Below are 44,625 nucleotides of genomic sequence, written 5' to 3'. Positions count from 1 at the left end.
CTGAGTTTAAGAGATCTTGAAGACACAAGCTGGCTTGCCTGCGATAGCGGTTTTAGCCTCAGCCAAAGAACCAGTAACACACCGCAATCGCCGCCACGACTCCGGCCAACTCCGCCAGCAACGCACACCCCACGGCATGCCTGGCGCGCTGGATCCCTACCGAACCAAAGTACACCGCCAACACATAGAAGGTGGTCTCGGTACTGCCCTGAATCGTCGCCGCCACCAGCGCCGGGAAGCTGTCCACACCCTGGGTCTGCATGGTCTCGATCAGCATCGCCCGTGCGGCGCTGCCGGAGAACGGCTTGACCATCGCGGTCGGCAAGGCATCGACAAAGCGCGTGTCCATGCCCGTCCAGGCGACCACATGGCGAATGCCTTCCAGGCCGAAATCCAGGGCGCCCGAAGCGCGCAACACGCCCACGGCACACAGCATCGCCACCAGATACGGCAGCAGGTTCTTCGCCACGTCGAAGCCTTCCTTGGCACCTTCGACAAATGCCTCGTACACCTTGACCTTGCGCAACGCGCCGATCACCAGGAACAGCATGATCAAGCCGAACAGCGTGAGGTTGCCCAGGATCGACGAAAGGCCAGCCAGCGCCGTCGCGGACAACGTGGCCAACAACGCCATGAAACCGCCCAACACCAGTGCACCCGGAATCAGATAGGCCAGCACCACCGGGTCCCACAGCCGCAGGCGCTGCATAATCGCCACCGAGAGCAGGCCGGCCAGGGTGGAGGCGCTAGTCGCCAGCAGGATCGGCAGGAACACCAGCGTCGGGTCCGCGGCGCCTTGCTGGGCGCGATACATGAAGATGGTCACGGGCAATAGAGTCAGCGAGGACGCGTTGAGCACCAGGAACAGGATCTGCGCGTTACTCGCGGTGTTGGGAATCGGGTTGAGTTCCTGCAGCGCCTTCATCGCTTTCAAGCCGATGGGGGTCGCCGCGTTATCCAGGCCCAGGCCGTTGGCCGCGAAGTTGAGGGTGATCAAGCCGATGGCAGGGTGCCCGGCGGGCACTTCCGGCATCAGGCGGCGGAACAGCGGGCCGAGGGCCTTGGCCAGCCAATCGACGATCCCGGCCTTCTCGGCAATGCGCAAGAAACCCAGCCACAAGGTCAGGGTGCCGAACAGCAACACCATCACTTCCACGGACAGCTTGGCCATGGCGAAAATGCTTTCGACCATCGCCGCGAAAATCCCGGCGTTACCGCCGACCAGCCATTGCGCCAGTGCCGACACCATTGCCACGACAAAGAAGCCAAGCCACAGGCCATTGAGCATCAGTTGAACCCCTCGAAGAATGGAGCGAATGATAGCGGGGCTGGCAGAAACGACAAACCCCGGAATGATCCGGGGTTTGTTTTAGAGCTGTAGTGCTATCAGCTGCGGGTCGCTTGGGCGGCCGGCGCGGCGTCCTTGCTGCGCCAGTGCGGCAGCGAGTTCCAGTAGCGCTCGCCCTTGGCGTCGTCGTACATGCCTTCCCAACGGGAGATGACCAGCACGGCCAGGGCGTTGCCGATCACGTTCAGGGCAGTACGCGCCATGTCCATGATGCGGTCGACACCGGCGATGAACGCCAGGCCTTCCAGCGGAATGCCCACGCTGCCCAGGGTGGCCAGCAACACCACGAAAGACACGCCCGGTACACCGGCGATGCCTTTGGAGGTGACCATCAGGGTCAGAACCAGCATCAGTTGCTGGCCAACCGACAGGTCGATGCCATACAGCTGGGCGATGAAGATGGCCGCGATGCTCTGGTACAGGGTCGAACCGTCGAGGTTGAACGAGTAACCGGTCGGCACCACGAAGCTGCAGATGGCTTTCGGCGCGCCGTAGGCTTCCATCTTCTCGATCACGCGCGGCAGCACGGTTTCGGAGCTGGCGGTGGAGTAGGCCAGTACCAGCTCATCCTTGAAGATGCGGATCAGCTTGAGGATCGAGAAGCCAAACAGGCGAGCGATCAGGCCCAGTACCGCAAAGGCGAAGAACAGGATGGCGACGTAAACCAGGATCACCAGCTTGGCCAGCGGCAGCAAGGAGGCAAAGCCGAAGTTGGCGACGGTCACGGCGATCAATGCGAATACGCCGATCGGGGCGTACTTCATGATCATGTGGGTGACTTTGAACATGCTCTCGGACACGCCCTGGAACATGGTCACCAGCGGCTCGCGCAGCTCAGGCTTGAGGCTCGACAAGCCCAGGCCGAACAGCACCGAGAAGAAGATGATCGGCAGCATTTCGCCACGGGCGACAGCGGCGAAGATGTTCGACGGGATCAGGTTGAGGATGGTCTCGATGAACGCGTGCTCATGCTGCACTTCGGCGGCGGTGGCGGTGTACTTGGAGATGTCGACGGTACCCAGGGTACTCATGTCGATGCCAGCGCCTGGGTGGAACAGGTTGGCCAGCAACAGGCCGACCACGATGGCGATGGTGGTGACGATTTCGAAGTAAAGGATGGTTTTGACGCCGATACGCCCGAGTTTCTTCGCGTCACCGACCCCGGCAATGCCGACGATCAGCGAGGAGATCACAATCGGGATCACGATCATCTTGATCAGGCGGATAAAGATATCGCCCGCTGGCTGCAACACATTGCTGATCCACCAGGCCTTTTCAGCACTGAAATGGTTGAGCACTGCACCGATTGCGATCCCCAGCACCAAACCGATGAGGATCTGCCAGGCGAGGCTTAGCTTTGCCTTCTTCATGTCATTACCCTTACTTCAAGTGAACTTAAGGCAAATGCGCCAGCTGCAACGCTCGAGAGCGAAAAAGTGTGTGCATCTGCCTCCATGGAAGGTCACCGCAGCGTGGCCGAAATGGCTTACTGGCAGGCGAAAAAAGGCGCAACTATTCCCATGCAAGGGAGCGACGTCTAATGCCGTAAACGCCTACCCTATGCCGAATCGGCATGGCCTTTTTCTATAATAACTGTCCGAACGGTCAGTTCAAATGTGACATTTTGTCCGACAAATATGCCGTGAACCGGCCAAACCCGGCTCGCTCAGAGAATCAGGACGTCTGTGGTGAGCTGGCAGAAATGCCTGGGAATTCCGTTGTTTAGTGTCAGAAATGTCCTATGGCCCCCACCAAAATTTATCGATAGATGGTCGACCGGACATACCAAGAAATGGTTCTGAACAAGCAGAAGGGAAATATTCGACTAAGGAAGGCATAACAAAAGAGCAATAAGCCCGCCGCAAGTTCAGCAAGCCATGAGCTTGTGAACCTGCGTCGCAGCTTTTCGCCTGACCCGGCCCTTGCGCAGGCACTCTCTGTACCCGTAGGTCACGCCGATCCCGATTGATCAGAGCAACCCGGCCCCTTGGTCATGCACCGCCCTTGGCGAGCGATGCAAACAGAAAGAAGCGAGGGGGCTTCTTTCTATGGACGCAGTCTCCGCAGACGACAGAAGCGTCGGACGGAACCTAATACCAATTCGGATCTTTCTTCAGCTGCTCCGTCAGCAACTTCTGCATGCCTTCATCCGGCTTACCGATAAAACGGTAATCGGCGTGCCGCGTTGGGGATTTGTCCGCCGGCAGGCCGGCCGGGACTTCCACCAACATGGCGTAGGCATCTTCCTTGTCGAGGCTGAAGGCAACGATCAGGCGTTTGTTCAGGCACGTGTCAGCGGTTTCGCAGAGTGGCCCGACCAAATACTTGTCGCCATCTTCTTCCACGGCGTTCATCTGTTCGGCTGTACCCGACAGGTTCATTACCCATTCCGGCAAGCGTTCTTCTTTCTTCACCACGCCTTGCCAGGTTTCGCGGTATTGCGGGTCCGCGCTGAGCAATTCATTGGCCCGGGATTGGCCGTCGTTGGCGGCCATCGCCCAGCCGCTGCCGCCCAAGAGCAGGACGGCAGCAAGAGCTTTAAGGGACAAAGTGGTCATGTTCAGCCTCGGCCGCGACGACCAAAGAAGAAGGAAGCGATGAACATCACCAGGAAGACCACAAACAGAATTTTTGCGATACCCGTGGCGGTGCCCGCGATACCACCGAAGCCCAGGACTGCAGCCACAATGGCGATGATCAGAAATGTGATTGCCCAACTCAACATGGTGATTCTCCTTACGCTTTTATAGGGGTAACAGCGGTAGTGCCGTGCAACCGCTCAATACGAACGGCTGTTGTTGCCTAGAACACCCAACGCTCTTGGGATGGCAGTTCACTCAGGGCGGAAACCTGGTCAACCATCCGCAACTGCGGGGCTGTTACATCGGCAGCAACACTGCCAACGGAACGGAAATGGGTCTGGGTCATGGACGGACGTTCAAACTGGGGGATCTGCTGCTGACTCTGCTGCCAATGTTGCAGTTGCTGGCCGCCAATCAGCGTGACCATCAGGCCCAGGCTGGCAAACAGGCCTTGTTGCAAGCGCAGTGGCGATACACGCAATGGGCTGAGGTTTTGGCGAGTCATGCTGCTGTTCTCCCGCATTCTGATTATTCGTTGGGAGAGATATTGCAGAGTGCATGCCAGCTTTTTTACAAAATAAAACTCAATAAAATCAATGAGTTGAATATTACCGATTGGGTTGACCCCCAGCATCCTGCACGATGCCCCTCTGAGCGCCGTGCGAAATGCACGATGGCCAGCGGTCGGATCAAGGGATAGAACACGGAATGAGTGTTGCCGAAGTGGCAAGACGGCATGAAAACGCCATCAGCCGGGGGCTTTGTAGGAAACGATGCAGATAGCTGCACGACGCTGCCTTTTATCGATCAGAATAAACCATGCAACTTGCCCGATTATTCCGGGACTAAACACCATCATTCATAGTTTAAGGAGCGCGGGACAGATGGAATCAGCCAAGGAACTTCAAGGCCGCATTCTTTTAGTGGATGACGAATCCGCGATCCTCCGCACCTTCCGTTATTGCCTGGAAGATGAGGGCTACACCGTAGCCACCGCGAACAGCGCCGCTCAGGCCGATGCCTTGATGCAGCGCCAGGTGTTCGACCTGTGCTTCCTCGACCTGCGACTGGGCGAAGACAATGGCCTGGATGTGCTGGCCCAGATGCGCGTCCAGGCGCCTTGGATGCGCGTGGTCATTGTGACCGCCCACTCGGCAGTCGACACTGCCGTTGATGCAATTCAGGCCGGCGCTGCCGATTACCTGGTCAAGCCTTGCAGCCCTGATCAACTGCGGCTCGCCACCGCCAAGCAATTGGAAGTGCGCCAACTCTCTGCGCGCCTCGAAGCCCTTGAAGGCGAAGTGCGCCAGCCCAAAGACGGCCTCGATTCCCACAGCCCGGCAATGATGGTGGTGCTGGAAACCGCGCGCCAGGTGGCCGGCACCGATGCCAACATTCTCATCCTGGGTGAATCCGGCACCGGTAAAGGCGAACTCGCCCGCGCCATTCATGGCTGGAGCAAGCGTTCGAAAAAGTCCTGCGTCACCATCAACTGCCCATCGCTGACGGCAGAACTGATGGAAAGCGAGTTGTTTGGTCATAGCCGCGGTGCGTTTACCGGTGCCAGCGAAAGTACCTTGGGCCGCGTTAACCAAGCGGACGGCGGAACGCTGTTTCTCGACGAAATCGGCGACTTTCCCCTTACATTGCAACCCAAGTTGCTGCGTTTTATCCAAGACAAGGAATATGAGCGCGTCGGCGATCCGGTCACTCGACGTGCCGACGTACGCATACTGGCCGCCACCAACCTGAACCTGGAAGACATGGTCCGCGACGGCCGCTTCCGCGAGGACTTGCTGTACCGCCTCAATGTGATCACCTTGCACCTGCCGCCGCTTCGCGAGCGTAGTGAAGACATTCTGACCCTGGCCGACCGCTTCCTGGCGCGCTTCGTCAAGGAATACGCCCGACCGGCGCGCGGCTTCAGCGATGAGGCACGCGAAGCACTGCTCAACTACCGCTGGCCGGGCAATATCCGCGAACTGCGCAACGTCGTGGAGCGCGCCAGCATCATCTGCCCGCAAGAAAAGGTGGAGATCACCCACCTGGGAATGGCCGAACAGCCTGGCAACAACGCCCCACGCATCGGCGCGGCGCTGAGCCTGGATCAGTTGGAAAAAGCCCATATCGGCGCCGTGCTCGCCACCAGCGACACCTTGGACCAGGCAGCCCGCACCTTGGGCATCGACGCGTCGACCCTGTACCGCAAACGCAAACAGTACAACCTGTGAGCTGTACCTTATGAAGCTAGCGATGAAGCTGCGCACTCGGCTGTTCCTGAGTATCTCAGCGTTGATCACCGTCGCCCTGTTGGGTTTGATCCTGGGCCTGGTCAGCGTCATGCAAATGGCCAAGACCCAGGAATCGCTGATTCGCAGCAACTTCATTACGCTGGACCTTGGGCTCAAGCTGCGCCAGAGCCTGGGCGATCAATTGATCATGATGCTGGAGGAGCGCCCCGACCCCGAGGCGCTGCAAGCGTCCAAGCAACGCTACTTCGACCTGCTCGACCAGGGCATCGCCCATGAACAGCGGGACAATCGCGGGAGTGGCTTCAGTGAGGCCCGAGGCCAGTATCAGGATCTGCTGGACGCCTTTGACGAATCCCAGCAACCGACACCTCCTCCAGGCTCCAAGGAAAAACTCACCGACACCTTCAATACCTTGCGCAACGGCCTGATCAACGAACACAAGCAGGCGTTGGAGAACATCAGCAACAGCGAACACAAATCCCGCGAACGTGCGCTATTGATCGCCGGATTGCTGGGGTTGGTGGGGCTCGCCGTGCTGATCATCGGGTTTGTCACGGCGCATGGTATCGCCCGACGGTTTGGCGGCCCCATCGAAGCGCTGGCCAAAGCTGCCGACAAAATCGGCCAAGGCGACTTCGAAGTGACACTGCCGATCTCGTCCGCAGCGGAAATGAACCAGCTGACCCGCCGCTTCGGCATCATGGCCGAAGCGTTGCGCCAGCATCAGGCAACTAATGTCGATGAACTGCTGGCCGGTCAACAGCGCCTGCAAGCCGTACTCGACAGCATCGACGATGGCCTGCTGATGATTGACCGCCAAGGCCGCCTGGAACACCTCAACCCTGTGGCCCAGCGCCAATTGGGCTGGGACGAGGAACGCCTCGGTCAAGGTCTGGGAGAGGCACTCGTACGCCCCGAGCTGGACGAGCAACTGCAACTGGTCCTGCGCGGCGGTAACCTGGAGCGGGCACCGGACGATCTGGAAGTGGAGGTCGAAGGCGAGCTGCGTCTGCTGACCTACAGCCTGACCCCGGTCAGCCATACCCAGGGGCATATCCTCGGCGCAGTGATGGTGCTGCACGACGTCACTGAACAACGCGCCTTCGAGCGGGTGCGCAGCGAGTTCGTGTTACGCGCCTCCCATGAACTGCGCACGCCGGTGACCGGCATGCACATGGCCTTCGGGTTGTTTCGCGAGCGTGCGAAGTTCCCGGCAGAGTCTCGTGAAGCGGACCTGCTGGATACAGTCAATGAAGAAATGCAGCGCTTGATGCAGTTGATCAACGACCTGCTCAACTTCTCTCGCTACCAGAACGGCCTGCAGAAACTCACCTTGGGCCCGTGCGATGTGACTGACCTGCTGGAACATGCCCGTGCGCGTTTCGTGGAGCCGGCCAAAGCGCAGAACATCGAACTGCTGGTAGAAACGCAATCCGACCTGCCTCGGTTGTATGCAGACCAGGCACAGCTTGAGCGGGTTCTGGACAACCTGCTGGGCAACGCCCTGCGCCACACGGCGGCTGGCGGGCAAATTCGCCTGCAGGCGCGTCGTCATGGCGAACGAGTGATTGTCAGTGTGGAAGATAACGGCGAAGGCATCGCCTATGGCCAGCAGGGACGGATCTTCGAACCGTTCGTCCAAGTGGGCCGCAAGAAAGGCGGCGCCGGCCTGGGGCTGGCGCTGTGCAAGGAGATCGTGCAACTGCACGGCGGCCGCATGGGCGTGTATTCGCGGCCGGGGCAGGGCACTCAGTTCTACATGGCGTTGCCGCTTTAAGTTCGGTTCAGCGCGCGCAGGATTGCGGCACTTTCCGCATCCGGTGTGCCGTCAAACAGCGACGGCCGGAAATGCATCTGGAATGCCGCGATCACATGCCGCGTGGCGACATCCAACTCGCCGGTCTGGGGCGTCTGGTAGCCCAGGCGGGCCAGCTCTTCCTGGAACCAGGTAATGCTTGGCAGTTCCGCCGCGTATTGCATCTGGAACCGCGCAACAGCCTGGGCATTCGGCCACACGCCCAACCCTTCATCCGCCAGGCGTTTCCAAGGGAACAGTGGGCCCGGGTCCAACTTGCGAAGCGGTGCGATGTCGCTGTGGCCAATGATGTTCTTGGGGTCGATGCCATTGCGCTTGCTGATGTCCTTGAGCAACACCACCAGGGATTTAACCTGCGCTTCGGAGTACGGGTACCACAAGCGACCGGTCGGCGTGTCCTTGTAGCCGGGATTCACGATCTCGATGCCGATTGAGCTGGAGTTGAGCCAGGTACGGCCCATCCATTCGCTTTCGCCGGCATGCCAGGCGCGCTGGCTCTCATCCACCAGCTTGTAGATGGTGCCGGAGGCGTCGTCGCCGATCAGGTAATGGCTGCTGACCTGGCCGTGGGTGAGCAGTGCCAGGGAGCGTTCAAGGTTGGTGGAGGTGTAGTGGACGACCACGAACTGCACGCGGTTGTCGTGATTCACCGAAGGGTGGCTGGTGTCCAGGCGCGGGCCGCTGGCGCAACCTGCGAGCAGAAGAAACACAAAGGCGAAGTACAAGGATTTCATGGCGGAAGACATTACACTGAAGACGATAATGCAACAGTGTAACGTACCCTTTGTGACCCAACCGTCAAATTACAAAATGGAACATCTTTTAGGCGGCCTGCACCTGGTTCCGTCCCGCCGCCTTGGCTCGGTACAGCGCTTCATCGGCACGTTTGAGCGCCAAGTCACTGCGCTCTCCCGGCTGGAACTGCGCCACACCCATTGAAACGGTGATGGTCACCGGCTCGCCCTTGAAGTGAAACGGACACGCTTCGATCGCGGCGCGCAACACTTCGCCCGCCGCCAGCGCATCCGCCAGGGATGAGTTCGGCATCAACAACACAAACTCTTCGCCACCAAAGCGCGCGATAAAGTCGGTCGAGCGCAGACGCTTGCGCAGCACGTTGGCGATGATCTTCAGTACCTTGTCGCCCGCTAGGTGGCCGTAGCCATCGTTGATACGTTTGAAATGATCCAGGTCCAACATCGCCAGCGACAAGTTGTTGCCACGCTGGTGCCAGGTGTTGACCTCCTGATCCAGGCGTTCACTCCAGGCTGCGCGGTTGGGCAGCCCGGTGAGCGGATCGATCAAGGCTTTCTGGCGCTGCACCTCCAGGTGCTCCCGGTAGCCCTGGGCTTCCTGCTCCATATTGGCGACACGCTCGGCCAAGCCTTTCAGTCGCGCCGCGGTTTCCTGCTCGCGCAGGTCACGCTGCTGCTGGTGCTCGTCCATAGTGCCTAGCAGGCCTTCAAGGTGGCTTTCCAGCACGTGCTTGAGGCTGTCCAGGTCGGCGGCTTCCTGCACGCTGCTTTGCAGGCCATCGACCTGTTCGCGGATCTGCGTGTCCAGCTCGCGGGCGGCGGAACGGCTATCGGCGTGACCTTCGCTGGCGACCTGCAAGTGCCCCTGGAAGGCTTCAAGGCGCTCATTGAGCTGCTTGAGATAAGCCTCGAACTCATGCTGGCCGCTGTCGGTGATCGCCAGCATCAACACCGCCAGGTCATCCAGGATCGGCAGCAGTTCGTACCAGTTCAGGCCATGGGCCAGGCGCTCGCGCATGGCTTCGGCCTGAGGCCGGTGGCGCTCGGGCAGCGAGAGTTCATCCAGCAGGCCGAGCAAAGTGTCCTCGATGTGTTTGGCCACCGAGCTGTAGGACGGCTCCGGGGAGTCTGGCAAGGCATAGGTGCCATCCGCTTGCAGTTCGTCGGGATCAGGCTCTTCGACTTCCAGTACCGGAGGGAGCGACAGACTGCCGATGACGGTCTCATCCGGCGCTTCGACCTGAACCTCAGGCGTTTCGATGAAGGCGGCGAGGGCGCTTTCCGGTGCAGGCTCTTCAACCTGAGGCTCGGGCTCGACCCGCGCTACAGGCGTTTCAAGGGGTGCGGCTTGAGGCGGGGCTTCGTAGACGAAGGTTTCGCTGGAGGGCTCGGCCAACCTGGCGGGCGCTACCGGCTCAATGACAGGGGCGAGCGTTTCTTGAGGCTGCGGCGCAAAGGCGCGCAACGCTTGCGTCAGCTCCTCGGATTGCTCGGGCGGCGGTGGCTCGGCAGCGACCGGCTTAGCCGGCGCAGGCTGCGGAGCCGGGCGGGGCGGCGCCTCGTTCTCCACCGCCTCGTTCGCGACGTCCTTGGCACCAAACAGGCGCTGCAAAAGCCCTGGCCCCGGACGCGGGGTTTCGCCGTCCGGCTCCAGGTTGCTCAGCGCCTGGCCTTGCAGGCCGCTCAACTCGCTGAGCAGCAGGGGAATCTCGCGCGCTTGGCTGACTCGGCCGTCCAACTGCTTGGCGAACGTCTTCAGCGGACGGGCCACCTCACGCGGTAGCGGCAGCTTTTGCAGTTGCGTGACCAGGGACGTCAGCGCCGTGCTGATCTGGTCCACCCGGGTTTCACGGCGCTGCTCCGAATCCAGCACCGCCTTTTCCAGGCGCGGCAGCAACCCGGCAAGGGCGGCGTCCATATCATCGGTGCGGACAACGTCACGCATTTCCTTCATGCATTGGTCGACGGCGCGGTCAGTGCCTTCAGCGGCCAGGGTGCTGCGCACCAGCCCACGGCGCAGCAGGTCGAGACGGGCGGCCCAGCGGCGTTCGAGCTTTTCTTGTTGCTCGATGCTTTTAAGGTATTTTTCTTTCCAGCGCTGGGCGTCGTCGCTCATGCAAGGGGTCCGCGAGGGCCGGAACTCAACGCGGGCAATGCATCAGCCGTGAGCGAACCCGGCAGACGAATCTCTACCGCGACCGGCAGGTGATCGGAGATGGGCTGCGCCAGCACCTGCACACTTTCGAGTGTGAGGGTAGGACTGAGCAGGATATGGTCAAGACAGCGTTGCGGACGCCAGCTGGGGAACGTGGCTTCGGCTTGCGGCGCCAGTAGCCCGAGGTCGCGCAACGGAGAATTTTGCAGCAGATCGCTGGCGTGGGTGTTCATGTCCCCCATCAGCACCTGATGTTTGTAATTGCCAATCAGCTCTCGGATGTAGGCCAGTTGCATGGTGCGGGTGCGGGCACCCAGCGCCAGGTGCATCATCACTACCACCAAGGCTTCCGGGCCTTCGCCAAACCGCACAAGGATCGCGCCCCGGCCCTTGGGGCCTGGCAGCGGGTGGTCTTCGATGGCGGAGGGCTTCAAGCGGCTGAGCACGCCATTGCTGTGCTGCGCCAGGCGCCCGAGGTTGCGATTGAGTTGCTGGTACCAGTAGGGAAAGGCACCCAGCTGGGCCAGGTGTTCGACCTGGTTGATGTAACCGGAGCGCATGCTGCCGCCGTCAGCTTCCTGCAGGGCAACCAGGTCGAAGTCGTTCAACAGGTTGCCGATCTTCTGCAGGTTGCCGGCACGCCCGTTGTGGGGCAGCAGGTGCTGCCAGCCACGGGTGAGGTAATGCCGGTACTTCTCGGTACTGATGCCCACCTGGATATTGAAGCTCAGCAGGCGCAGGCGGCTGTCTGCCGGCAGGCCCGTGGATTCCAGGTGATGTTCGTTGACCTGCGGGTCATGCAGGCCAACCCCACGTTCGGTACCCCAGCGGCGCATGACGGGCCCCTTACTTGGCTGCGCGCTCTTTGGCGATCAGCTGGTCGGCAACATTGAGGGTCTGCTCAGGACCACCGGAGGTGCCCAGGTCGAAACGGTATTTGCCGTTGACGATCATGGTCGGAACGCCTTGCACGCCGTACTTCTGCGCCAGTTCTTTAGCCTGTTTGATCTGGCCCTGGATGGCGAAGGAGTTGAAGGTGGCCAGGAACTTGTCCTTGTCGACACCTTGGGTGGCCACGAAGTCAGCCATTTCGTCTGGCTTGGTCAGGCGCTTGCCTTGCTTCTGGATCGCGTCGAATACCGCGTTGTGGACCTTGTGCTCCACACCCATGGCTTCCAGAGTCAGGAACAGCTGGCCGTGGGCATCCCATGGGCCGCCGAACATGGCAGGGATGCGTTTGAAGTTGACGTCCTTGGGCAGTTTCTCAACCCATGGGTTGATGGTCGGCTCAAAGGCGTAGCAATGCGGGCAGCCGTACCAGAACAGCTCCACCACTTCGATCTTGCCTGGCTCCGAAACCGGAACCGGGTTGGCCAATTCAACGTAGGTTTTACCGGCTTCAAGCGGCACGTCGGCAGCTTGTGCGGTCATGCCGAAGAGGCTGGCAGTGACGAGAGCGGCGCTGAGGATCAGATTACGCATGCTTTACTCCTGGACAAATAAAGTCGCCTCACGCGACCTTTGTTGTGACAGGTCTACGCGGGCATGAGTTCGTTAGTGTAACGGCACCGGCCACAAAAAAGGGCGGCCTGGGCCACCCTTTTTATGCTTGCATCGCGGGATTAATCGAGTGTTAACGTTGCGTGCACCTCAGTGCAGGCCCTGGATGTAGCTGGAGACCGCCGCAATGTCTTCATCACTCAGCTTACGGGCGATGGTACGCATGATTGCCGCGTCGCCATCGTTGGCTCGCCCGGCCTCTTCCTTGCGGAAATCGGTCAGCTGCTTGGCGATATAGGTCGCGTGCTGGCCGCTCAGGTGCGGGAAGCCGGCGGCGGCGATGCCCGCGCCATTGGGCGAGTGGCAACCGGTGCAGGCCGGCAGGCCTTTTTCCAGGTCGCCGCCGCGGAACAGTTTCTCGCCACGGGCCACCAGTTTCGGATCGGCAGCTCCCACACTGCCCTTCTGGCTGGCAAAATATGCCGCGATGTCTGCCAGGTCCTGATCGCTGAGGTTGGTCAACAAGCCGGTCATTTCCAGGACCGTGCGCTTGCCGGACTTGATATCCTGCATCTGCTTGGTCAGGTAACGCTCGCCCTGGCCGGCCAGTTTGGGGAAGTTCGGCGCCGGGCTGTTACCATCCGGTCCATGGCAAGCACCACACACGGCGGCTTTCGCCTGGCCCGCTGTAGCGTCGCCTGCAGCATGGGCAACACCGGTGATGCCCAAGGTCAACAGCAGACTCACGATCAGTTTGTTCATCAGCTAATCCAACTACGGCTAAGGGGTTTAAGAGTTATCTACCGGGTTTACTCACCATCAACTGAATGACGGCCTGGTAATCCTCAGTACTGCAGTCCATGCACAAACCACGCGGCGGCATTGCCTTGAAACCCTGGGTCACGTGTTGCACCAGCGTGTCCATGCCCTGCGCCAGTCTTGGCGCCCAGGCTGCCTGGTCACCCCGTCTGGGGGCGTTGGGCAACTGGCCGGCATGGCAAGCCACGCAAACTCGGTTGTACACCGCTTCCGGATCCTGTGTAGCCTGAGCGCCGTAAAGCGGGACCAGGACACCGATAGCGAGCAACCACTTGGTCATACGTCGACCATTTCAGGGTTTGAGAGCGTTTTGCGTTCTAATGCGCAATAAAGGTCTATCGCTCCCGTGAACCTCATCCTTCGCTGGGACAAAGCACACACAAAATCTGCGGCATTATATACTGGCGCTACTGAAACGGAAACGACACCGCTTGCCGCACCCTTTTTCGGCACCGCCCACATCGGAAATCTCATGCAACTCAAGAATCCCATCCTCGGTCTGTGCCAACAGTCCACGTTCATGCTCAGCGCCGCCAAAGTTGACCAATGCCCCGATGACGAGGGCTTTGAAGTCGCCTTTGCCGGTCGCTCCAACGCCGGCAAGTCCAGCGCGTTGAACACCCTGACCCACGCCAGCCTGGCACGCACCTCGAAAACCCCGGGCCGCACGCAACTCCTCAATTTCTTCAAGCTAGACGATGATCGGCGTCTGGTCGACCTGCCGGGCTACGGATACGCAAAAGTCCCTATCCCGTTGAAGCTGCACTGGCAGCGTCACCTGGAGGCTTACCTGGGTGGCCGCGAGAGTTTGAAGGGTTTGATTCTGATGATGGACATCCGCCATCCGATGACCGACTTCGACCTGTTGATGCTCGACTGGGCCGTCGCCAGCGGCATGCCGATGCATATCCTGCTGACCAAGGCCGACAAGCTGACCTACGGCGCAGCCAAGAACACCCTGCTCAAAGTGCAGTCCGAAATCCGTAAAGGTTGGGGTGACGCGATCACCATCCAGCTGTTCTCGGCACCAAAACGCATGGGCCTGGAAGAGGCCTACACCGTGCTGGCAGGCTGGATGGAATTGGCCGACAAGGGCGCGGAACTGGCCGAGTAACTTTTCTGCAGGCAAAAAAAACCCCGGACTTCTTATGGGGAGGGGAAGTTCGGGGTTCAAGTTCCGGACCGCTAGGGCGGGGTCCAGATATCTGCCAACACTTAACACAACATAGGAGCATTGAAGGGCTTCACCACCCATTCAGTAACTCTGAGTAGCAGTTCACGGGTTAAGTTCCGGCAGGTTCGAAAAACTATTTGAAATAACCGACGGCGATTTCCGCACTAAAGCACTCTGCCACCACGCAAGGTGATGGCAGAGTCCCGGACTCAGTGCGCTTCGTCCCAGTTGTTGCCCACGCCCACTTCCACCAGCAGCGGTACATCCAGCTGTGCGGCAGCGCTCATGTGTTCGCGAATCTTCTCGCTGACTTGCGCCACCAGGTCCTCACGCACCTCCAACACCAGTTCATCGTGCACCTGCAGGATCACCTTGGCATCCAGGCCTGACTCAGTCAGCCAGTTATCCACTCGCACCATGGCCTTCTTGATGATATCCGCCGCCGTGCCCTGCATCGGCGCGTTGATCGCGGTACGCTCTGCCGCTGCGCGCTCCTGGGGCTTGTTGGAGTTGATGTCCGGCAAGTACAGGCGACGGCCGAAGAAGGTCTCGACATAACCTTGATCAGCCGCCTGGGCACGGGTGCGCTCCATGTATTCGCGCACGCCGGGATAACGGGCGAAATACACATCGATATACGCCTTGGCCGTCTTGGTATCGACGCCAATGTCCTTGCCCAGCTTCTGTGCGCCCATGCCGTAGATCAGGCCGAAGTTGATCGCCTTGGCGCTGCGACGCTGATCCGAAGTGACCTCGCCCAGTTCAACCTTGAACACTTCTGCCGCCGTGGCGGTATGCACGTCCAGGTTGTCGCGGAAGGCGTTCATCAGGCCTTCGTCCTTGGACAGGTGCGCCATGATCCGCAGTTCGATCTGCGAGTAGTCCGCCGCCAACATTTTGTAGCCCTTGGGCGCGACGAACGCCTGGCGAATGCGCCGCCCTTCGGCGGTACGCACCGGGATGTTCTGCAGGTTCGGATCACTGGACGACAAGCGCCCGGTGGCCGCCACCGCCTGGTGATAGGACGTGTGGATGCGCCCGGTGCGCGGGTTGATCTGCTCCGGCAGGCGATCGGTGTAGGTGCTTTTCAACTTGCTCATGCTGCGGTACTGCATCAGCACCTTGGGCAGTGGGTAGTCATCTTCAGCCAGCTTGGCCAGCACTTCTTCGGCTGTGGAGGCCTGGCCCTTGCCGGTTTTCTTCAGTACCGGCAGGCCGAGTTTCTCGTAAAGGATCGCGCCGAGTTGCTTGGGCGAGCCCAGGTTGAACTCCTCACCGGCGATCTCGAACGCCTGGCGCTCCAGCTCGACCATCTTGTTACCCAGCTCGATGCTCTGGATGCCCAGCAGATCCTTGTCGACCAGCGCGCCCTGGCGTTCGATACGCGCCAAGACCGGCACCAACGGGATTTCGATCTCCGTGAGCACACTCGCCAGGCTCGGGATGGCCGCCAGTTGCGCAAACAGCGCCTGGTGCAGGCGCAAGGTGATATCGGCGTCTTCCGCCGCATATGGGCCAGCCTGCTCCAGCGCGATCTGGTCGAACGTCAGCTGCTTGGCGCCTTTGCCGGCGATGTCCTGGAAAGCGACGGTGTCGTAGTCCAGGTACTTCTTGGCCAGGCTGTCCATGTCGTGGCGGGTGGCGGTGGAATTGAGCACATAGGATTCAAGCATGGTGTCGAAGGCGATGCCGCGCACGGTAATGCCATTCGCCGGATCGCCACCAATGGCACAGTTAGCGAGGATGTTCATGTCGAACTTGGCATGCTGGCCGACCTTGAGCTTGCTCGGGTCTTCCAGCAGCGGCTTGAGGGCCAGCAGCACGGTGTCGCGATCCAACTGCTCCGGCGCGCCGATGTAGGAGTGGGTCAGCGGGATGTAGGCCGCTTCATGGGGCTGGACGGCGAAGGAAACACCGACCAACTGCGCCTGTTGGGCATCGATGCCGGTGGTTTCGGTATCAAAGGCGATCAACTTCGCCTCGTTGAGCTTCTTCAACCAGATGTCGAAGGTCGCCTGGTCGAGAATCGTGGTGTAGCTCGCCTCTGCTGGCGCTACTGCCTCGACCACTTCCTCAACAGCAGGCGCCGCCTTGAGCTCCACACGCTTGGCGTCACGCTGGATCTCGTCAATCCAGCTCTTGAATTCCAACAGCGAGTACAGCTCCAGCAGCTTCTCGCGATCCGGCTCGATCAGGTGCAGGTCATCCAGGCCGACATCCAGCGGTACGTCGCACTTGATCGTCGCCAACTGGTAGGAAAGAAACGCACTCTCGCGATGCTCTTCCAGCTTGGCCGGCAGGGTTTTGGCGCCACGGATAGGCAGGGTCGGCACGATATCCAACTGTTCATAGAGCTCTTTGATGCCGCCGTTCACGCCGACGAGCAGGCCGGATGCCGTCTTGGGACCAATGCCCGGAACGCCTGGAATGTTGTCGGACGAATCGCCCATCAACGCCAGGTAGTCGATGATCTGCTCCGGTGCGACGCCGAATTTCTCCTTTACGCCCTCAATGTCCATCGCGCTACCGGTCATGGTGTTGACCAAGGTAATGTGCCCGTCGACCAGCTGCGCCATGTCCTTGTCACCGGTCGAGATCACCACCGGGCGGTTGGCAGCCGCGCTGCTACGGGCCAGGGTGCCGATGACGTCATCGGCCTCGACGCCTTCGACGCAGAGCAATGGGAAACCCAGGGCGATCACGCTCTGGTGCAGGGGCTCGATCTGCAGGCGCATGTCATCGGGCATGCTCGGGCGGTTGGCCTTGTATTCGGCGTACATGTCATCGCGAAAGGTCCCACCCTTGGCGTCGAACACCACCGCGAACGGGCTGCCCGGATACTGCTTGCGCAGGCTTTTGAGCATGTTCAACACGCCCTTGACCGCACCGGTGGGCAGGCCTTTGGAGGTGGTCAGCGGTGGCAGCGCGTGGAAGGCGCGGTACAGATAAGAAGAACCGTCCACCAGGACGAGGGGTGCTTGGCTCATGAGCAGAATCAACCTTTTCGGCGGGTCAGGCGCTAGAATAGCCGGACCAATGACGACAAAGGGACAAGGTTATCATGCGTACATTCAATCGCATGCTGTTGACCGGCTTGATTGCACTCGCTCCGATGGCTGCCATGGCGGCAGACAGCGCCCCTGGGGGCGATCCGGAAGTGACCATTCGCACGGAAGGCGACAAGACCATCCAGGAGTACCGCCAAAACGGCTTCCTGTATGCGATCAAGGTAACGCCGAAGGGCGCGCCTCCGTACTTCCTGGTGCGCGCCGACGGAACCGATGCGAACTTCATCCGCTCTGACCAGCCGGATATGCTGATCCCGTCATGGAAGATTTTCGAATGGAAATGATTTCTTAACTTAAATTGGCGCCGCGCATTGCGGCGCCCGTACTGGCAGTTTTAACCATGTCTGTGTTCACCCCCCTGGCTCGGCCCGAGCTGGAAACCTTTCTCGCCCCTTACGGCCTCGGCCGCCTGATCGACTTCCAGGGGATTGCCGCCGGTAGTGAAAACACCAATTTCTTTATCAGCCTGGAGCAGGGCGAGTTCGTCCTGACCCTGGTCGAACGTGGCCCGGTCGCGGAAATGCCGTTCTTCATAGAACTGCTCGACGTGCTCCACGACGCCGACCTCCCCGTGCCCTACGCCCTGCGCACCACCGACGGCGTGGCTCTGCGCGAGCTGAAAGGCAAACCCGCACTGCTGCAACCGCGCCTGGCCGGCAAGCACATCAAGGATGCCAACGCGCAGCACTGCGCGCAGGTCGGTGATCTGCTGGGCCATCTGCACCTGGCAACCCAAGGTGAAAAGGTGTTGGAGCGCAAGACCGATCGCGGCCTGGACTGGATGCTCAGCGAAGGCGGGCAGTTGATTTCGCACTTGAACGACGCACAACAAGGCCTGCTGCAGGATGCACTGACCGAGATCGCAGCCCACAAGGCTGAGATCCTCGCGCTGCCACGCGCCAACGTGCACGCCGACCTGTTCCGCGACAACGCGATGTTCGAAGGGACGCACCTTACAGGGCTGATCGACTTCTACAACGCCTGCTCAGGTCCGATGCTGTACGACGTGGCAATCGCCCTGAATGACTGGTGTTCGGACGCGGATGGCGTGATCGATGGGCAACGCGCACGGGCATTGCTGGGGGCCTATGCAGGTCTGCGACCGTTTACCGCCAAGGAAGCCGAGTTATGGCCGACGATGCTGCGCGTGGCCTGTGTGCGGTTCTGGTTGTCACGCCTGATCGCGGCTGAATCGTTCGCCGGGCAGGACGTGTTGATCCATGACCCGGCGGAGTTCGAGCATCGGTTGGTGCAGCGTCAGCAGGTTACCGTGCACCTGCCCTTCGCACTCTAACCTTTGCAGGAGCCGGCTTGCCGGCTTCTACAAGGACTCCAGGCAACCCGCCAAATCATTGCCCAACTTCTCCAACACCTGCTCATAACCCTGAGCGGTAGCCGGGGTGTAACCACCCAGCGCATCCAACTCCGCCAGCTTCACCGGCAAGCCGGAGACCAGCGTTTCAGCCAAACGCGGACGCAGCGGCGGCTCGCTGAACACGCAGGTCTTGCCCACTTCCTGCAAACGCGTACGCATCGCCGCCACATGCTGGGCGCCGGGTTGTACCTCAGCAGCCACGCTGAACACGCCGGTGTGCTTGAGGCCGTAAGCGTCTTCGAAGTAATCGAAGGCTTCGTGGAACACAAAGTAAGGTTTGCCATCAATCGGCGCCAGGCGGGCTTTCAGGCGAGCATCCAGGGCATCAAGGCGGTCATTGAAGGCCTTCACGTTGCTCTGGTAACGCGCAGCATTGGCCGGGTCGGCGGCAGCCAGGTCAGCCGCCATGCGCGACGCAATCACCCGAGCGTTCACCGTCGACAGCCACAGATGCGCATCCAGGCTGCCTGGGCGGTGATCGTGGTCGTGTTCGTCGGCTTCATCGGCGTGCGAGTGGCTATCTTCGGCAAAACGACGCAACTTCATGCCTGGCAGGTCCTGCACTGCCACTGTCGCAGCCGTACGACCTTTCAGCACGCGCGGCAGGAAACTTTCCATATCCGGGCCGATCCAGTACAGCAGGTCCACCGACTGCACGCGCCGTACGTCGGATGGACGCAGCGCATAGTTATGCGGCGACGCACCCGGCGGCAATAACACCTCGGGAACGGCAACACCGTCCTGCACGGCCGCGGCGATCAACTGCAGCGGTTTGATGCTGGTCAGCACCTTGACCTCGGCCTGAGCGGCGCTCGCGACGAACAAACTGGTGACAAATACGACAAAAACGGGAAAAAGTCGGGACACGATGACCACTCAATGGCGTAGGAACGGGTAACATAATAACGTCTCTATCAAATGTCTGTCGCCGCTCATGCCTAAAACACCGCTTGCCAGCCGTCCCCACGATCACTCTCACTGCGTGCATACCGCGCTGTCGGAGGCCGATACCCTGTGCACACAGAAGGGTCTGCGCCTGACCGCCCTACGTCGTCGCGTGCTGGAGTTGGTGTGGCAGAGCCACAAGCCGCTGGGCGCCTACGACATCCTCGGCGTGCTCAGCGAGCAGGATGGCCGCCGCGCTGCGCCGCCGACCGTGTATCGCGCGCTGGATTTCCTGCTGGAAAACGGCCTGGTGCATCGCATCGCCTCGCTGAACGCCTTTGTCGGCTGCAGCCACCCGGAACATGCGCACCAGGGCCAGTTCCTGATCTGCCGCGAGTGCCACGCCGCCATCGAGCTTGAACAAAAAAGCATCAGCGACGCCATCATCAAGAGCTCTGCCGACGTTGGTTTCCGGGTCGAAGGGCAAACGGTCGAAGTGGTCGGCCTGTGCGCGGGCTGCCAGGGGGCTTGATGAGCAACGCGTTAATCCGCCTGGAACAGGTCGGGGTCACGTTCGCCGGGCAAGCCGTGCTGGATAACATCGCGCTAAGCGTGGAGCCTGGGCAGATTGTCACCCTGATCGGCCCCAACGGCGCCGGCAAGACCACCCTGGTGCGCGCCGTACTCGGCCTGCTCAAGCCCGACACCGGCAGTGTATGGCGCAAGCCCAAGCTGCGTGTCGGCTACATGCCGCAGAAGCTGCACGTGGATCCAACCCTGCCACTGTCCGTATTGCGCTTCCTGCGCCTGGTGCCGGGCGTGGACCGTGCCCGTGCGCAAGCGGCGCTCAAGGAAGTCGGCGCCGAACAGGTGATCGACAGCCCGGTGCAAAGCATCTCCGGCGGCGAAATGCAGCGCGTGCTGCTGGCCCGTGCCTTGTTGCGCGAGCCGGAACTGCTGGTGCTGGATGAGCCCGTGCAAGGCGTCGACGTCGCCGGTCAGGCCGAGCTGTACAGCCTGATCACCCGCCTGCGCGACCGCCATGGCTGCGGCGTGCTGATGGTGTCCCACGATTTGCATCTGGTGATGAGCACCACCGACCAGGTGGTGTGCCTCAACCGTCACGTGTGCTGCTCCGGCCACCCGGAACAGGTCAGCGGCGACCCGGCCTTCGTCGAGCTGTTCGGCAAGAACGCCCAGAGCCTGGCGATCTACCACCACCATCACGACCACGCCCATGACCTGCATGGCGCCGTGGTCGACGATCCCGCCACACCTCATACCCACGTTCATGGAGATAGCTGCAAGCATGGCTGATTTTCTGCTCTACGCCCTGCTGGCAGGCTTGGCTTTGGCGTTGGTGGCGGGCCCACTGGGTTCGTTCGTGGTCTGGCGGCGCATGGCCTATTTTGGCGATACGTTGTCGCATGCCGCGCTCTTGGGCGTGGCCATGGGCTTCTTGCTGGATGTCAGCCCGACTATCGCCGTGACCGTGGGCTGTCTGTTACTGGCGGTGCTGCTGGTGACCCTGCAACAACGCCAGCCACTGGCCTCCGACACCTTGCTGGGCATCCTGGCGCCCAGCACGCTGTCCCTGGGCCTGGTGGTGCTGAGCTTCATGCATGAAGTGCGCATCGACCTGATGGCCTACCTCTTTGGCGACCTGCTGGCAATCAGCACCACCGACCTGGCCTGGATTCTCGGCGGCAGCGCAGCCGTGCTGGTCTTGCTGGTGGCCTTGTGGCGCCCGTTGCTGGCAATCACCGTGCATGAAGAGCTGGCCACGGTGGAAGGTTTGCCCGTGCCGAGCCTGCGCATGGCCCTGATGTTGTTGATCGCCGTGGTGATTGCTGTCGCGATGAAGATTGTCGGCGTATTGTTGATCACGTCGCTGCTGATCATTCCCGCAGCCGCCGCCCAGCGCCATGCCCGTTCGCCGGAGCAGATGGCGATCGGCGCCAGCCTGCTGGGGATGCTTGCGGTGTGCGGGGGCCTGGCGCTGTCCTGGTTCAAGGACACGCCGGCGGGGCCATCGATTGTGGTCACGGCCGCCGCCCTGTTTCTGCTGAGTTTTGTCCTGCCCCGTCGAGGGGTGTAGACTTGCTCGCTTTTTGCGCAAATAGAGAGTCGCAGGAATGAAGCCGTTCACCTCCCGTTATCTGCTCCTTGCCGCATTTTCCTTGCTGCTGGGCGCCTGTCAAAGCACACCGCCCGCCGCCCCCGAGGCCCCGGACGCACGCGCTGCGGCCATCGCGCAGCTGGAACAAAACCTGGCCAGCAGCGAGTTGGCCACCGCCGAAGACCAGTTGGCGGCACTGCAAGCCCAGTCGCCCAACGACCCGGCGCTAGAAAACTATCAGCGCCAATTGGCAGAAGCCTACCTGCAGCGCAGCCAGATCGTGTTGCAAAAGGGTGACGTCAACGCCGCTGCCACCGCCCTGAGCCGCGCCCGCGCCCTGATGCCCAAGGCGCCCGCACTGACCGGCGGCGTCAACAGCGCCATCACCCACGCCCGCAAGGCCGAGTTGGATAAAGCCGAAGCCGCCCTGAAAGCCGCCGAAGCCAAGCCCGCCGCCAAGGTCATCGACCCGGCGGCGCCCAGTACCACGGTGGCGCTGAACCTCACCGATATTGAAGAACTGCGTCATCAGCTGGATGCGATCGCCACCGACGTGGTGAATTACCAGTGCGATGTGACCATCCAGGCGCCGCGCACCCAGGATTACCCGTGGTTGGCCACATTGCTGACCAAACGGGTGAAGCGAATTGATTCGGGGTATGACCTGAAGATTCACCGGCAGATCTTGAAGAAGATCCCGGCGCAGGTGGTGCTGATTCCGCGCAAGGCGGAGTAAGAAAAGATGATCGCTCCCACCCAGTGGGAGCGATCCTTTTAACGCTTAAGCCGGAATCGCCTTAGCCTTAGGCTCCCGATCCCAGACCCGATGCTGGGCAATCGCCGCCACAAACGCCTTCAACGCCTTGGCATCCCCACCGACGATCAACCCCGCATCTACCTCCAGCTTCAACAGGTCCAGCAACTGCTTGGCCTCGCCCACCACCGCAATCGCCTTCAGATGCTTGTACGCCTCCAGCAGGTAGTGCAGCGCCACGCCGTCCTCGCTCAACGCCTTTACCGACTTGGCGCCGCCGGGTACAAACACCGCGTCGAACGCCACGGACGGCAAGCCCTCCATGGACGCATCCACCGGCAAACTCTTGCCGTCCGCCGTGGTGACCGGTGCCGAGGTCGGCCCGAGCAATTTGGCGTGGGCGCCTTCGGCCTTCAGCACTTTCTTCAATGCCTCGATCGCCGCGCCATCCACACCGTTAGCCGCGAGAATCGCCACCTTGCGCGTCTTGATGTCGCCCGACAACAGGTTCGCCTGGCTCAAGGCCGGTGAGCGCGACAGCGACGTCTTGCGCTCCGGCACCGTGCCTTTCTTCGGCACCGGCAAGCCCAGGTTTTGCGCCACACGCTTGGCCAGTTCAAGGTCGATATTCGCCAGGATCTCATTCACCTGGCGCGCGCGAATGAACTCACGCTCCACCTTGCCCAACTCAAAGCTGTAGGCCGCAATAATGTGTTCCTGTTCATGCTTGCTCATGCTGTGGAAAAACAGCCGCGCCTGGGAGAAGTGATCGCCGAACGACTCGCTACGCTCACGCACCTTATGGGCGTCGATGCGCTCATGGTACGACTCGAAGCCACCGTCCTGCGCCGCAGGCGGGGTTTCCTTGGGCCAGCCGCCATCGATGGAGTTGGGTTCGTACGCCGCACGCCCTTTGTCGATGGTGGTGCGGTGCATGGCATCGCGCTGGCCGTTATGGAACGGCGCCACCGAGCGGTTGATCGGCAACTCATGAAAGTTCGGCCCACCCAGTCGACTGATTTGCGTATCGGTGTAAGAAAACAGGCGGCCCTGCAGCAACGGGTCATTGGAGAAGTCGATCCCCGGCACAATATGGCCCGGACAGAACGCGACCTGCTCGACCTCGGCGAAGAAGTTATCCGGGTTGCGGTTCAGCACCATCTTGCCCAGCGGGGTGATCGGCACCAGTTCTTCGGGGATCAGCTTGGTCGGATCGAGGATGTCGAAGTCGAACGCATGCTCCTTATCCTCGGGAATCACCTGCACGCCCAATTCCCACTCGGGGTAATCGCCCATCTCAATCGCTTCCCAGAGATCGCGGCGATGGTAGTCGGTATCTTTACCGGCGAGTTTTTGCGCTTCGTCCCACACCAGCGAGCAGGTGCCGGCGGTAGGGCGCCAGTGGAATTTAACGAAGCTGGACTTCCCTTCAGCGTTGATGAAGCGAAAGGTATGGACGCCAAAGCCCTGCATGGCCCGTAGGCTTTTAGGAATCGCCCGGTCGGACATTGCCCAAATCACCATATGCGCCGATTCCGGCTGCAGCGACACGAAGTCCCAGAAGGTATCGTGGGCCGAACCGCCTGTAGGAATCTCGTTGTGGGGCTCGGGTTTTACCGCGTGGACAAAGTCGGGAAACTTGATCGCATCCTGAATGAAAAACACCGGCATGTTGTTGCCGACCAGGTCGAAGTTGCCCTCGTCGGTGAAAAACTTCACGGCAAAACCGCGTACGTCGCGTACCGTATCACCGGAGCCACGCGGGCCTTGCACAGTGGAAAAGCGCAGGAACACCGGGGTTTTGTGCCCAGGATCACGCAAGAAACCGGCCTTGGTCAGCGCCGAATGGTTCTCATAGGTCTGGAAGTAACCATGGGCACCGGTGCCGCGCGCATGCACGATGCGCTCCGGGATGCGTTCATGGTCAAAATGCGTGATCTTTTCACGCATGATGAAATCTTCGAGCAGCGAAGGCCCGCGCGCGCCGACCTTCAAGCTGTTCTGGTTGTCGGAAATCTTTACACCCTGGTTGGTACGCAGGGCCTGGCCAGTCGCGTCAGAGCGGAATTCTTCCAAGGCCTCCAGCTTGGCATTGGTGTTCTTACGGTCCAGGGTGTCGGTTCCGGCGAGTTCGCTCTTTGGCTTTTTCGTACTCATCAGTCAAAACTCCTTATTCAGACCCAGGCACGGCACCCGGGAATCGCATTGCTTAAGTAGTGACTGATGGGGTTTTGGGCCGTTCCTTTTTTATGACCTTTGATCGCGTTATTGCCAAATCGCTGGATGAATGCGAAATAAATGCTAAGAAACGCTATACGGACAGGCTAAAATGCGCGCCCGGCTAACCGCTGATCCCTTTTCCATGCGCCCCACAAGGTTCGCTACGTGATCGAGTTTCAAAATGTCCATAAAACCTACCGCGTCGCCGGTAGGGATATTCCCGCGCTGCACCCCACCAGCCTGACCGTCGAGAACGGCCAGGTGTTTGGTCTGATCGGTCATTCCGGCGCGGGCAAAAGTACACTGCTGCGCTTGATCAACCGCCTCGAAGAACCGAGTGGCGGCCAGATCACGGTGGACGGCGAAGAAGTCACCGCCCTGGACGCCAACGGCCTACGCCGTTTCCGCCAGCAGGTCGGGATGATCTTCCAGCACTTCAACCTGCTGGCGTCCAAGACCGTCGCCGACAACGTGGCATTGCCACTGACCCTGGCCGGCGAATTGTCGCGCAAGGACATCGACTTGCGCGTCGCGGAGTTGCTGGCGCGCGTGGGCCTGTCGGACCACGCCAAGAAATACCCGGCGCAATTGTCCGGTGGCCAGAAACAACGCGTCGGCATCGCCCGCGCCCTGGCGACTAAGCCGAAGATCCTGCTGTGCGACGAAGCCACCAGCGCCCTTGACCCGCAGACCACCGCCTCGGTGCTGCAACTGCTGGCCGAGATCAACCGCGAGTTGAAGCTGACCATCGTGTTGATCACCCATGAAATGGACGTGATCCGCCGCGTCTGCGACCAGGTGGCCGTAATGGACGCGGGCGTGATCGTCGAGCAAGGCTCGGTGGCCGATGTGTTCCTGCATCCCAAGCACCCGACCACCAAGCGCTTCGTGCAAGAGTCCGAGCAGGTCGACGAAAACGAGCAACGCGACGACTTTGCCCATGTGCCAGGCCGCATCGTGCGCCTGACATTCCAGGGCGAAGCGACTTACGCGCCGTTGCTGGGCACCGTCGCTCGCGAAACGGGTGTGGACTACAGCATCCTCGCCGGTCGTATCGACCGCATCAAAGACATCCCTTACGGGCAATTGACCCTCGCCGTCACCGGTGGCGACATGGAAGCCGCGTTTGCGCGCTTCACCGCCGCTGACGTCCACATGGAGATCCTGCGCTAATGGACGTCCTGTTGAGTTTCTTCGCCAATATTGACTGGTCGGAAATCTGGCTCGCCACCGGCGACACCATGACCATGCTGTTCGGCTCGCTGTTCTTCACCGTGGTGCTCGGCCTGCCGCTGGGCGTGCTGTTGTTCCTGACCAGCCCGCGCCAACTGTTCGAACAGAAAGGCCTGTACGCGCTGCTGTCGCTGATCGTGAACATCCTGCGTTCGCTGCCGTTCATCATCCTGTTGATCGTGATGATCCCGTTCACCGTCCTGATCACCGGCACTTCGCTGGGCGTAGCGGGTGCAATTCCGCCGCTGGTCGTGGGGGCAACGCCGTTCTTCGCGCGCCTGGTGGAAACCGCCCTGCGTGAAGTGGACCGCGGCATCATCGAGGCCACCCAGTCCATGGGCGCCAGCACGCGCCAGATCATTACCAACGCCTTGCTGCCCGAAGCCCGTCCTGGCATTTTCGCGGCGATTACGGTGACGGCGATTACACTGGTGTCCTACACGGCGATGGCCGGTGTGGTCGGTGCCGGTGGCCTGGGTGACCTGGCGATCCGTTTCGGTTACCAGCGTTTCCAGACCGATGTGATGGTGGTCACCGTGGTGATGCTGCTGATCCTGGTGCAAATTCTGCAAACCGTCGGCGACAAGCTGGTGGTGCACTTTTCTCGAAAATAACGGCCATTGCCGGCCGCGCGCCGGTACATGCCCGAACAAGGAGCTTGTTGGATGAAAAAACTACTGGTTGCTTTCGCCGCCGTTGCCGCGTTTTCCGCCCACGCCGAGACCATCACGGTCGCTGCTTCGCCGGTGCCTCATGCGGAAATCCTGGAATTCGTGAAACCTGCCCTCGCCAAAGAAGGCGTAGACCTGCAGGTCAAAGTCTTCACCGACTACGTGCAGCCGAACGTACAAGTCGCTGAAAAGCGCTTGGACGCCAACTTCTTCCAGCACCAGCCGTACCTGGATGAGTTCAACAAGGCCAAGGGCACTCACCTGGTGAGCGTTGGCGCTGTGCACCTGGAACCTCTGGGCGCCTACTCCAGCAAGTACAAGAAGCTGGACGAGCTGCCAAGCGGCGCCAACGTGGTCATCCCGAACGATGCCACCAACGGCGGCCGCGCCCTGTTGCTGCTGGCCAAGAACGGCCTGATCACCCTGAAGGACCCGACCAACATCCTGTCGACCATCAAGGACATCACCGCCAACCCTAAAAGCCTGAAATTCCGCGAACTGGAAGCCGCCACCCTGCCGCGCGTGCTGACCCAGGTCGACCTGGCGCTGATCAACACCAACTACGCGCTGGAAGCCAAGCTGGACCCGTCCAAGGATGCGCTGGTCATCGAAGGCAGCGACTCGCCTTACGTGAACATCCTGGTGACCCGCGAAGACAACAAAGACTCGGACGCCGTGAAGAAGCTGGTTGCAGCCCTGCACACGCCTGAAGTGAAGAAGTTCATCGAAGAGAAGTACAAAGGCGCGATCAAGCCGGCGTTCTGATCCACCGCTGAAACAACAAAACCCCCATCCGACCCGGTCGAATGGGGGTTTTGTTTATGGGCGCTGTAACAATGCAGGCAACTGCGCCACCAGCTTCTGGTTGTTCAACGGCGCACGGATGAACCCTCTCTGAGTCCCATCCGGCCCGATCAGCGCCAGGTTGCCACTGTGGTCAACGGTGTAGTTGGGTTTGCTGGTATCGGCCGGAATGAACGGAATGCTCACCGCATTCGACACCTTCTGCACCTCCTCGACATTGGCACCGGTCAACCCGACAAACTGCGGATCGAAGTAACCCAGGTACTGCTTGAGCTGTGTCGGCGTGTCGCGATGCGGATCGACGCTGACCAAGATCACCTGCAACTTATCCACAACCTCCTTGGGCAATTCGCTCTTGATCTGGCGCAGCTGGGCGAGGGTGGTCGGGCAGATGTCCGGGCAGAAGGTGTAGCCGAAGAACAACAGGCTCCACTTGCCTTTCAATTCGTTGACCACCACCGGCTGGCCTTCCTGATTGGTCATGGTCACCGGCGGCAACTGACGGCTTTGCGGCAACAGGATGATACCGGCGTCGATCAAGGCGGTGGGATCGCCCTGGCCTTTGCCCGAGAGCACTTTGTTGACGGTCAGGCCCATGATCAATGCCACCAGGGCCACCAGGATGAAGACAGTTTTTTGAGTTCGAGTCATAGGTTCAACAGTAGGTAGTGGTCGAGGAGCAGCGCGATAAACAGCAGCAGCAAGTACCAGATAGAGTACTTGAAGGTGTTGATCGCCGCGTGCGGCCGACCGCCACGGTACAACACCCAGGCCCATTGCAGAAAGCGCCCGCCCAATACCAGTGCACACACCAGGTAGAGCAGGCCGCTCATGTGGATCACATAGGGCATCAGGCTCACCGCCAGCAGGGCGAAGGTGTAGAGCAGGATATGCACCTTGGTGTAATGCTCGCCGTGAGTCACCGGCAGCATCGGAATGTCGGCCTTGGCGTATTCCTCCTTGCGGTGAATGGCCAGGGCCCAGAAGTGCGGCGGGGTCCAGGCGAAGATGATCAGCACCAGCAACAAGGGCTCTGCGCTGACATGCCCGGTGACGGCCACCCATCCCAACAGCGGCGGCGCCGCGCCGGCCAGGCCGCCAATGACGATATTCTGCGGCGTCGCCCGCTTGAGAAAACCGGTATAGATCACGGCGTAGCCGAGCAGCGAAGCCAAGGTCAGCCAGGCCGCCAGCGGGTTGGTGAACGCCAACAGCAGCGCCAATCCCGCAACAGCCAGAAACAATGCAAAGGCCAGCGCCGCCAGCGGCGATACACGCCCCTCTGCCAACGGCCGCTTGTGGGTGCGAGCCATTACGGCATCGATCCGTCGGTCCACCACGTGATTCACCGCCGCCGCGCCGCCCGCACACAGGGCTATCCCCAGGTTGCCGAACACCAGCACCGTCCATGGCACGCCCGCACGGGTTGCCAGGAACATCCCTACCAAGGAGGTGATGAGCATCAACACCACCACTTTCGGCTTGGTCAGCTCCAGGTAGTCACGCCAGATCGCCTGGCTGTGACGCGCGCCGATCAAGGTCGCCATGGCATCTCTCCTTTAAGGGTGATGAGGCCCGATACGTGTTTGCGTGGGATAAAACGCCAGCCGAACGGCAACTGGTTGCGTACCCGGACCAGACTGGTACGGGCGTGATAGTTGACGAGCACCAGCGTCAGCAACAAGGCCGCGCCGCCAGCGTTGTGCCCGACCGCCACCGGCAGCGGCAAGTGGAAATACACATTGCTCAGGCCCAGACAGATTTGCGCCGCTAGGGCGATCAGCAGCAAGCCGGCCAAGCGCGTCATGCCCACTGCACGCAGTTGCCAGGCCAGGCCCAGCAGCACCAGGCTGACGATGACGGCGCCAATGCGGTGGGTCAGGTGGATGGCCGTGCGCGCCTCGCTGTCCAGTTGCCCGCCCAAGTAATTGGGCCCGATGTGCTGGGTCAGATGAAAGCCATTGGCGAAATCTGCCGCCGGCCACCATTCGCCATGGCATGTCGGCAGATCGATACAGGCCACCGCCGCGTAGTTGGAACTGACCCAGCCCCCCAGCGCGATCTGGCCGATCACCAGCACCAGGCCCGCCGTCGCCCAATATTGCAGGCGCTTGGGCACGATCAACGCGGGCAATACGCCGGACAAGCGCAAGGTCAGCAGAAACAGCAGGCTCAAGGTCGCAAAGCCGCCCAATAGATGCCCCGTCACCACCTGCGGCCATAACTTCAATGTCACCGTCCACATGCCAAACGCCGCCTGGGCGAAGACCACCGCCAGCAGGAACAGCGGCAGCTTGACCGGCTGGCCCGGATCGCGCCGATGGCTCCACGAACGCGCGGCCAGCAACACGATCAACAAGCCCAGGGTGCCGGCGAAATAACGATGGGTCATCTCGGCCCAGCCCTTGTCGGCCTCCACCGGCGTATCGGGGAAATGCAGCTCGGCATGAGCCAACTGGGCTTCGGTCTTGGGCACGCTGATGAAGCCGTAGCAGCCCGGCCAATCCGGGCAACCCAGGCCGGCGTGGGTCAGCCGCGTATAGGCGCCGAGCAGCACGACGATCAGCGCCAGCAAGGTGGCAAACAACGCGAGGCGAAATCCAGGTTTGGCCATGACGATGCCCTTATCCGATGTTCGACAGTTTCAGCAGGTGGCGCAGGTCGTTGAGCAAATCCTTGCCCTTGACCTTGGCGTCGTAACGCAACACCAGGTTGCCGTGGGGATCGACGATCCACAGCTGCGCGTCACCCGGCGCCGCGGCGTCTTTGCTGAAGGTCGACAGGTCCAGCGGGTAGCGTTGCAGTTGCGGGTATTCAACGTTCAGCTTGGCTTCATACTCCGCGCTCACCGGCTGCGCGCTGGCCAAGGCATGGCTGGCGCGGGAGGCATCCCGGCCCAGGCTGATTTGCAGTTGGCGTGCGAGGTACACCAGTTGCTGGCAATCCGCCGCGCAGGCAGTGGGCGCGGTCACCAGCAGTTGCCAGCGCTGCTCGTCGGCCTGTACGCCAATATCGGCGCGGGTCTGGCCATTGCCGATCATCTCGCCGTGGTAGCTGCGGCTTTCCGGCACCCAGAACTGCAGCTTGTACATAAAGGTGGCCAGCGCCATCGGGCCGATCACCATCATCAGGATCAGGATCAACTGCCAGCGACCTTTGCGCCGGTCCGGTGCTTCAGACATGTTGAGTGGATTCGTGGCCGCTCCCATGGGGCTTCTCCTTTTTGTTGTGCCATCCGAGGTAGAGATAAAGCGCCAGCAACGCCAGCGACATGGCGAACCACTGCACGGCATACGCCAGATGTTTTTCCGGGCCCATGGCGACGATCGGCCAGGTGGTTTCATAGGTGCCGGGGCCGGCTTCGGCCCGCAACTCATAGGCGAAACCGTTGCGACCCAACTCGGCCCAGAGCGCTGCAGGGTGCAAAGCCGTCAGCAAGCGTGGCCATTGCGCGGTCGCGGGGTCCGGGTGCAACTGGAAGGTTTCGCCGGGGGCGATGTACACCCAGGCATCAAGGTTCACCGGCTGATCGGGCGTAGTGAACACAGGCGGCGTGCGCCGATCCGGCCAGGGCAGCCAACCGCGATTAAGCAACAGCCACAGGCCACTGGCCTGGTCGTGAAAGGGTTGCAGCAGCTCTACGCCGGCCTTGCCGTCGCGCATGCGGTTGTCGAGGAATACGCTGTGTTCGGCGTCAAATTGGCCGCGCAGACGAACGCGGCGGAAGGCCGGGTCAGCCATGTCGCTTAGTTGCACGCTGCTGATCGGATCTGCCGCGCGCCGCTCGGCGTAGCTGTCCACGAGCAGCTGTTTTTCATGGCCGCGAGACAACTGCCAGAACCCCAGGCCCACCATCAACGGCAGCAGCACCAACACCACCAATGTCGGTGCGATTCCCGGCCGAAAGCATTTTATGGCGCTGGCTATACTTGTTTTCATTGCCCGCCCATCCCGTTGGAGCCCGACCATGCTCAAAGCCGCTATTGCCCTGATGCTGATCGCGACCGTTGTGAGCCTGTTCAGTGGCTTGGTCTTCCTGGTCAAGGACGAGGGCAACTCCAATCGCCTCGTCACTGCCTTGACCGTGCGTGTCGTATTGGCCGTGATCACCGTGGCGCTGATCGCCTGGGGCTTTTTCAGCGGCCAGCTGGTGTCTCATGCGCCGTGGTAAAGCGCCTCACAGCACATAGACGAAGAAAAACAGGCCGATCCACACCACATCCACAAAGTGCCAATACCAACTGGCCGCCTCGAAACCGAACTGGTGCTCGGCATTGAAATGCCCCTTGAGGATGCGCATCAGCATCACAAACAGAATGATCGTGCCGATGGTGACGTGAGCGCCGTGGAACCCGGTGAGCATGAAGAACGTCGCGCCATATACCCCTGAGCCCAAAGTCAGGCCCAGCTCTTTATAGGCGTGGATGTATTCCTCGGCCTGGAACCCCAGGAACGCCAGGCCCAGCAGCACGGTAATCGCCAGCCAGAGTTTCAGCGCACCACGATGGCCTTTACGCAGCGCGTGGTGGGCGATGGTGATGGTCACGCTGGAACTCACCAGCAGAATGGTGTTCACCAGCGGCAGGCCCCACGGGCTGATGGTGCCTTCCGGTGCCGGGTACATTTTCGGGTCGGGGTTGTTCAGCAACGGCCACGCAAATTCGAAGTTCGGCCACAGCATATGTGCGACGCCCTTGGAGCCTTCACCCGCCAGCCAGGGCGCCGACATGTGGCGCACGTAAAACAGCGCACCGAAGAAGGCGATAAAGAACATTACCTCGGAAAAGATGAACCAGGTCATGCCCCAGCGGAACGAGCGGTCCATCTGCGAACTGTACAAGCCGGCGCGGCTTTCCTTGATCACCGCGCCGAACCAGCCGAACAGCATGTAGGCCAGTAACAGCCCACCGACGAAAAAGATCCACGGGCCGTGGGATTCCGCCCGCGCGGCCTTGAGGTCGTTGAACCACAGACCCAGTCCGTACACCGTGATCAACAGGCCAAACGTGGCAATTATTGGCCATTTGCTTTGCGCTGGTACGTAGTACGTATCATGAGACGACATGTATTCGCTCTCCTGATTGAGGGGGCAAACAGTAGCTAGCCGCCGCTGTGGGCAGCCACCGGCGGTTGGCGCGCAGTGATATCAAACAGCGTGTACGCCAGGGTCAGATGCTTCACATCCTTGGGCATGTCGCGGTCGACAATGAAACGCACCGGCATCTCGATGCGCTGGCCCGGTTGCAGCACTTGCTGGGTGAAGCAAAAGCACTCGGTCTTGTGGAAGTACATCGCCGCTTCGGCCGGGGAAATACTGGGCACGGCCTGGGCCGTCATCGGCTTGTCGGTGGGGTTGTGGGCCACGAACAGCATCTCGGTCACCGCGCCCGGATTGACCACCACTTCGTCAGCCTTGGCGTAAAAATCCCAGACCATGTCGATGGCGTTGGTGGACAAAAACTGCACCCGCACCTGACGCGTAGGGTCGACGATCTGCTCGCCCTCGTACTGCCCGGCTGTCTTGCCGTTGATGCCGAACGCCTTGCACATCACGTCGTAGATCGGCACCAGCGCAAAGCCGAAGGCGAACATCGCCACCACCAGGATCAGCAGGCGGGTGACCAGGCGCTTGGTGGGCACGGACTCAGCCATGGCAGCCTCCCGTCATCCTGTTCATTTGACCTCCGGCGGCGTGGTGAAGGTGTGGTATGGCGCCGGTGACGGGACGCTCCACTCCAGGCCTTCAGCGCCATCCCACGGTTTGGCGGGTGCCGGCGGGCCGCCACGGATGCACTTGATCACAATGAACAGGAAGAAGATCTGCGTGGCGCCGAACATGAACGCGCCAATCGACGAGACCATGTTGAAATCGGCGAACTGCAGGTTGTAGTCCGGCACCCGGCGCGGCATGCCCGCCAGCCCGACGAAGTGCATCGGGAAAAACGCCATGTTCATGCCCACGAAAGACAGCCAGAAGTGCAGCTTGCCCAGGGTTTCGTCGTACATGTGGCCGGTCCATTTCGGCAACCAGTAGTAGGCTGAGGCGAAGATGCCGAAGATCGCGCCGGGCACCAGTACGTAATGGAAATGCGCCACCACGAAATAGGTGTCGTGGTACTGGAAGTCCGCCGGAGCGATCGCCAGCATCAGCCCGGAGAACCCGCCGATAGTGAAGAGGATCACAAAAGCCACGGCAAACAGCATCGGCGTCTCGAAGGTCAGCGAGCCTTGCCACATGGTGCTGACCCAGTTGAATACCTTCACCCCGGTGGGCACGGCGATCAGCAGCGTGGCGTACATGAAGAACAACTCGCCCACCAGCGGAATGCCCACCACGAACATGTGGTGCGCCCACACGATAAACGACAGGAACGCGATGCTCGCCGTGGCGTAGACCATCGAGGTGTAGCCGAACAGCGGCTTGCGCGAGAAGGTCGGGATGATCGAGCTGACGGCGCCGAAGGCCGGCAGGATCATGATGTACACCTCAGGGTGACCGAAGAACCAGAACACGTGCTGGAACAATACCGGGTCACCGCCGCCGGCCGCACTGAAGAAGCTGGTGCCGAAGTGGATATCCATCAGCATCATGGTCACGCAGCCCGCCAGCACCGGCATCACCGCGATCAGCAGGAACGCGGTGATCAGCCAGGTCCAGACGAACAGCGGCATTTTCATCAAGGTCATGCCCGGCGCACGCAGGTTGAGGATGGTGGCGACCACGTTGATCGCGCCCATGATCGAACTGATGCCCATCAGGTGGATCGCGAAAATAAAGAACGTCACGCTTTCCGGCGCGTAGGTAGTGGAGAGCGGCGCGTAGAAGGTCCAGCCGAAGTTCGGCCCTCCGCCGGGCGTAAACAGCGTCGAAACCAGCAGCAGGAACGCCGCCGGCAACAACCAGAAACTGAAGTTGTTCATGCGCGGCAGGGCCATGTCGGGCGCGCCAATCATCAACGGGATCATCCAGTTGGCCAGGCCGACGAAGGCCGGCATCACCGCGCCGAACACCATGATCAGCCCGTGCATAGTGGTCATCTGGTTGAAGAACGCCGGCTGCACGATCTGCAGGCCGGGCTGGAACAGCTCGGCGCGGATCACCATGGCGAACGAGCCGCCGAGCAGGAACATGGCGAAGGCGAACCACAGGTACATGGTGCCGATGTCTTTGTGGTTGGTGGTCAGCACCCAGCGCATCAACCCCTTGGCGGGGCCGTGGGCATGGTCGGCGTGACCATGGTCATCGATCACAGCGCTCATGGCCGTTCTCCTGCAAGCGGGTGGGCGGGGCGGGTCGAGGTAAACGCCTTGAGAGAGGTCATTTGCTTTCCGCCTGCTTGATGGCCAGCACGTCTTTAGGCGTGACCATGTCGCCTTTGTTGTTGCCCCAGGCATTGCGCTCGTAGGTCACTACGGCGGCGATGTCCACTTCCGAGAGCTGCTTGCCGAAAGCCGCCATCGCGGTGCCAGGCTTGCCGTGGTAGACAATGCTCAGGTGGTCAGCTGCCGGGCCGGTCGCAATCTTGGAGCCCTTGAGCGCCGGGAACATCGGCGGCAGGCCCTGGCCTTCGGCCTGGTGACAGGCCACGCAGGTGGTGTGGTAGACCTTGTCGCCACGGGCCACCAACTCTTCCAGCGTCCACTCTTTGGAGGTCAGCTCCTTGAGCTTGGCGGCCTCTTCCTTGCGCTCACCCAGCCAGGTTTCGTAGTCGGCCTTGGACTTGACCTCGACCACAATGGGCATGAAGCCGTGGTCCTTGCCGCACAGTTCGGCGCATTGGCCACGGTAGATGCCGGGTTTCTCAACGCGGGTCCAGGCCTCGTTGACGAACCCGGGAATGGCGTCGCGCTTGACCGCAAAGGCCGGCACCCACCAGGAGTGGATCACGTCAGCGGCGGTCACCAGAAAGCGCACCTTGGCGCCCACCGGCAACACCAGCGGCTGGTCGACTTCCAATAGGTAGTGTTCGCCCTTGGTGGCCTGGTTATGGATCTGTTCGGCGGGCGTAGCCAGGTTGCTGAAGAACTCCACGTCCTGGCCCAGGTATTTGTAATGCCACTTCCACTGGTAGCCGGTGACCTGGATATCGATATCCGACTCACTGCTGTCGTAGATATTGATCAGGGTCTTGGTAGCCGGAATGGCCATCGCGATCAGGATCAGCAAGGGCACGACGGTCCAGAGGATTTCCACGGTGGTGCTCTCGTGGAACTTGGCCGCGACCTGGCCCGTGGACCGGCGATGAACGATCATCGACCAGAACATCGCGCCAAACACGATGATGCCGATCACCACACAGATCCAGAAAATGGTCATGTGCAGGTCGAACACTGCGTGACTGACTTCTGTCGCCCCTGGCGCCATATTCGTTGTCCAGGCGGCATGTGCCTGGCCGAATACTGACCACAACAGGAGGCCCATCCAAACGTGTGGATGTCGCATCATTGCGGGTTCCCCTTATCGTTCTTGTTATCCCGCCGGTTTGCACCTGCGTCGAAGGGAGCGGCTTCCATACTGCTTACAACCGCCTGGCCTTGCCTGCTTATGCAGTCTGGCGTCATCAGCTAATCGCGTACAAATCCGAGTATAGACAGGCTCTGCAACCCCGCAATGTGTAGGGGCAAATGAGTAGAAATGGGTGGTCAGGGCTAATAAAACCGGGGGCGGAATCGTTTATCCGACGAACGATGGCAATTCGATATAACGCGGGCGCATAACCATGAAATAATTATGACAAATGCGTCTTAGGCGCTCGTATAAACGAGCTACCTTATCCTCTCCCTTTTCCTACGCCTGCATCACTGGAGCTTTCATGAACACCGCCGCATTGCGCGAGCAGATTTCCCGTGCCCATCAACACGAAGCCAGCACGGGCCAGCTTGCCCAGCAACTGGAAAAACAATTGCCGCACCTGCATTCGGCCATTTCCCTGGCTGACGGTGATCGCAACATTGTCATGACCCGCTTTGTCAGCGCCTACATCGACCTCGTCCCGGATTTGCTGGACGCCGCCAACGACGTGGCCCGCGAAGCCGGAATCGAAAGCCAGATCAAGCCGGTGCTGAAGATTGCCGAACATTTCTTCCTGCAACCACCCGCGATCCTGGCCGGCCACGAAGGCCTCGACGGCCTGCTGGACGAGGCCTACCTGGCGCATCGATTGGTTGAAGAGGTGAATGATCTGTATATCAAGCACTTTGGCCAGCCGCTGATTCCGGCGGATACCACGGTGGCTAACCTGATCGCCCACCAGTTGATCGGCGAAGCGTTCGCCAACAAATTGGATGAAGCCGTGCATTTGGCGGTGGACGAGATGCTTAATGAGGACAGCTTTGCGCTGGAGTCGGTAGAAGCCTACCGCGAGACACTCAAGAGTCCAGACACGGAAGCCGCGTGGAAGCGCTGGCCGTGCCTTTCGCGGCAGTTGGGGGTTGAGTTGGCGTTGGATCAGCCGGCTTAGTTTCCTGGGTCGCAAACGATCAAATGTGGGAGCCGGGTTTGCCCGGCTCCCACAGGGTTGCTGGGTGGTTAGGCTGGCGCGGAGCCTATCCCCGTCGTCGTCCTGACCCGACCTTCCAGCCTTCGCTTCAACCCACGCGCCTCGATCACCAGCGTCGAGCCCTTGGCCGCATTGGCCCGCCCCCATTCCTCCAGCAGCTCCAGGCAGGAATGGTCGATGTAACTCAAGTTGCTCAACGGCACATGCAGGGTGGTCCCCGCAGGCACCGTCGACAGCACCTGGGTGAGCGCCGGCACTTTCAAGAAGGTCGCCGCGCCTGTCAGACGCAGTTCCATTTCACCGTCTTTAGGCAAATCGATCAGGCTCACTTTCAGGCGTGACGCCTTGAACGCCAGCTTGACCAGCGTCAACCCGAAGCCCACCAGCACACCGGTGAGCAGGTCGGTAAAGATGATCGCCAACGCCGTGGCCGCATAGGTAAACATCGGCATACGCCCATAGCGCCCCAGCGCCTTGAACGCCTTGATGTCCACCAGCTTGATCCCGGTGTACACCAACACACCCGCCAGGCTCGCCACCGGAATGCTTTGCAGCACACTCGACAGCAACAGCACGAACGCCAGCAGCCACAGGCCGTGGAACATAGCCGACAGACGGGTGGTCGCACCGGCCTGCACATTGGCCGAGCTGCGCACGATTACACCGGTCATCGGCAAGGCACCGACCAGACCACAGAGCATGTTGCCTACACCCTGGGCAGACAATTCCTTATCGAAATCAGAACGCTGACCGCTGTGCATACGGTCGACCGCCGCAGCGGAAAGCAGGGTTTCGGCGCTCGCGATAAATGCCACGGCGAAGGCGGCGATCAGCAGTTGCGGGTCGGCGAGGTTGAGCAGGTCGCTGGGGCGCAACCAGTCGATAGCGTCAGCGAGGTTTTCCGGGACTTCCACGCGCTTGACCTGCAGCGCCAGTACCAGGCTGACCCCAGTGGTCAGGCCCACACCCAACAAGGCGCCCGGCACAAAGCGCAGGCGTTGCGGGCGCAATTTGTCCCAGGCGTACATCACCAGCATGGTCGACAACCCCAGCAATCCCGCCTGCCACCCCAGGCCGCCGCCCAAGGTTGGGATCGCCTCGGCCAACGCCGCCGGGAACCCCGCCAGGTTATCCAGCCCGGAAGGCTTGGGCGCGCCGTCGAGCATCACGTGAATCTGGGACAGCACAATCAGCACGCCAATCCCCGCCAGCATGCCGTACACCACCGCCGGTGCCGTGACGCGGAACCAGCAGCCCAGGCGCAAACGCCCGGCCACCAATTGCAGGAAGCCCGCCAACAACAAGATTGGGCCCAGCATCAGCATGCCGTGCTGACGCACCAGCTCGAACACCAACACCGCCAGGCCAGCCGCAGGGCCACTGACCTGCAGCGGCGAGCCTGCCAGCCAACCCACCACCAGGCCACCGATGATCCCGGTGATCAGACCTTTTGCCGGCGGCATGCCAGAGGCAATCGCGATCCCCATGCACAACGGCAGGGCGACCAGAAACACAACCACCGAGGCGAGCAGCTCCCGTGGCAATACAGCTTTCAATTGAGCAGCACGCATGATGACTCTCCCGAGGCATTCGCCGGGCGCGGCAAAGCCTGGCTGCGTCCATGGCAGCCACCGCTTTACCCGGCAGGGAAGTGTTTTAGAAGCGCGCTTTAGGCGTCGCGGAAGGAATCGGCCCGTCGCCGCTCAACGATCGGAACGCTGACTGGTCCGCATCGTAGGCCCGGATTTCACTGGTCTCGATGTTGTAGATCCAACCATGGATAAACAAATGACCATTGGCCATGCGCGAAGCCACGGAAGGGTGGGTGCGCAAATGTTGCAGCTGGGCGATGACGTTTTCTTCGGTCAGCACCTTCATGCTCTCGCCTTCGTTGGCGCAGTCACAGTTGTCTTCAACCATGGACTTGGCAACTTCGGCATGCCGCAACCAGGCCCTGACTGTTGGCATCTTCTCCAGGCTGGCGGGGTTGAGTACCGCACGCATGGCGCCACAATCGGAGTGCCCGCAGACGATGATGTGCTGCACGCCCAGGGCCAGCACCGCGTATTCGATGGCCGTGGACACACCGCCGTTCATCTGGCCGTACGGCGGCACCACGTTACCGACGTTACGCGTCACAAACAGGTCGCCAGGCGAGCTCTGGGTGATCAGCTCGGGCACGATGCGCGAGTCGGCGCACGTGATGAACATCGCCCGTGGGCTCTGGGCCGTGGCGAGTTTCTTGAACAGTTCTTCCTGCTGGGGGAAGACGTCGTGATGGAAATGCAAAAAGCCGTCAACGATATGCTTAAGCGCTGCATCGGCGGTTTCCGCCACCTGAGGGGCTGAAGCCGACGCAGCCAACGGCTGTTTATCCTGGTCACTCATGATTCATCCTCTTGATTAATGCAGGGGAGCTTTCAGGTCAGTTCGACGCCGGGTCGGGAGAACAGTTGCAAACGCCTCAAAACCGGGCCGCCGACTCATCAGTCACTCGCTGAACAAGGTAACCGTCGAAACTTAACTCAAACTGAATGAACCGCTCTAGATCGCGGGTTTCAGTGATGTCAAAGTGAGACCATTCCTACAAGAAAGGCAAACCTTTCCTCTTCAGTCTACAACAAAGCCATCTGCCTGCCCGGCGGGCAAAAAGCCGTGCAGTCCAGATTGAAACCTTCCCGTCGATCGAGTCCCAGGCGTTTGATCGCCTTGCTGAAGCGCTGGGCCAGCAAATCGGCAAACGGCCCTTCACCGCGCATGCGTACGCCAAAACGGCTGTCATACACCTCACCGCCACGCACCTGGCGCACCAGGCTCATCACATGAGCCGCGCGTTGCGGATAATGCGCCGCCAGCCACTCCTCGAACAGCGGCGCCACCTCCAGCGGCAGGCGCAGCATCATGTACGCCGCGCTTTGCGCGCCAGCGGCATGGGCCTCGGTCAGCAGGCTCTCCAATTCGCTGTCGTTGATCATCGGGATCATCGGCGAACACAGCACGCCCACCGGAATCCCCGCCTCACGCATCACCCGAATCGCCCGCAACCGTGCCTTCGGCGCTGCCGTGCGCGGCTCCAGAATGCGCTTGAGCTCATCGTCCAGGCTGGTGAGGCTGATCATTACCGCCACCAATCGCTGGCGCGCCAACTCGGTGAGCAGGTCCAGGTCGCGCAAAATCAGCGAGCCCTTGGTGATGATGGTCACCGGATGGCGATAACGCAGCAGCACCTCGAGGGTTTGCCGGGTAATCCTGTACTCACGCTCGATCGGCTGGTACGGATCGGTATTGGAACCCAGGTTGATCGGCGCGCACACATAACCCGGCTTCGACAGCTGCTGCTCCAGCACGTCCGCGGCATTGGTCTTGGCGATCAGTTTGGTTTCGAAATCCAACCCCGGCGACATGTCCCAATAGGCATGACTGGGCCGCGCATAGCAGTAGATGCACCTGTGTTACGCTAAAAGACACTCATGCGCTCGGTATCCCAGCTATGCAACGAAAATGCTATTCTTACGTCCGTTTTTCTCATAAAAAACAAGAGCTTGGAACGTCATTTGCTCGACAAAGTGATATTCAGCATTTCGTAGAGAAACACAATCTCATAGTAGATACGAAGCTTGAAGATTTGGGCGTTTCAGCATTCAGGGGCAAAAACTCACAAAAAGGTCAGTTGGGTGATTTCATTGACCTTGTTGAAAATGGGCTGATTGAAGAAAATTCGATTTTGCTGATTGAAAACTTCGACCGTCTTTCAAGGCAGAAAGTAATTAAATCAACGCAGATATTTATCAACCTACTGAACCGAGGGGTAGATATAGCCGTTCTTGACACCGGGAAAATTTACTCCAAAAACACCCTACTATCATCAGATTTTTTCATTGCAGTGATTGAGTTTGAAAGGGCAAACGCCGAGTCATCGAGAAAAAGCGACTTTACAAGTGCAGCTTGGAATATTCATCGTGCTGAAATGAGAAATAACAAATCTGTAAAGACCAGAAAAACACCATCATGGATTGGTGTTTCAGGCGTAGTTAAGGCTCGCCCAGGTGATGAATCAGCCAAGTTTTTCATCATCGAAAATGAAGCTCGGAAAATCAGAAAGATTTTTGACTTGGCACTCTCAAAAGGTTTAAGTGAAACGGCAAGAGCCGTTAATGATTGGCTAGAACCCAATGAGCCAAAATATTCAATTCACCAGATTCAATATCTTTTAAAAAATAAAAAGGTTATTGGTGAACATCAGCCAATGAAATTCAATGAGAATGAAACTGGTGAAATGAAACTAATGCCGGAAGGTCCGACTATTCACGACTATTATCCTGCCATTGTCGAAAAGGCAATTTTTGAGGAAGTTCAAGAAAAAATAGCAGGTCGTAAACCCTTCTCGGGCAGGTTTAACAAATCCCGGTTAAACATATTTCAAGGATTTATTACCTGTTACCACTGCAAAGGCACAGTGAGATATATGGACAAGTCCAGTATCGAACGAGGCAATAAGCATTATTTTGTTTGTACTAACTCAATGTCGCGCAAATGTGTAATCAATCGTCGCTTAACTTACAATGCAAGTGAAGCAATGCAGTATTTCTTCGAAAAAACGGACAGGCTCAACCTGTCTGAAATTTTCGAGAATGACGAAAAAATTCTCACCTTGAACAGTTCAATCAAAGAAGCAGAAAGGGAATTAAAAAATACCTTTGCTCAACTTGAACGATTGAAGAAGCAGATTAAAGAAATGCTTCGCAGTGGTAAAGAAATTTCAGATACTCTAAACGAAATGCTCATTGAGTTTGAAACCTCTCAACGTCAACAAATTAAAACCGCAAATGCCCTTAAAGAAGAAAAGCAAAAGTCTGTTCAACAGATTGAAGCGTCAAGAAGTTTTGACCAAGATAATATCCTTGAACTACTCAATGATAAGAGTGACGAAGCCACTCGCAAAAGAATCACAATCAACAATCATCTAAAACAGATAATCGAAAATATCGAGTTTTTTTGCCGGGGTTACTCAAAGAAAAATCCTATTACCGGTGTTGAAGATAAACGCTCCACTTTAACCCCCACAATGATAGTGAGATTTAAAAATGGAGCAGTGAGGGTTATTGTAGAAAGTGAGTTAATTAAGGACGTAGGTGAACAGTCCGGTGGTGCAGAACTTTATCTCCAAATCTTAGAAGATATGCACCAAAAAATGATTCTGAAATAGATACAGTGAGTCCTTTTAGTTGGACAATTGAAAATTGTCTAACCAAAAGGACTTCGATTCGAAAAAGTCACGTTGAACCATTAAGTTTGTTACGTCTACGGTATGTTGGCCTTGTTACTTCCAAACCGTTTTTTTCAAGCTCTGAAACTTCTGTATTAATCATATTGTCAACAAGCAAAATATCACTTTCATCAGCCTTATCACTTTCAGTGATTTTATTTGCTTTTTCTTCAACGTCTTGTCGTTTGACTAAAACTTCAAGCATCGAATCATTTCTTATGCTATTCACCCATAAAATCAAACTCGATTTAAAATCATTAAATGCTTTTACAATAAAATTCAACTTCGCTTTTTCAAACATTATTTGAGACCTTTTATTGTCCAGTTCAATCTCCTTAATCTCTAATTCTTTTAGTTTTGTCTCTGCTTCTTTCTGTGCAAGAACCGCCACAGTCGTTACGTTCTGCGCTTCTAAAACGAGTTTTGAGGCGTTTTGAGCTTCTGCTTTTGCTTTGTCATACTCGTGACGTTGTGCAGTCTTACGCCTGCCCACGTTGGCCCTCAACGGTTTGTGGTGTGTATGATCGATATTACAATGCTTCAATACTGACTGATTAAACTGTAATTTCAACTTCGCTAAAACGTTCTTTCTATCCAAATCAGCCAATCTCTCCCCAGCAAAAATCCGAGGTACGAGAAGATTTAAATGGGGGTTTGCCTGGTCGTGAATATTCAAAAAACACGTTCGACCAAAACGATTAACATCCTCTTTTATCTCTAATTCTTTGTGAATTTTATTGACCAAATCTTTTGATATTTTCGTCCATTGTTCTGCTGTTGGTTTATGAGGCGAAGGTAATATAAAATTAAAAGATTGAGCGAAAGACTCAACCTTTCTACCGCCTTTTTTGTTTTTCGCATCGAATGAAATAGTTTCTTGAATAGTGTTATTAAGAAACGTATTAGCATCAGAATTAAAAAGAGCATAAATAGTCGTATTTTTGTGATTTTTGTGCTTTTCACTTATCAAATAACTGACATATTCAGACAGTCCAAAATCTTTGTTTTTGACTCTTTCAGTTGTTACAGTCCAATTTTTAATACTCATATCGAACCTTCAAATTCAGTTCGACAAGTCATACAAACAATAGAAAATTTTGGAGTTTTAAATTCTGTTTCTATATGCCAAAGCAAGCCGTGCCTTGTCTTTTTCTCGCATTTTTTACAAGGTAAAAATAAGTTATTCATTTTGATTTAAAGTTGTTATTCTTTTATTATAGCATTTCGTAACAACCTAATTTCATAGTTGTTCAGCCGATTGTTAGGTGTTCAAGATAGGACAACCCTAAAGGGTTGACGCTGGCGCTTCCTACTTGCCGGGGATACCCCGGACCCAAAAGCCCAAAATCAAAATCTACGGCACAAGCAAAAGCAAAAATCAAAATCGTCTAAACGAATTTTCTCTTCGTGTATTTAAAATCTGCTGTTTATCAACATTCGATTTTAAAGACACTTTACGAGATTTAAAAAATAGACGCACAGCGTCACTGACAATAAAAATCAACGCAAGACGTTCTGACATATTGCTACGTTCTTGTCCAAGAAAAATTACTTTCTTAATTATCTCTTGCTCTTTATTTTTTGAACTTGATTGATGCAATTCGACAAGTTCAATCAGCAGAAGTAGTTGCTGAATATCATTTGCATTATTCAACAATACTTGAAATGCGCTGATAACTTTCAAGTCTTTTATCGAACTAACAAGATTTTCTGCTTTTCTTCTAATTTCTATTTCATTCATAATAATTGTATTTTCTATCATTATACAAAATTACCTTAACCCCCCAGCGGGGGGAAGGGGGGAGAAAGGTAAATACCGCAGTACCTGCGGCATAGAAAACATTAAAATTTATACTCTTGAACTACAACAGCTTTTGTGTAAGTTTGGTTTTTTGTATATAGCCAAAGCCTTCCCTTTTCAACTTCTCCCAACAAATCAGCGCTATACGTTGACTCTAAACATTCAGCTTTATCTTCATAAAGATAAAAATCAAAATAATGTTTTGTTTGACTAGCCGCGCCACTCCCGCCCTCTGTATAAGCCCTTTTTCTACAATCATAATCTGCATTTTCAATCGCTAGTTTTTTAGCAATTGCTGCTTTTATACGTGCTTCTTTTTGTGCTTTTTGCTGTGCGAGTTCTACTTGTCTATTTTGAATATCACGCACATTAACTTTTCTATCTTCACCAGTTTGATGCAAAAAGATAAAAACAAAGCACAGTATGACGAAAACCCCAAATCCATCATTCATAGGTTCAACATCTTCTTTATATTTTCGTCGGCGGTTGCAGGAGCTGAGTGCAACACGGTTATTGAATTGAAGCAGG

General features: G+C 58.5%; 43 protein-coding genes and 1 pseudogene. 15 read left to right on the top strand and 29 right to left on the bottom strand.

Annotation, left to right across the window (positions count from 1 at the left end; translation table 11 throughout):
* Positions 1–58: 58 nt before the first annotated feature.
* From H096_RS14430 to H096_RS14415, 5 genes are all read right to left on the bottom strand, one after another.
* Positions 59–1,288: a spore maturation protein gene (locus tag H096_RS14430; protein WP_033899269.1), complete on the bottom strand. Its 1,230-nt coding sequence runs from the start codon at positions 1,286–1,288 to the stop codon at positions 59–61.
* Positions 1,289–1,386: 98 nt separating this feature from the next.
* Positions 1,387–2,718 (bottom strand): glutamate/aspartate:proton symporter GltP, encoded by a 1,332-nt coding sequence (gene gltP, locus H096_RS14425; protein ID WP_016978800.1) that lies wholly within the window; start codon positions 2,716–2,718, stop codon positions 1,387–1,389.
* Positions 2,719–3,438: 720 nt separating this feature from the next.
* Entirely contained in the window at positions 3,439–3,906 is a 468-nt protein-coding gene (locus H096_RS14420) for an inhibitor of vertebrate lysozyme family protein (RefSeq protein WP_033899267.1), read from the bottom strand.
* 2 nt (positions 3,907–3,908) lie between these two features.
* Positions 3,909–4,073 (bottom strand): DUF1328 domain-containing protein, encoded by a 165-nt coding sequence (locus tag H096_RS33230; protein WP_003170804.1) that lies wholly within the window; start codon positions 4,071–4,073, stop codon positions 3,909–3,911.
* A 77-nt stretch (positions 4,074–4,150) separates the two neighbouring features.
* The gene (locus H096_RS14415) at positions 4,151–4,435 is read right to left on the bottom strand and encodes a hypothetical protein (protein WP_033899274.1); all 285 of its coding nucleotides are present in this window, start codon (positions 4,433–4,435) and stop codon (positions 4,151–4,153) included.
* A 379-nt stretch (positions 4,436–4,814) separates the two neighbouring features.
* Between H096_RS14415 and algB the strand changes: the two genes are divergently transcribed.
* On the top strand, positions 4,815–6,161 hold the full coding sequence (algB, locus tag H096_RS14410; protein WP_028618657.1) for a sigma-54-dependent response regulator transcription factor AlgB: 1,347 nt from the start codon (positions 4,815–4,817) through the stop codon (positions 6,159–6,161).
* Between the two features lie 10 nt (positions 6,162–6,171).
* On the top strand, positions 6,172–7,959 hold the full coding sequence (locus tag H096_RS14405; RefSeq protein ID WP_033899261.1) for a KinB sensor domain-containing domain: 1,788 nt from the start codon (positions 6,172–6,174) through the stop codon (positions 7,957–7,959).
* On the opposite strand, the gene H096_RS14400 is transcribed toward H096_RS14405, so the two are convergent.
* From H096_RS14400 to H096_RS14375, 6 genes are all read right to left on the bottom strand, one after another.
* Positions 7,956–8,732: an N-acetylmuramoyl-L-alanine amidase gene (locus tag H096_RS14400; protein ID WP_033899258.1), complete on the bottom strand. Its 777-nt coding sequence runs from the start codon at positions 8,730–8,732 to the stop codon at positions 7,956–7,958. The genes H096_RS14405 and H096_RS14400 overlap by 4 nt on opposite strands.
* Positions 8,733–8,820: 88 nt before the next feature.
* Positions 8,821–10,869 (bottom strand): GGDEF domain-containing protein, encoded by a 2,049-nt coding sequence (locus tag H096_RS14395; protein ID WP_033899256.1) that lies wholly within the window; start codon positions 10,867–10,869, stop codon positions 8,821–8,823.
* Positions 10,866–11,744 carry an endonuclease/exonuclease/phosphatase family protein gene (locus H096_RS14390; RefSeq protein ID WP_033899255.1) on the bottom strand — a complete coding sequence of 293 codons (879 nt, stop codon included), beginning with the start codon at positions 11,742–11,744 and terminating at the stop codon, positions 10,866–10,868. The genes H096_RS14395 and H096_RS14390 overlap by 4 nt, the downstream gene beginning before the upstream one ends.
* A 10-nt stretch (positions 11,745–11,754) precedes the next feature.
* Complete coding sequence (dsbA, locus tag H096_RS14385) at positions 11,755–12,390, bottom strand: thiol:disulfide interchange protein DsbA (RefSeq protein ID WP_033899253.1); 636 nt, start codon at positions 12,388–12,390, stop codon at positions 11,755–11,757.
* Positions 12,391–12,558: 168 nt separating this feature from the next.
* A complete protein-coding gene (locus tag H096_RS14380; protein WP_016978792.1) occupies positions 12,559–13,170 on the bottom strand; it encodes a cytochrome c4 in 612 nt (203 codons plus the stop codon).
* A 34-nt stretch (positions 13,171–13,204) separates the two neighbouring features.
* Positions 13,205–13,507: a c-type cytochrome gene (locus tag H096_RS14375; RefSeq protein ID WP_033899251.1), complete on the bottom strand. Its 303-nt coding sequence runs from the start codon at positions 13,505–13,507 to the stop codon at positions 13,205–13,207.
* Between the two features lie 192 nt (positions 13,508–13,699).
* Here H096_RS14375 and yihA point away from each other — a divergent pair, with 192 nt between their 5' ends.
* The gene (gene yihA, locus H096_RS14370) at positions 13,700–14,341 is read left to right on the top strand and encodes a ribosome biogenesis GTP-binding protein YihA/YsxC (RefSeq protein ID WP_010207832.1); all 642 of its coding nucleotides are present in this window, start codon (positions 13,700–13,702) and stop codon (positions 14,339–14,341) included.
* 269 nt (positions 14,342–14,610) lie between these two features.
* On the opposite strand, the gene polA is transcribed toward yihA, so the two are convergent.
* Positions 14,611–17,388 carry a DNA polymerase I gene (gene polA / locus H096_RS14365; protein ID WP_033899249.1) on the bottom strand — a complete coding sequence of 926 codons (2,778 nt, stop codon included), beginning with the start codon at positions 17,386–17,388 and terminating at the stop codon, positions 14,611–14,613.
* Positions 17,389–17,462: 74 nt separating this feature from the next.
* Between polA and H096_RS14360 the strand changes: the two genes are divergently transcribed.
* Both H096_RS14360 and H096_RS14355 read left to right on the top strand, forming a co-directional pair.
* The gene (locus H096_RS14360) at positions 17,463–17,753 is read left to right on the top strand and encodes a DUF2782 domain-containing protein (RefSeq protein WP_033899245.1); all 291 of its coding nucleotides are present in this window, start codon (positions 17,463–17,465) and stop codon (positions 17,751–17,753) included.
* 56 nt (positions 17,754–17,809) lie between these two features.
* The gene (locus H096_RS14355) at positions 17,810–18,763 is read left to right on the top strand and encodes a homoserine kinase (RefSeq protein ID WP_033899242.1); all 954 of its coding nucleotides are present in this window, start codon (positions 17,810–17,812) and stop codon (positions 18,761–18,763) included.
* Between the two features lie 27 nt (positions 18,764–18,790).
* Here H096_RS14355 and znuA read toward each other — a convergent pair whose 3' ends face one another.
* Positions 18,791–19,720 (bottom strand): zinc ABC transporter substrate-binding protein ZnuA, encoded by a 930-nt coding sequence (znuA, locus tag H096_RS14350; RefSeq protein WP_033899240.1) that lies wholly within the window; start codon positions 19,718–19,720, stop codon positions 18,791–18,793.
* Positions 19,721–19,766: 46 nt separating this feature from the next.
* Between znuA and H096_RS14345 the strand changes: the two genes are divergently transcribed.
* The 4 genes from H096_RS14345 to H096_RS14330 are packed head-to-tail and all read left to right on the top strand — an operon-like array spanning position 19,767 to position 22,584.
* Positions 19,767–20,261 (top strand): Fur family transcriptional regulator, encoded by a 495-nt coding sequence (locus tag H096_RS14345; RefSeq protein WP_177075911.1) that lies wholly within the window; start codon positions 19,767–19,769, stop codon positions 20,259–20,261.
* The gene (znuC, locus tag H096_RS14340) at positions 20,261–21,046 is read left to right on the top strand and encodes a zinc ABC transporter ATP-binding protein ZnuC (RefSeq protein WP_028618647.1); all 786 of its coding nucleotides are present in this window, start codon (positions 20,261–20,263) and stop codon (positions 21,044–21,046) included. The genes H096_RS14345 and znuC overlap by 1 nt, the downstream gene beginning before the upstream one ends.
* The gene (gene znuB / locus H096_RS14335; protein ID WP_010207821.1) at positions 21,039–21,827 is read left to right on the top strand and encodes a zinc ABC transporter permease subunit ZnuB; all 789 of its coding nucleotides are present in this window, start codon (positions 21,039–21,041) and stop codon (positions 21,825–21,827) included. The genes znuC and znuB overlap by 8 nt, the downstream gene beginning before the upstream one ends.
* 37 nt (positions 21,828–21,864) lie before the next feature.
* Positions 21,865–22,584, top strand: a complete 720-nt coding sequence (locus tag H096_RS14330) for a PA5502 family lipoprotein (protein ID WP_033899234.1) — start codon at positions 21,865–21,867, stop codon at positions 22,582–22,584.
* 45 nt (positions 22,585–22,629) lie between these two features.
* Here H096_RS14330 and katE read toward each other — a convergent pair whose 3' ends face one another.
* The gene (gene katE / locus H096_RS14325) at positions 22,630–24,759 is read right to left on the bottom strand and encodes a catalase HPII (protein WP_033899231.1); all 2,130 of its coding nucleotides are present in this window, start codon (positions 24,757–24,759) and stop codon (positions 22,630–22,632) included.
* Positions 24,760–24,987: 228 nt separating this feature from the next.
* On the opposite strand from katE, the gene H096_RS14320 reads away from it, so the two are divergent.
* The 3 genes from H096_RS14320 to H096_RS14310 are packed head-to-tail and all read left to right on the top strand — an operon-like array spanning position 24,988 to position 27,491.
* Complete coding sequence (locus H096_RS14320) at positions 24,988–25,995, top strand: methionine ABC transporter ATP-binding protein (protein ID WP_016978781.1); 1,008 nt, start codon at positions 24,988–24,990, stop codon at positions 25,993–25,995.
* Positions 25,995–26,669: a methionine ABC transporter permease gene (locus H096_RS14315; RefSeq protein WP_010207814.1), complete on the top strand. Its 675-nt coding sequence runs from the start codon at positions 25,995–25,997 to the stop codon at positions 26,667–26,669. Before H096_RS14320 ends, H096_RS14315 begins: the two co-directional genes overlap by 1 nt.
* 51 nt (positions 26,670–26,720) lie before the next feature.
* Complete coding sequence (locus H096_RS14310; RefSeq protein WP_033899227.1) at positions 26,721–27,491, top strand: MetQ/NlpA family ABC transporter substrate-binding protein; 771 nt, start codon at positions 26,721–26,723, stop codon at positions 27,489–27,491.
* A 54-nt stretch (positions 27,492–27,545) separates the two neighbouring features.
* Here H096_RS14310 and H096_RS14305 read toward each other — a convergent pair whose 3' ends face one another.
* The 5 genes from H096_RS14305 to H096_RS14285 are packed head-to-tail and all read right to left on the bottom strand — an operon-like array spanning position 27,546 to position 31,469.
* Positions 27,546–28,181 (bottom strand): SCO family protein, encoded by a 636-nt coding sequence (locus H096_RS14305; RefSeq protein WP_033899222.1) that lies wholly within the window; start codon positions 28,179–28,181, stop codon positions 27,546–27,548.
* Positions 28,178–29,077: a heme o synthase gene (cyoE, locus tag H096_RS14300; protein WP_033899221.1), complete on the bottom strand. Its 900-nt coding sequence runs from the start codon at positions 29,075–29,077 to the stop codon at positions 28,178–28,180. The genes H096_RS14305 and cyoE overlap by 4 nt, the downstream gene beginning before the upstream one ends.
* A complete protein-coding gene (locus H096_RS14295) occupies positions 29,065–30,144 on the bottom strand; it encodes a COX15/CtaA family protein (protein ID WP_033899218.1) in 1,080 nt (359 codons plus the stop codon). The genes cyoE and H096_RS14295 overlap by 13 nt, the downstream gene beginning before the upstream one ends.
* Before the next feature lie 10 nt (positions 30,145–30,154).
* Positions 30,155–30,739, bottom strand: coding sequence for a hypothetical protein (locus H096_RS14290; RefSeq protein ID WP_033899216.1), 585 nt, complete (start codon positions 30,737–30,739; stop codon positions 30,155–30,157).
* Positions 30,705–31,469, bottom strand: a complete 765-nt coding sequence (locus H096_RS14285) for an SURF1 family protein (RefSeq protein ID WP_033899215.1) — start codon at positions 31,467–31,469, stop codon at positions 30,705–30,707. Before H096_RS14285 ends, H096_RS14290 begins: the two co-directional genes overlap by 35 nt.
* 28 nt (positions 31,470–31,497) lie before the next feature.
* Here H096_RS14285 and H096_RS14280 point away from each other — a divergent pair, with 28 nt between their 5' ends.
* Entirely contained in the window at positions 31,498–31,701 is a 204-nt protein-coding gene (locus H096_RS14280; protein WP_033899213.1) for a twin transmembrane helix small protein, read from the top strand.
* Positions 31,702–31,707: 6 nt separating this feature from the next.
* Here the strand turns inward: H096_RS14280 and H096_RS14275 are convergent, their stop codons facing one another.
* Genes H096_RS14275 through coxB form a run of 4 tightly spaced genes read right to left on the bottom strand, consistent with a single transcriptional unit; the run spans position 31,708 to position 35,976 of the window.
* Complete coding sequence (locus H096_RS14275) at positions 31,708–32,595, bottom strand: cytochrome c oxidase subunit 3 (RefSeq protein ID WP_033899212.1); 888 nt, start codon at positions 32,593–32,595, stop codon at positions 31,708–31,710.
* Between the two features lie 35 nt (positions 32,596–32,630).
* Complete coding sequence (locus tag H096_RS14270) at positions 32,631–33,182, bottom strand: cytochrome c oxidase assembly protein (RefSeq protein ID WP_033899210.1); 552 nt, start codon at positions 33,180–33,182, stop codon at positions 32,631–32,633.
* Positions 33,183–33,203: 21 nt separating this feature from the next.
* Positions 33,204–34,790: a cytochrome c oxidase subunit I gene (gene ctaD / locus H096_RS14265; protein WP_033899208.1), complete on the bottom strand. Its 1,587-nt coding sequence runs from the start codon at positions 34,788–34,790 to the stop codon at positions 33,204–33,206.
* 58 nt (positions 34,791–34,848) lie between these two features.
* The gene (gene coxB, locus H096_RS14260; protein WP_033899206.1) at positions 34,849–35,976 is read right to left on the bottom strand and encodes a cytochrome c oxidase subunit II; all 1,128 of its coding nucleotides are present in this window, start codon (positions 35,974–35,976) and stop codon (positions 34,849–34,851) included.
* A 367-nt stretch (positions 35,977–36,343) separates the two neighbouring features.
* Between coxB and H096_RS14255 the strand changes: the two genes are divergently transcribed.
* Positions 36,344–36,991: a hypothetical protein gene (locus H096_RS14255; protein ID WP_033899204.1), complete on the top strand. Its 648-nt coding sequence runs from the start codon at positions 36,344–36,346 to the stop codon at positions 36,989–36,991.
* Between the two features lie 68 nt (positions 36,992–37,059).
* On the opposite strand, the gene H096_RS14250 is transcribed toward H096_RS14255, so the two are convergent.
* From H096_RS14250 to H096_RS14240, 3 genes and pseudogenes are all read right to left on the bottom strand, one after another.
* The gene (locus tag H096_RS14250) at positions 37,060–38,601 is read right to left on the bottom strand and encodes a SulP family inorganic anion transporter (protein ID WP_033899202.1); all 1,542 of its coding nucleotides are present in this window, start codon (positions 38,599–38,601) and stop codon (positions 37,060–37,062) included.
* Between the two features lie 85 nt (positions 38,602–38,686).
* Positions 38,687–39,418: a carbonic anhydrase gene (locus H096_RS14245; protein ID WP_033899200.1), complete on the bottom strand. Its 732-nt coding sequence runs from the start codon at positions 39,416–39,418 to the stop codon at positions 38,687–38,689.
* Positions 39,419–39,645: 227 nt separating this feature from the next.
* Positions 39,646–40,476 (bottom strand): annotated as a pseudogene (locus tag H096_RS14240) (PA0069 family radical SAM protein); the annotation flags it as partial.
* Between the two features lie 44 nt (positions 40,477–40,520).
* Between H096_RS14240 and H096_RS14235 the strand changes: the two are divergent.
* Positions 40,521–42,236 carry a recombinase family protein gene (locus H096_RS14235; RefSeq protein ID WP_033899199.1) on the top strand — a complete coding sequence of 572 codons (1,716 nt, stop codon included), beginning with the start codon at positions 40,521–40,523 and terminating at the stop codon, positions 42,234–42,236.
* Positions 42,237–42,303: 67 nt separating this feature from the next.
* Here H096_RS14235 and H096_RS33915 read toward each other — a convergent pair whose 3' ends face one another.
* From H096_RS33915 to H096_RS34110, 3 genes are all read right to left on the bottom strand, one after another.
* Entirely contained in the window at positions 42,304–43,344 is a 1,041-nt protein-coding gene (locus H096_RS33915) for a hypothetical protein (protein ID WP_156717483.1), read from the bottom strand.
* A gap of 330 nt (positions 43,345–43,674) precedes the next feature.
* Positions 43,675–44,058 carry a hypothetical protein gene (locus H096_RS33910; protein ID WP_156717482.1) on the bottom strand — a complete coding sequence of 128 codons (384 nt, stop codon included), beginning with the start codon at positions 44,056–44,058 and terminating at the stop codon, positions 43,675–43,677.
* Between the two features lie 80 nt (positions 44,059–44,138).
* The coding region (locus tag H096_RS34110) for a hypothetical protein (RefSeq protein WP_162240116.1) at positions 44,139–44,625 on the bottom strand (487 nt) is incomplete at its 5' end.

It is taken from the genome of Pseudomonas sp. FH1 (genome assembly GCF_000510895.2).
GTDB classification, from domain to species: Bacteria; Pseudomonadota; Gammaproteobacteria; order Pseudomonadales; family Pseudomonadaceae; genus Aquipseudomonas; species Aquipseudomonas azotoformans_A.
The sequence above is the reverse complement of the archived record's forward strand: the minus strand, read 5'-3'. Positions and strand labels throughout refer to the sequence as shown.

Excerpts from the sequence above, each read along its gene's own strand:
- H096_RS14430 (WP_033899269.1), bottom strand. The coding sequence starts at position 1,288 with ATGCTCAATGGCCTGTGGCTTGGCTTCTTTGTCGTGGCAATGGTGTCG.
- gltP (WP_016978800.1), bottom strand. The coding sequence starts at position 2,718 with ATGAAGAAGGCAAAGCTAAGCCTCGCCTGGCAGATCCTCATCGGTTTG.
- H096_RS14420 (WP_033899267.1), bottom strand. The coding sequence starts at position 3,906 with ATGACCACTTTGTCCCTTAAAGCTCTTGCTGCCGTCCTGCTCTTGGGC.
- H096_RS33230 (WP_003170804.1), bottom strand. The coding sequence starts at position 4,073 with ATGTTGAGTTGGGCAATCACATTTCTGATCATCGCCATTGTGGCTGCA.
- H096_RS14415 (WP_033899274.1), bottom strand. The coding sequence starts at position 4,435 with ATGACTCGCCAAAACCTCAGCCCATTGCGTGTATCGCCACTGCGCTTG.
- algB (WP_028618657.1), top strand. The coding sequence starts at position 4,815 with ATGGAATCAGCCAAGGAACTTCAAGGCCGCATTCTTTTAGTGGATGAC.
- H096_RS14405 (WP_033899261.1), top strand. The coding sequence starts at position 6,172 with ATGAAGCTAGCGATGAAGCTGCGCACTCGGCTGTTCCTGAGTATCTCA.
- H096_RS14400 (WP_033899258.1), bottom strand. The coding sequence starts at position 8,732 with ATGAAATCCTTGTACTTCGCCTTTGTGTTTCTTCTGCTCGCAGGTTGC.
- H096_RS14395 (WP_033899256.1), bottom strand. The coding sequence starts at position 10,869 with ATGAGCGACGACGCCCAGCGCTGGAAAGAAAAATACCTTAAAAGCATC.
- H096_RS14390 (WP_033899255.1), bottom strand. The coding sequence starts at position 11,744 with ATGCGCCGCTGGGGTACCGAACGTGGGGTTGGCCTGCATGACCCGCAG.
- dsbA (WP_033899253.1), bottom strand. The coding sequence starts at position 12,390 with ATGCGTAATCTGATCCTCAGCGCCGCTCTCGTCACTGCCAGCCTCTTC.
- H096_RS14380 (WP_016978792.1), bottom strand. The coding sequence starts at position 13,170 with ATGAACAAACTGATCGTGAGTCTGCTGTTGACCTTGGGCATCACCGGT.
- H096_RS14375 (WP_033899251.1), bottom strand. The coding sequence starts at position 13,507 with ATGACCAAGTGGTTGCTCGCTATCGGTGTCCTGGTCCCGCTTTACGGC.
- yihA (WP_010207832.1), top strand. The coding sequence starts at position 13,700 with ATGCAACTCAAGAATCCCATCCTCGGTCTGTGCCAACAGTCCACGTTC.
- polA (WP_033899249.1), bottom strand. The coding sequence starts at position 17,388 with ATGAGCCAAGCACCCCTCGTCCTGGTGGACGGTTCTTCTTATCTGTAC.
- H096_RS14360 (WP_033899245.1), top strand. The coding sequence starts at position 17,463 with ATGCGTACATTCAATCGCATGCTGTTGACCGGCTTGATTGCACTCGCT.
- H096_RS14355 (WP_033899242.1), top strand. The coding sequence starts at position 17,810 with ATGTCTGTGTTCACCCCCCTGGCTCGGCCCGAGCTGGAAACCTTTCTC.
- znuC (WP_028618647.1), top strand. The coding sequence starts at position 20,261 with ATGAGCAACGCGTTAATCCGCCTGGAACAGGTCGGGGTCACGTTCGCC.
- znuB (WP_010207821.1), top strand. The coding sequence starts at position 21,039 with ATGGCTGATTTTCTGCTCTACGCCCTGCTGGCAGGCTTGGCTTTGGCG.
- H096_RS14330 (WP_033899234.1), top strand. The coding sequence starts at position 21,865 with ATGAAGCCGTTCACCTCCCGTTATCTGCTCCTTGCCGCATTTTCCTTG.
- katE (WP_033899231.1), bottom strand. The coding sequence starts at position 24,759 with ATGAGTACGAAAAAGCCAAAGAGCGAACTCGCCGGAACCGACACCCTG.
- H096_RS14315 (WP_010207814.1), top strand. The coding sequence starts at position 25,995 with ATGGACGTCCTGTTGAGTTTCTTCGCCAATATTGACTGGTCGGAAATC.
- H096_RS14310 (WP_033899227.1), top strand. The coding sequence starts at position 26,721 with ATGAAAAAACTACTGGTTGCTTTCGCCGCCGTTGCCGCGTTTTCCGCC.
- H096_RS14305 (WP_033899222.1), bottom strand. The coding sequence starts at position 28,181 with ATGACTCGAACTCAAAAAACTGTCTTCATCCTGGTGGCCCTGGTGGCA.
- cyoE (WP_033899221.1), bottom strand. The coding sequence starts at position 29,077 with ATGGCGACCTTGATCGGCGCGCGTCACAGCCAGGCGATCTGGCGTGAC.
- H096_RS14295 (WP_033899218.1), bottom strand. The coding sequence starts at position 30,144 with ATGGCCAAACCTGGATTTCGCCTCGCGTTGTTTGCCACCTTGCTGGCG.
- H096_RS14290 (WP_033899216.1), bottom strand. The coding sequence starts at position 30,739 with ATGGGAGCGGCCACGAATCCACTCAACATGTCTGAAGCACCGGACCGG.
- H096_RS14285 (WP_033899215.1), bottom strand. The coding sequence starts at position 31,469 with ATGAAAACAAGTATAGCCAGCGCCATAAAATGCTTTCGGCCGGGAATC.
- H096_RS14280 (WP_033899213.1), top strand. The coding sequence starts at position 31,498 with ATGCTCAAAGCCGCTATTGCCCTGATGCTGATCGCGACCGTTGTGAGC.
- H096_RS14275 (WP_033899212.1), bottom strand. The coding sequence starts at position 32,595 with ATGTCGTCTCATGATACGTACTACGTACCAGCGCAAAGCAAATGGCCA.
- H096_RS14270 (WP_033899210.1), bottom strand. The coding sequence starts at position 33,182 with ATGGCTGAGTCCGTGCCCACCAAGCGCCTGGTCACCCGCCTGCTGATC.
- ctaD (WP_033899208.1), bottom strand. The coding sequence starts at position 34,790 with ATGAGCGCTGTGATCGATGACCATGGTCACGCCGACCATGCCCACGGC.
- coxB (WP_033899206.1), bottom strand. The coding sequence starts at position 35,976 with ATGATGCGACATCCACACGTTTGGATGGGCCTCCTGTTGTGGTCAGTA.
- H096_RS14255 (WP_033899204.1), top strand. The coding sequence starts at position 36,344 with ATGAACACCGCCGCATTGCGCGAGCAGATTTCCCGTGCCCATCAACAC.
- H096_RS14250 (WP_033899202.1), bottom strand. The coding sequence starts at position 38,601 with ATGCGTGCTGCTCAATTGAAAGCTGTATTGCCACGGGAGCTGCTCGCC.
- H096_RS14245 (WP_033899200.1), bottom strand. The coding sequence starts at position 39,418 with ATGAGTGACCAGGATAAACAGCCGTTGGCTGCGTCGGCTTCAGCCCCT.
- H096_RS14235 (WP_033899199.1), top strand. The coding sequence starts at position 40,521 with ATGCAACGAAAATGCTATTCTTACGTCCGTTTTTCTCATAAAAAACAA.
- H096_RS33915 (WP_156717483.1), bottom strand. The coding sequence starts at position 43,344 with ATGAGTATTAAAAATTGGACTGTAACAACTGAAAGAGTCAAAAACAAA.
- H096_RS33910 (WP_156717482.1), bottom strand. The coding sequence starts at position 44,058 with ATGATAGAAAATACAATTATTATGAATGAAATAGAAATTAGAAGAAAA.